At 50.4% G+C, this 42,899-nt stretch carries 31 protein-coding genes and 2 pseudogenes; 15 read left to right on the top strand and 18 right to left on the bottom strand.

Features of this window, described 5'->3' with window-relative positions; all coding sequences use genetic code 11:
* Positions 1-250: 250 nt before the first annotated feature.
* From hisG to ftsH3, 3 genes are all read left to right on the top strand, one after another.
* Complete coding sequence (hisG, locus tag AC2215_RS15715) at positions 251-901, top strand: ATP phosphoribosyltransferase (protein WP_486810937.1); 651 nt, start codon at positions 251-253, stop codon at positions 899-901.
* A 38-nt stretch (positions 902-939) separates the two neighbouring features.
* Entirely contained in the window at positions 940-1,761 is an 822-nt protein-coding gene (locus tag AC2215_RS15720) for an aminotransferase class IV (RefSeq protein ID WP_486810938.1), read from the top strand.
* Positions 1,762-2,047: 286 nt separating this feature from the next.
* Positions 2,048-3,892, top strand: a complete 1,845-nt coding sequence (ftsH3, locus tag AC2215_RS15725; RefSeq protein ID WP_486810939.1) for an ATP-dependent zinc metalloprotease FtsH3 — start codon at positions 2,048-2,050, stop codon at positions 3,890-3,892.
* 234 nt (positions 3,893-4,126) lie between these two features.
* Here ftsH3 and AC2215_RS15730 read toward each other — a convergent pair whose 3' ends face one another.
* Positions 4,127-6,409, bottom strand: coding sequence for a peroxidase family protein (locus tag AC2215_RS15730; RefSeq protein WP_486810940.1), 2,283 nt, complete (start codon positions 6,407-6,409; stop codon positions 4,127-4,129).
* A gap of 1,384 nt (positions 6,410-7,793) precedes the next feature.
* On the opposite strand from AC2215_RS15730, the gene AC2215_RS15735 reads away from it, so the two are divergent.
* A complete protein-coding gene (locus AC2215_RS15735; RefSeq protein ID WP_486810941.1) occupies positions 7,794-8,387 on the top strand; it encodes a CpcT/CpeT family chromophore lyase in 594 nt (197 codons plus the stop codon).
* Positions 8,388-8,577: 190 nt separating this feature from the next.
* On the opposite strand, the gene AC2215_RS15740 is transcribed toward AC2215_RS15735, so the two are convergent.
* From AC2215_RS15740 to AC2215_RS15760, 5 genes are all read right to left on the bottom strand, one after another.
* A complete protein-coding gene (locus AC2215_RS15740) occupies positions 8,578-9,534 on the bottom strand; it encodes a DUF3598 family protein (RefSeq protein WP_486810942.1) in 957 nt (318 codons plus the stop codon).
* 223 nt (positions 9,535-9,757) lie between these two features.
* A complete protein-coding gene (gene leuD, locus AC2215_RS15745) occupies positions 9,758-10,363 on the bottom strand; it encodes a 3-isopropylmalate dehydratase small subunit (protein WP_486810943.1) in 606 nt (201 codons plus the stop codon).
* A 62-nt stretch (positions 10,364-10,425) separates the two neighbouring features.
* Positions 10,426-11,580, bottom strand: a complete 1,155-nt coding sequence (locus AC2215_RS15750) for a methyl-accepting chemotaxis protein (RefSeq protein WP_486810944.1) — start codon at positions 11,578-11,580, stop codon at positions 10,426-10,428.
* Between the two features lie 305 nt (positions 11,581-11,885).
* Entirely contained in the window at positions 11,886-13,298 is a 1,413-nt protein-coding gene (leuC, locus tag AC2215_RS15755; protein WP_486810945.1) for a 3-isopropylmalate dehydratase large subunit, read from the bottom strand.
* A 409-nt stretch (positions 13,299-13,707) separates the two neighbouring features.
* On the bottom strand, positions 13,708-14,352 hold the full coding sequence (locus AC2215_RS15760; RefSeq protein ID WP_486810946.1) for a carboxymuconolactone decarboxylase family protein: 645 nt from the start codon (positions 14,350-14,352) through the stop codon (positions 13,708-13,710).
* A gap of 64 nt (positions 14,353-14,416) precedes the next feature.
* Between AC2215_RS15760 and AC2215_RS15765 the strand changes: the two genes are divergently transcribed.
* Positions 14,417-14,992: a TetR/AcrR family transcriptional regulator gene (locus tag AC2215_RS15765; RefSeq protein WP_486810947.1), complete on the top strand. Its 576-nt coding sequence runs from the start codon at positions 14,417-14,419 to the stop codon at positions 14,990-14,992.
* A gap of 19 nt (positions 14,993-15,011) precedes the next feature.
* On the opposite strand, the gene AC2215_RS15770 is transcribed toward AC2215_RS15765, so the two are convergent.
* From AC2215_RS15770 to AC2215_RS15795, 6 genes and pseudogenes are all read right to left on the bottom strand, one after another.
* Entirely contained in the window at positions 15,012-15,899 is an 888-nt protein-coding gene (locus tag AC2215_RS15770; RefSeq protein ID WP_486810948.1) for an EamA family transporter, read from the bottom strand.
* A 414-nt stretch (positions 15,900-16,313) separates the two neighbouring features.
* The gene (locus AC2215_RS15775) at positions 16,314-16,577 is read right to left on the bottom strand and encodes a hypothetical protein (protein WP_486810949.1); all 264 of its coding nucleotides are present in this window, start codon (positions 16,575-16,577) and stop codon (positions 16,314-16,316) included.
* A 242-nt stretch (positions 16,578-16,819) separates the two neighbouring features.
* Positions 16,820-17,071 (bottom strand): annotated as a pseudogene (locus AC2215_RS15780) (Uma2 family endonuclease); the annotation flags it as partial.
* Positions 17,072-17,136: 65 nt separating this feature from the next.
* Positions 17,137-17,637 (bottom strand): PIN domain-containing protein, encoded by a 501-nt coding sequence (locus AC2215_RS15785; protein ID WP_486810950.1) that lies wholly within the window; start codon positions 17,635-17,637, stop codon positions 17,137-17,139.
* Complete coding sequence (locus tag AC2215_RS15790) at positions 17,634-17,882, bottom strand: UPF0175 family protein (RefSeq protein ID WP_486810951.1); 249 nt, start codon at positions 17,880-17,882, stop codon at positions 17,634-17,636. The genes AC2215_RS15785 and AC2215_RS15790 overlap by 4 nt, the downstream gene beginning before the upstream one ends.
* Before the next feature lie 67 nt (positions 17,883-17,949).
* The gene (locus tag AC2215_RS15795) at positions 17,950-18,927 is read right to left on the bottom strand and encodes an alpha/beta hydrolase (RefSeq protein WP_486810952.1); all 978 of its coding nucleotides are present in this window, start codon (positions 18,925-18,927) and stop codon (positions 17,950-17,952) included.
* Between the two features lie 190 nt (positions 18,928-19,117).
* Here AC2215_RS15795 and AC2215_RS15800 point away from each other — a divergent pair, with 190 nt between their 5' ends.
* The 7 genes from AC2215_RS15800 (at position 19,118) to AC2215_RS15830 (ending at position 28,872) form a co-directional block, all read left to right on the top strand.
* Positions 19,118-19,804: a RibD family protein gene (locus AC2215_RS15800; RefSeq protein WP_486810953.1), complete on the top strand. Its 687-nt coding sequence runs from the start codon at positions 19,118-19,120 to the stop codon at positions 19,802-19,804.
* Positions 19,805-20,109: 305 nt separating this feature from the next.
* Positions 20,110-20,298, top strand: coding sequence for a hypothetical protein (locus tag AC2215_RS15805; RefSeq protein ID WP_486810954.1), 189 nt, complete (start codon positions 20,110-20,112; stop codon positions 20,296-20,298).
* Complete coding sequence (locus AC2215_RS15810; protein ID WP_486810955.1) at positions 20,252-23,125, top strand: tetratricopeptide repeat protein; 2,874 nt, start codon at positions 20,252-20,254, stop codon at positions 23,123-23,125. The genes AC2215_RS15805 and AC2215_RS15810 overlap by 47 nt, the downstream gene beginning before the upstream one ends.
* A gap of 70 nt (positions 23,126-23,195) precedes the next feature.
* Positions 23,196-23,333 (top strand): hypothetical protein, encoded by a 138-nt coding sequence (locus AC2215_RS15815; protein WP_486810956.1) that lies wholly within the window; start codon positions 23,196-23,198, stop codon positions 23,331-23,333.
* Between the two features lie 76 nt (positions 23,334-23,409).
* Positions 23,410-26,385, top strand: a complete 2,976-nt coding sequence (locus AC2215_RS15820; RefSeq protein ID WP_486810957.1) for a tetratricopeptide repeat protein — start codon at positions 23,410-23,412, stop codon at positions 26,383-26,385.
* Positions 26,386-26,970: 585 nt separating this feature from the next.
* Positions 26,971-27,768, top strand: a complete 798-nt coding sequence (locus AC2215_RS15825) for an SMP-30/gluconolactonase/LRE family protein (protein ID WP_486810958.1) — start codon at positions 26,971-26,973, stop codon at positions 27,766-27,768.
* A 903-nt stretch (positions 27,769-28,671) separates the two neighbouring features.
* On the top strand, positions 28,672-28,872 hold the full coding sequence (locus AC2215_RS15830) for a hypothetical protein (RefSeq protein WP_486810959.1): 201 nt from the start codon (positions 28,672-28,674) through the stop codon (positions 28,870-28,872).
* Between the two features lie 314 nt (positions 28,873-29,186).
* Here AC2215_RS15830 and AC2215_RS15835 read toward each other — a convergent pair whose 3' ends face one another.
* Positions 29,187-30,698 (bottom strand): hydroxysqualene dehydroxylase, encoded by a 1,512-nt coding sequence (locus tag AC2215_RS15835; protein ID WP_486810960.1) that lies wholly within the window; start codon positions 30,696-30,698, stop codon positions 29,187-29,189.
* A 238-nt stretch (positions 30,699-30,936) separates the two neighbouring features.
* On the opposite strand from AC2215_RS15835, the gene AC2215_RS15840 reads away from it, so the two are divergent.
* On the top strand, positions 30,937-33,264 hold the full coding sequence (locus AC2215_RS15840) for a TolC family protein (RefSeq protein ID WP_486810961.1): 2,328 nt from the start codon (positions 30,937-30,939) through the stop codon (positions 33,262-33,264).
* 277 nt (positions 33,265-33,541) lie between these two features.
* On the opposite strand, the gene AC2215_RS15845 is transcribed toward AC2215_RS15840, so the two are convergent.
* The 3 genes from AC2215_RS15845 to AC2215_RS15855 all read right to left on the bottom strand — a co-directional run bounded on the left by AC2215_RS15845 (position 33,542) and on the right by AC2215_RS15855 (position 38,300).
* Positions 33,542-34,354 (bottom strand): SDR family oxidoreductase, encoded by an 813-nt coding sequence (locus AC2215_RS15845; protein ID WP_486810962.1) that lies wholly within the window; start codon positions 34,352-34,354, stop codon positions 33,542-33,544.
* A 470-nt stretch (positions 34,355-34,824) separates the two neighbouring features.
* Entirely contained in the window at positions 34,825-37,749 is a 2,925-nt protein-coding gene (locus tag AC2215_RS15850) for a choice-of-anchor D domain-containing protein (protein WP_486810963.1), read from the bottom strand.
* Between the two features lie 422 nt (positions 37,750-38,171).
* On the bottom strand, positions 38,172-38,300 hold the full coding sequence (locus tag AC2215_RS15855; RefSeq protein ID WP_486810964.1) for a hypothetical protein: 129 nt from the start codon (positions 38,298-38,300) through the stop codon (positions 38,172-38,174).
* A 164-nt stretch (positions 38,301-38,464) separates the two neighbouring features.
* Here AC2215_RS15855 and AC2215_RS15860 point away from each other — a divergent pair, with 164 nt between their 5' ends.
* Entirely contained in the window at positions 38,465-38,587 is a 123-nt protein-coding gene (locus AC2215_RS15860) for a hypothetical protein (RefSeq protein ID WP_486810965.1), read from the top strand.
* Positions 38,588-39,042: 455 nt separating this feature from the next.
* Here AC2215_RS15860 and AC2215_RS15865 read toward each other — a convergent pair whose 3' ends face one another.
* Complete coding sequence (locus AC2215_RS15865; protein WP_486810967.1) at positions 39,043-40,068, bottom strand: adenylate/guanylate cyclase domain-containing protein; 1,026 nt, start codon at positions 40,066-40,068, stop codon at positions 39,043-39,045.
* A gap of 57 nt (positions 40,069-40,125) precedes the next feature.
* A pseudogene (locus AC2215_RS15870) lies at positions 40,126-40,500 on the bottom strand (PAS domain-containing protein); the annotation flags it as partial.
* A 196-nt stretch (positions 40,501-40,696) separates the two neighbouring features.
* Between AC2215_RS15870 and AC2215_RS15875 the strand changes: the two are divergent.
* Positions 40,697-42,472, top strand: coding sequence for an ABC transporter ATP-binding protein (locus AC2215_RS15875; RefSeq protein ID WP_486810966.1), 1,776 nt, complete (start codon positions 40,697-40,699; stop codon positions 42,470-42,472).
* Positions 42,473-42,899 lie beyond the last annotated feature (427 nt).

A 42,899-nucleotide genomic window follows, 5' to 3' on the forward strand; every position in this document is an offset into this window, starting at 1 on the left:
AGGAGACAAGGAGACAAGGAGACAAGGAGACAAGAGAATTATTCAATTAACTTATTCCCCATTCCCCATTCCCTATTCCCGACTTATTACTTATCACTTATTACTTATTAACGCGGTGTGCGCTCTTTTTGCGCTCGCCATATGGCAAGCGAGTCGAAAAATCCCCCATCCCCCATTCCCCATTCCCCATTCCCCCGTGCGGTCAGGTTTTGGATAAACAAGTTGCACATGACGTTATTACTTAAAAAAAATGCTCACCATCGCCCTACCCAAAGGTACCCTACTCAAAGAAAGTATCGCCCGACTCAAGGCAGTGGGTCTCGACTTTAGCGCCTTTCTCGATTCCTCCAATCGTCAACTTCAAATCCCCGATCCCACCCATCGTGCCCAAGCCCTGCTGGTGCGAACCCATGATGTTCCCGTTTACGTTGAATACGGTCAAGCCCAACTGGGAATTGTCGGCTACGACGTGCTGCGGGAGAAAACTCCGAACGTTGCGCATCTGGCAGATTTGAACTTTGGTAGCTGTCGGCTGTCGGTGGCGGTGAAGGCATCGAGTCCCTACCGACGGGCGATCGAACTTCCCGCCCACGGACGGGTGGCATCCAAGTTCGTCCACTGTGCCCGCGACTATTTCCGCAAGTTGGATTTACCGGTGGAAATCGTTCCTTTGTATGGTTCCGTAGAACTCGGACCAATTACAGGGATGTCGGAGGCGATCGTCGATCTGGTATCGACCGGTCGTACCCTCAAAGAAAACGGTCTGATTGAAACGGAAATCCTATTTGAAAGTACGGCCCGACTGATTGCCCATCCCCTCAGTTACCGCGCTGATACTCTGGGGTTAAGCGATATTGTCGATCGATTGCGCCAAGGTATCCCCGCGCCGACTCAGAGTTAAACCCGTTGCAGGCAACTGACCGACTGACTTAAACCAAGGTGAACGCAATCATATTTTGGTACAACGGTCAACCCCATTCGACCCAAACTCTAGAACTCGATATTACGGATCCGGGACTACTTTACGGGGCGACGGTATTTACGACGTTGCGGGTGTACGACACCCTAGAACATCCCCGAACTCAATGGCAGACCCATTGCGATCGCCTCAGAACTTCCATCCAAGATTTCGGCTGGTGCGAACCGGATTGGGAACGCCTGCGCCATGGGGCGAAACTCTTGAGCGATCGCGATCGGGTTTTGCGGGTGGCGATCTTCCCTGATGGCCGAGAATGGATAACGGTGCGATCGCTACCCCCAGATTTATCCCAACGGCAGCAAGAAGGGATTGTGGCGTGGGTGGCGGATCGACCCCAGTTTCGTCGTTCTCTTACCCCTTGGAAAACGGGGAACTATCTGCCCCCGTGGCTGGCGCTACAAGAGGCACGGAAACGCGAAGCCCAAGAAGCCATTCTCACCGACGAGGTTGGCAACTGGCTGGAAACGAGTACCGGAAACCTTTGGGGATGGCGGCAGGGAGATTGGTATACGCCACCTTTAGATGGGGGAATTCTGCCGGGATTGATGCGATCGCAACTGCTAACAGCCTTACAAAAACAGCAACAAACGGTTATCGAGGTTCCCTGGACTCCGGAAAGGGTACGAGAATTTGAGGCGATCGCTTATACCAACAGCGTCGTCGAAATCGTTCCCATCCACACCGTTCTCATTTCTTCTCATAATTCCCGATCGCTTTCTTATTTTCGCTATCCCCACCCTTGCGAACCGGTCGGGGAACTGCGGCAATGTCTGAGTGCTTGAGCTTCGGGAGCTTCGGGAGCTTCGGGAGCTTCGGGAGCTTTGGAGGCAGGGGAGACCATCAACAATGGGTCAGTTCCGACGAGCTTTTCCCGATCTCCGCATCACCACGTCTTTCTTCAACACCCCAAACCCCACACTCTACACCCCATTAATTTTTTTTATTCCGAATTTTGTATTGTATCGCTGTAGCACGATGGCAAACATCACGTTAAGATAAATTAACATAGATTAAAAGACTTATTATTAAAGTCCAGGCTCCCAAAAAAAAATAGGAGGATAAACCCCGGTGAATAAGCGGTGGAGAAATGCAGGGTTGTACGCGCTGCTGGCAATTGTTGTCATTGCCTTGGCAACAGCCTTTTTCGATAGACAACCCCAAACCAAACAAACCAGTCGGTATAGCGACTTTATCCAAGCCGTCGAGGCGGACAAGATTGAAGGGACGGTCAGCATCAGCGCCGATCGTACCCAAGCGATGTACACAGATCCCATGGGAAGCGGCAAGGTGATCGTCAACCTGCCCAACGACCCCGATCTGATTAGCATCCTCACGGAACACAACCTGGATGTGAAAGTCACGCCTCAGAACGATGACAGTTTCTGGTTGCGCGCCCTCAGCAGCCTGTTCTTCCCAATTTTGCTGCTGGTCGGTTTGTTCTTCTTGCTCCGACGCGCTCAAAGCGGTCCCGGAAGCCAAGCGATGAACTTCGGTAAGTCTAAAGCCCGAGTCCAGATGGAACCGCAAACCCAAGTGACTTTTGGGGATGTGGCGGGTATCGAGCAAGCGAAACTCGAACTCAACGAAGTGGTGGACTTCCTCAAAAATGCCGATCGCTTCACCGCCGTGGGTGCGAAAATCCCCAAAGGCGTTCTCCTCGTCGGCCCTCCTGGAACCGGTAAAACCCTCCTCGCCCGCGCCGTTGCCGGGGAAGCTGGGGTTCCTTTCTTCTCCATCTCCGGTTCTGAGTTCGTGGAAATGTTCGTCGGGGTCGGTGCGTCTCGCGTCCGCGACCTGTTCGAGCAAGCTAAAGCCAACGCCCCCTGCATCGTCTTCATCGATGAAATCGACGCCGTCGGTCGCCAGCGCGGTGCCGGTTTAGGCGGCGGTAACGACGAACGGGAGCAAACCCTGAACCAGTTGCTCACGGAAATGGATGGTTTCGAGGGGAATACCGGCATCATCATCATCGCCGCCACCAACCGTCCCGATGTTCTCGATGCCGCTCTGATGCGTCCGGGTCGTTTCGATCGCCAAGTGGTGGTCGATCGCCCCGACTATTCCGGTCGCCTGGAAATCCTCAACGTCCACGCCCGAGGCAAAACCCTGTCGGTGGATGTGGATCTCGAAAAAATTGCCCGTCGGACTCCCGGCTTCACCGGGGCAGATTTGTCTAACCTGTTGAACGAAGCTGCTATTCTCGCCGCTCGCCGTAATTTGACGGAAATCTCGATGGATGAAGTCAACGATGCCATCGATCGCGTCTTGGCCGGTCCCGAGAAGAAAGATCGGGTGATGAGCGAGAAGCGCAAATCCCTCGTGGCTTACCACGAAGCCGGTCACGCCCTCGTTGGTGCCCTGATGCCCGACTACGACCCGGTGCAGAAAATCAGCATCATCCCCCGCGGTGCCGCCGGCGGTTTGACCTGGTTCACCCCCAGCGAAGAGCGGATGGATTCGGGTCTGTATTCCCGGTCTTACTTGCAAAATCAAATGGCTGTGGCCCTCGGCGGTCGGATCGCTGAAGAAATTATCTTCGGCGATGAAGAAGTGACCACCGGTGCTTCCAATGACTTGCAGCAAGTGGCTCGCGTGGCCCGGCAAATGGTGACTCGCTTTGGCATGAGCGATCGCCTCGGTCCAGTGACCCTCGGTCGCCAGCAAGGGAATATGTTCCTCGGTCGGGAAATTTCCGCCGAACGGGACTTCTCGGAAGAAACCGCGTCTGCCATTGACGAAGAAGTACGCCGCCTGGTCGACCAAGCCTACGATCGCGCTAAACACGTAATGCTAGAAAATCGTCACATTCTCGATAAATTAGCACAAATGCTGATTGAGAAAGAAACCGTCGATGCCGAGGAATTGCAAGAGGTGATTAACACCAACGACGTCAAGATGGCCGCGATCGCCTAATTGAACCTCAAACCGAGTTCAACACTCATTAAGCATAGAAGAGGGGGTGATTCCGAAGATACCGGATCGCCCCTTTTTCGTGCCGGTTGTTCTGGATTGGGGGAGGGGGGGACGCGGGGATGCGGTGACGCGGTGACGCCCAGAGGGGGAAGACAAGGAACAGGAGGATTATTTAATTAATTTATTCCCCACACCCCAAACCCTACACCCCACACCCCATTCTCCGTTCCCCATTTAAACAAAGGAGAACCCATTGTTAAAGTTGGCGATCGCTTTATTCTCGAACACCGCAATGACATCGCTACTCCCTGCCACAGAGAGTTCGGTATCCCCAGAAACAACGGTCAAATCGTAGTCATCCGCACTGCCGACGAGTTGTACCGTATCCAAGTTTTGCCGGAAGTTGACGATCGTCGCAAAGCCGGAGCCTTCGTAGAACATGTCACCCGCTTCACCCAAAATAAACGAGTTCTGACCGCCATTACCTTGAAGGCGATCGAAATCGTTGGCACCGAGCTCATCGCCAACGCCATTGAGTACGTCGTCACCGGACCCACCCACGATCGAGTCATCGCCATTTCCGCCAAGAATAGTGTCATCGCCACTGGCGCCCCGGAGGGTATCATCATCGTCCCCACCTAATAGAACATCATCACCTCGATTTCCCCGGATATAGTCGTTACCCAGACCGCCAAGAATCGTGTCGTCGTCGTTGCCGCCGCGAATATCGTCGTTTCCTTCGTCACCCAAAAGAATATCGGCACCATTACGACCGCGAATACGATCGTTTCCGGCTCCACCCTCAATCAGATCGGCGAGATTGGTACCATTGAGAGTGTTATTCGTATCACTGCCCGAGATGGCGTTCTCGAACGGAACCTCGAAGGCATTGTCCTGAACGAGGAACGGATTATCGGTGTTATTGCGAATCACCTCGGAGAGGGTCGTATCGGCGAAATCCGGGTCGAGCAATTCGAGTTCTTCAAGTTCGCTCTCGTAGAAAAAGCGATCGCCATCTCGGGCACGTCCGAATTGGTCGGCAATAATAAAACTAAACGTGGGGCCGAGCAAACCGCCGTGGGAATCGGGAGCTTCAGAGATGCCACCAATCCACAAATCGATTTCGCTCACATCGTTGTAAACTTCGGCAAACAAACCATCATCGCCGCCGAGACCTTCGCGGAAGGGCAAATCTTCAAAGCTGGTAATGGGAGAATCGGGGAAGAGTTGGTTGTAAACTTCGACGTAGCCGGGGAGACCGGTGTCGCGACCCCGAGCGATATTCACTGAGGCCAAATCGAAACCCCCAGTTCCTGCCGGGAAGAGGAAATTCCGCACGCCGTCCACGACCAAGTTATCCAACTCCTGGGATTCCTGGAGAATTAACCCGCGCAGGGCAGAATCGACCCCATCTTCTTGAACCGTTTCCGGCGTGAAGAAGGAATCGGCCAAACTCACCTCATCCAATGCGTTATCTCCGAGTAGTTTAAGTTGCTCGGAGAGGAGGGTATGTCCCAAGCGATAAGCGGCATTGGCAAATTCCGTGCTGACGTTGGGAATCACCGTGGGGTCGTAGCCGCTGTAGGGGTCGAGGGTGTTTTCGCCAATTAGAATCGGCAAGAATTCTTCGTAGGTAATCTTTTGGATTTGACCACCCACCACCTTACGGGCAGATTGGTAGATAAATTCGTCTTGCAGAACCTCTGCATCCGTTTCGTCGCTGGTAGCAGCAAAAGCATCGAATGCCTCCACCAGTTCCGTTTCTCCGGCTTCTAAGCGCTCGTAGAGGTCGGTGGCAAGGCGATTGTGTTCCCGAACGAAGAGGGTGTGAACGGCGATTAATCCAATTTGCTCGTTGGCGCGAATGTCACCGGCAACAAACTGAAAATCTTCATTCCCGAGAACGCCTCCGCCAGCGTTTGGTAATGCGTCGTCTCCGGTGGGATTGACAACCAAAAGGGTTTCGCCGTTGTTCCCTTCGCTAACTTGAAGCTGACCGTTCTCGAAGCTTCTGAGGAATTCGGCCCGCTCGTCATCGGAACCGTAAACGCTGGAGGCATCGATAAAGGAGGTGATTTCGTTGATGGCTTCCCGAGGATTGCTCGGACTCGTTCCGGTTCCTTCTGCCGCACTCACTCGGATAAAAGGGAGAATGCTGCCATCGGAGAAGGTGGGGTCGCCATTGGGAACGATGATGGGGGTGAAGTCTTCGGGCGGAATCTCTTCGCCGGCTTCGTTTAAGTCCAAGTCGTGGTCGATAAACTGCCCCCACTGCCACAGCCAATCGCTTGCCCCCAGGAAGTTGGGAACGGATTCGGTTTGGTTGGAAACGGTATTGCTAATGGTTCGGGGATTGGGGAGGGTGGAGGTGATAAAGTCGCCACCTCGCGGTTCGCTGATGCCGTCTTCGTAGGCGTTATCGAAGAGCCGCAGCAATTCGTCTCCGGTTGCTCCGAGATCGAATTGATGGTTGTTGGTGCCATCAATCGTGCGAAATTCTAAGTTGAGTTCGTTCACAATTAACCTCTAACCTCAAAATAAAAAATACAAAGTGAAGAGTTCGATTGAGTCACAAAAATCTGGCATGACTTCTCCTTTCGAGTCTCGACAGACTTGCGTTCGACACAGTTTCAAAGATGTTGTCCCAGACGAAGGTCGTGTTCGTATGACTGGCGCTAGATCTATCTATCTCTGGGAAGCTAGAACTTATGCAGTTTGAGTCCTGCAATTGATGAGAGTTGAAAACGTTTGAATCTTAAAAAATCTCCCAGCATAGATTTTTCAGTATTTCTTTTGTTTCCTATCTATTCTTCGACCGATTTACGAAGTTTTATGCAAAGGAGAAGAAAAATATGAGAGCGAATGGAGTTTTATGAAAAATGAGAGGCTCAAACGCACATGAAGAGGAAGATGTCTTCATGTTGCAACATCATTCTTCGGGCTTGATTGTAATTCAATATAGGACTGGGTCACGAGAAATATGCATCTCGAATCAAAAAAGATTATCATCCAGCCACATGGCTAGAAATCATAGACTGGGGGCTCTCTGCGGTCAATTATTGCCGAACATTAGCGGGTTTTGAGTTCGACTTCAGCCAAGCCTGAGAGTGCAACAATATTGAATTGTCGATCGGTAAAGTTACTTATTGCGGATATTTTATCCACTTTTTACAGCAGAGATAACAATCCAACTGTGATTCTTACGGTAACACATTCGATCCGTGAATATACGATACTTTGATGAAGATTGTATAAAGCTAAAGCTATTTTTACGCAATCTTTCCGATCGAAAAAATTCTTATAAAGAAACAAAACTCAAATTTGGTAAAAATTTAAAGTAACAGTCTCCCTGGCGATCTCGAGTGTAGCTCAGCAGCAGTTTTTGCCGAGTCAAAGATCGAGGAGAGTCTAACATTTGAGAGGGTTGAGCGAGTCAAGTGAGCGAGTTACTTATTTCTGAAGGGGCGTACTAGTGCTGCTACGCAGAATTAAAAATGCAAAATGCAAAATTAAAAATTCTTACTGTGTATAGCTTTCACCAATTGAGAGCTGGGTAGTTATTTCTGCCGCATTGCACTAGTGCTGCTAGGCGGAATTAAAAATGCGTCTTGAAAAGTTGAACGGGACTCAAACCGACACCGCTCGCGATGCACGCAAAATTAAAAATGCTGACTGTACATAGCTTTCACCGGTTGCAAGCGGGTTAGTTATTTCTGCCGTGCAGCACTAGCCTGGATTATTCATCAAAACCTCAAATCCCGATCTCTCTCGAATCTCAAAAAACAGACTGTTTTTCAGGTAAATTGCCAATCTGCTTGCGAGACAAGGGTTGGGGAATTATTCGTCGAACCTCATGAATAATGCCAGCTAGAATCTAAAATCGTGCAATCTATAATTCTCAATGACCGATTTATCCTCCGTTCAAACTCTCGCGGGCTGGCTGGCCGGAAAATTTGACAATCAAGCTCAAGCCTTGGCGCAACCCACTTGGTTCGTTCGCCTTCACCTCTGGCATCGTCCCCTTCCGATTGCCATTTCTGGAAATATCGCCTTGTTTGCCGAACAAGCTTCGATTGCCAGCGAAAATCCCCCCTATCGGCAACGGATTTTGGAATTGCAACCCATCGCATCTGGAGAGATTCGGGTGCAATACTGGGCGTTTAAGGAGCCACAAAGGTTTCAAGGCGCGGGAGAAGACCCTGATGTCCTGTCTGGGTTGACGATGGAGGATTTAGAGGCCTTACCTGGTTGTACGCTGACGGCGAAATTACAACAGAATCGATTTAGCGCTCAACCTCGGGAGGGCGATCGCTGCTATTTTCAATATCAAGGTAAAACCCGGCAAGTGGTCTTGGGATTTGAGGCAAGCCCAGCTCAATTTAAAAGTTTCGATCGCGGTGTCGATCCCGATACCGGCAAAAGTTTGTGGGGTGCGCTTATGGGGCCTTACGAGTTTGAGAAGCAGCAGAGTTACGAGGTGGCAGTGGACAATTGACAATTGACCTCTGGAGGAAAAGGGTTAAGGGGAAAGGGGAAAGGGAAGAGATATAGCGCTACGCGAAGCGGGAACAGGGAACGGGGAACGGGGAACAGTAGACTCTCAGATAGTTTCAGGATTTATAAATGTCCTAACTAATTTGCGTAGTGCTATATTGATGATTTCAACTTAGCAATTGATTCGATTTTTAAAAATTATCCACTTTTCCTTCTGTAACTAAGGTCAAACTCGCCCACCCCCCTCGATCGTCGTAGCGGCGAATTAAGCGCTGGCGGAGGTTGTCTTCCATTAGCCAACCGGCTTCGATAAAAAACGGCTTGCGATTGATAATTTTCCGGGGAACCGTGCAGGAAGCACCATCGGGCAATAACAGGACTTGCACGGCATCTTCATCTCCATCAAATTGCACGACGTTCCCCCGAACCGTTGCCGTTGAGGTGAACTGCAATCCCGGTGCGCTGAGGGTTTGAGAGAGTCGATCGCCCTGCAAGTCGATCGCTAAGCGGGTGGAAAACATATCGGGCGATCGCCAATCGGGATAAAGCGTCACGGCAACGCCATCCCAGGTTCCCAATAATCGATCGAGACTCAAAGCCGGTAATTCCGTTGCGGTAATGTCTTGGCGAAACTCGCGAATCAGCGTAATGCTCGAGAGTTCGCTGGTCTTGGTAAATAACGGTATCAGTCGCAATCGTCGATCTCCACTCAGAAAACCCAATTCCGCACCCAATTCCGACACCGGGCTGAATTGCATCGCCCCGACGGAAAAAGCACCATTGGCAAAAAACAGCGTCCCGCGATTGAGGGTGCTGTATTGCAACACTTGAGGCGGTGCAATTTCCTGGGAATTTTCGTCAAAGCGCTGTATGGTTTGGCGAATGGACTTGTTTTGGTTCAACCCTTCTAGGGTAACGAGAGTGGGCATATCTTTTTGGATGCTGCCATCCGGGGAAAGTTGGGTAAAAGACCCTTTCCACGCTCCGATATGGTGGAGTAGGCTAGGCCATTGTTCGGGAAACAGTTCAGACACGATCGCATTCGGAGTTTGGGGACTTTGGGAGGCAAGGAAGAGGGGGGAAGATTGATGCGGGGATGGGGTGAGGAGGAGTAGAGAGACAAGGGAGAGAAAGTGTTGGCGAACCACTCAAAATTTTCTGTTTTCCACACCCCATTCCCGACTGATTACTGATTAACGCCATGTGCAACTTAATTCTCCAAAATCCTCTCGCACCGGGGAAAGGGGCAAGGGGGAAGGGGAAAAGGGGGATAAGTCTACTCGCTCACCATCCAAACGAGCGCAAAAAGAGCGCACACCGCGTGATTACTTAAAAATTCCCCACACCCCACACCCTTTCCCCAAAAATGACCTATGCACCTACGGAACTCCAGGCGAGATACGGCAAATTGGATGCGGTTTGGCGAATGCCGTCTGTATTCTCTACCAGTTGCCCGCAGCTATCCCAAGTTCCGCTGCGGAAACTCTGACGTACCCCCTCGGGCATGGAAATTGCGATCGCCAAATCGCCACAACGGGCTTGCATTGATTCTAAATCGACGGAGACGGTGGTTTGCGGGTTGGCAGCGATCGCCCCTTGGAGTTGTTGTACCGAGGCGGCATCGGCAGTGACGCAGGGAACGCCAATTGCCACGCAGTTGCCAAAGAAAATTTCGGCAAAACTTTCGCCAATTAAGGCTTCAATACCCCAACGAGATAGAGCTTGGGGGGCATGTTCTCGGCTGGAACCGCAACCGAAATTGGCATTGACAACGGCAATATTGGCTCCCCGATACTCGGGGTTGTCGAAGGGGTGCTCCCCCGAGGCAGCGGCGCGATCGTCGGCAAAGGCTTGTTCTCCCAGACCATCGAAGGTCACGCAGCGTAAAAAACGCGCGGGAATAATTCGATCGGTATCGATATCGTTACCGGTCACGGGAATCCCTCGTCCGGAGATGGCTGTTACTTGAGATGTCATTTGATTATTTCCTTGATTGTGGTTTAGAGTTATGTACTTAGAATTCCGAATTCCGACTTCCCTCACGCCATCTTTTTCAAAACCTGTACCGTGCGATCGAGCTTTTCGGTTCCCATTTTCACTAAACTGATACTGGTGGCGGTTCCAGCTGCGGTTTGGTTGATATTATTCATCGTTTCCACAACCTGCTGGATGGCGAGGGCTTGCTGTTTGGCGTTGAGAGAAATTTGCTGGGCGTTGAGGGCGATACTATCGATGGAATTGGTGACACCTCGGAAGGCTTCAGCGGTTTCGCGGGACATGCTCACTCCATCATCGACCATTTGGCTGCCTTCTCGGGTGACGGTTACGGTGGAATCGATCGCGGTTTGAATATCGGCGACTAAAGCTTCGATCGAGTCGGTGGAGCCTTTAGAGCGATCGGCTAAGGAGCGAATTTCGCTGGCGACGACGGCAAACCCCTTCCCGTGTTCTCCAGCCCGAACCGCTTCGACAGCAGCATTGAGCGCTAGCATATTCGTTTGGTTGGCCAGATCGCTCACCAATTTGGAAATCTTACCAATCTCGTTCGCTTTATCGGTCAAATTGGCGATCTGGGCTTGCAAATCCATCACTTGATGGCTGAGGACAGACATGGCCGATTCCGTTTGTTCGATCGCTTGAAGACCGGATTCGGCTAAGCGCAGTCCTTGTTGGGCTTGCTCGGCTGCGGAACTGGCTTGTTCGGCCGACTGCTGGCTCGATGCATTCAGTTCGTCCATCGTGGTGGTGGTTTCGTTGACGGCAGCCGCCTGTTGAGCGGTGTTGCGCTCCTGCAAAGCCATGGTTTTGGCAATCTCCCCCGAAAAGCTATCGAGTTCCATGGCAATTTCTCCCAGTCGTTGGGAAATTTTCGCCGTTGCCGATCGCAGAAAGTTTGCCATCAATAGAATTTGGACGATAGTAGACGCGATCAGAAACCAACGTAATCGCATCAAAGTCGCTTCGAGTTGCTCGTACTCTTGCTCGGCTTCCTTTTCGGGAATTGCCACGCCATCTGCCTCGAGCTGCTCGATGGCGCGATCGTGAGATTCCACCACTCGCCCAAATGCGACATAGGCCGTATGGACGCTGATGTAGGTAAATCCAATTTGGCATAAGTAGGTGAATGCGGGAATCAAACCTCTCAACCAAACGACAAAAGCGAGTTTTCGGTTCTTTAACCGTTTATCTAACATAGGGTGCTGTCTCCGAAGAATACCCCGATCGAACGTCTCATCCAGGGGGAGTTGCAGGCCAGCAAAAGAGTCATCGAATCATCTGAGATCTCAAATTCCCGAGAATCATCACCCAATCCCGCGACCCAATTCGAGGATCGAACCATGGGATCTTTGGCGACGTATCCCCGGACATGGGGAAGCTGTGACCACAAAAACCCGCAGTTATTGTCACCTAGAGAGGGTCGCGGAGAAATGCGATCGCCGACGAGGGACAAAAATCCCCCTTGCACTCTACCTCAAACTCGATCTCAACGATCCTGATTTTACAAATTCCCGATTAAATCGCGAACGTCACTGACTTCCCCGCGAATCGCGGCGGCCACCACCATTGCCGGACTCATCAGCAGGGTGCGACCGGAAGCCGATCCCTGGCGACCTTTAAAATTGCGGTTCGAGGAGGAAGCACTCAACTGAGAACCTTGGAGTTTATCGGGGTTCATCGCCAAACACATCGAGCATCCCGCCTGTCGCCATTCAAATCCCGCCTCTTCAAAAATGCGATCGAGTCCCTCCGCTTCGGCTTGGGCTTTCACCGCTTCCGACCCCGGTACGATAAAGGCTTTCACCCCCTGAGATACCTGGTTTCCCCGGGCAAATTTCGCCGCTTCTCGCAGATCGCTCAACCGACCGTTGGTACAACTGCCGACAAAGCAAACATCGACTTTGGTGCCGCGAATGGGAGTGCCCGGTGTCAGTTGCATGTAACGATAGGCTTCCTCGGCTAAAGCGCGATCTCCTTCGTCGAGTTCTTCGGGGCTGGGAATGGTTTCGTTAACGGAAATTCCCTGTCCGGGGGTGATGCCCCAGGTAACCGTCGGGGCGATGTCGGCCGCGTCAAAGACCACCACATCGTCGTACTCGGCATCCTCATCGCTGCGAATGCTCTCCCACCAGGCCACAGCCCGTTCCCAATCTGCGCCCTTGGGGGCAAATTCTCGATCTTTGAGATACTCGTAGGTGGTGCGATCGGGATTGACGTAACCGCAGCGCGCCCCCCCTTCGATGGACATATTGCAGGCGGTCATCCGTTCTTCCATCGTCATCGCCTCGAAGGTGGTTCCGGCGTATTCGTAGGCGTAGCCAACTCCCCCTTTCACCCCCAGCTTGCGGATGATGTGGAGAATCACATCTTTGGCGTAAACCCCCGGACGCAGTTCGCCGTTGACTTCGATTTTGCGAACTTTGAGCTTGCCCAGGGCGAGGGTTTGGGAGGCGAGAACGTCGCGAACTTGGCTGGTGCCGATGCCAAAGGCGATCGCCCCAAACGCCCCGTGGGTCGAGGTGTGGCTGTCTCCGCAGGCGATGGTCATGCCCGGTTGGGTGAGTCCCTGTTCCGGGGCGATGACGTGAACGATACCCTGACGACCGGAACCGACGTTGTAGAAGGGAATACTATTTTCTTGACAGTTTTGTTCGAGGGCACAAATCATCTCCTCAGCCAAATCGTCGGCAAAGGGACGCGCTTGATTTTGGGTGGGAACGATATGATCGACCGTGGCGATGGTGCGATCGGGAAACAAAACGTTCAGTCCCCGTTCTCGGAGCATGGCAAAAGCCTGGGGACTGGTAACTTCGTGGATGAGATGCAAGCCGATGAAAAGCTGAGTTTGACCGGAGGATAACGTCCCCACGGTATGCATATCCCAAACTTTGTCGAATAGTGTTCCCTTACTCATGATGCCAATGATGCAAAATTGTCCGCTTTGTGACTTTTTATCGTAACAAATTCGGGTGTTGGCAGTGAGGCAAGAGCCTAGTTGACTGACAAAACTTACAAAACTTCCGGCAATACTTGTCAAAGGGGGGACCGATCGACGCTCGCTAGTGGGTCGTGAATCACCCATATGGTAAGGGTTTGAGCTGTTAGTGCGACCGACTTTCCCGGACGGGTAAAACACGCCCCTCGAAACTGCTCGAAGCTTATCGCTCAAACCCTGACTCCAAAAGAGCGATCGTATTCAACGCTCGACTTTTGTCTGTCAACCCGGTGCGAACGGTTACATCAGAATCCACGTACGCGAATCTCTTACAGTTTTTGCCGAACGCTCGATCTTTTTTTCGTCGTTGAAGTTAAGAACCGATCGATTAAGTTGAAGCAGCCGTTGTTATTGGTTTCGACCAAGCATGGGGTTGAAAAACTTTATCAAGAGGTGTTGTTGCGATATGATTAGTATAGTTATGAATTACTTTAACGGCAATGCCTAAAATAACTTCAAGAACTTGTTGCTTGGTGTATCCAGCCGCCATAAACTCTTCAATCTCTAGATCTTCAACCCAGCCACGGGTTTGTACCATCCTCTGGGTAAAGTAGCGCAGGGCTTGTAATTTCGAGTCAGATAATTGTGTTCCATTTCGCAATGCTTCAATATCTTCCGCTGAAACACCAGTATGCTTGGCTAGACCGGTATGGGCTGCCATGCAATAGTGACATTCGTTTTCGTAATTAATGGTAAGATAAACAACTTGTTTTTCGATCGCACTAAAGCTCGTACTTTCAAACAAATCCCACAATGCCATTCCACCTTTTAGCAGTGCGGGAGATTCAGCACAAATTCCTTCTAGGTTGGGAATAAAACCGAAAGTTTTCTTAGCGTGTTCGAGGGAAGATTTTGCGGCTTCTGGTGCAGTTTCTAGAGTGTGAATTTTAAAATTCATTGTTTCTTCTCGTTTCTTTTGCTCGTCGCAAATTTTAGTCAGGGAAGCATGAACAATTAAAGTGCGATGCTTCAACCTGTTGCTAGTTTATCAATAAGGAGACAAGTTTGTCTACACTAGCTGATTTACTCAAATATTTATGACCTCTAAATCTAGCCCTGCCCGAGATCGCATCCTGGGTGCAGCCTCAGAATTGTTTTATCAGAAAGGCTTTCAAAACGTTGGTATCAATGAAGTAATCGCTGCCTCGGAAGTCGCAAAGCGAACCTTTTACCGACATTTCTCGTCCAAGGATCGGTTGATGTTAGAAGTGATGCGCTACCGCGCTCAAGAGTGGTTGCAGTGGTTTGAGGATTCACTCGAGCGACCAGACAGCACCCCGAAAGAAAAACTTCTCAGGAGTTTTGACGTGCTTGGAGAGTGGTACGCTCAGCCAGATTTTCGTGGATGTCCGTTTATCAATGCCGTCCTAGAAATTGCCGATGCCGAACACCCCGCTCACCAAGTATCCGTGGCGTTGCGTGCAGCCATCCGCCACCACATCATGAAACTAGCAGCTGAAGCGGGAGTTCAAAATCCGGAATCATTTTCCCAGCAATACTTACTCTTGATTGGAGGAGCAAGTTTAATGGCGACGATCGAAGGGACGCCTTCGGGAGCAAAGCACGCTCGTCAAGCGCTCTCAGTTCTGATCGATGAGAATTTGGGAACATGAGGGGAATGGGTCATCTCGATTATCCCGAAAGGGCAATACAAATGACACCCAAAACCATGACGATGGCTCCAGCAACTCGTTCTTTAAAACCCGTTTCTTTGAAAATTACTTTACTCCAAATGACGCTAAAAACAGCACTAGTTCGTTTTACGGAAATGACGTAAGGTACCAGGGTTAAATTGAGGGCAAACATTTGAAAGGCTACGGCGATCGCATTGAATAACCCGATCGAAACTAAGCTTTTTCGGAATGAGAAGGGAGAAATAAGATTTCCCTTGCTCCCTGTGAATCCCAATTTAGATTGAAATATCACAAGGGGTGATAACAGTAAAGTAATCCCCGCAAACATTGAGAACACCCAAAAAATCGGTGCAGAATTTTGGACGCCAATCTTATCGAAATTTGCCGTAATACTCCATAAAAATGCCACCAATAATCCCAGCTTCGTTCCTCTCTCTTTCCAGAGCATTTTAAACGGTGCGAGATAGCCGGCTTTGCGAGCATTCAAATTGAGTAGATAGGCTCCCACAACAATGAGGGCAATCCCCACAAACCCGCTTTGATTGGGAAACTCACCCACGATTAACGGCGAGGTCAGCAATAAAAACAATGGTGTGAACGTCGTCATCGGAGCCACTTTCGATAAATCTGATGCTTGAATCGCTTTCATCAATGCGAGAAACGACAAACCATTGAGGGTGCTATTAATTACTAATGCGAGAAAAAAGCGATCGCCAATCTCTGGAACTCCGGTTATCCAAACCAGCGGTAGGAGGAAAAAAACTGTAAAAAAGTTTAACGACCAGGCAACAATATAGACATCGTTAGTTTCGAGAGATTTCTTATTAAAAACATCGCGAAAGGATTCGCAAGTGGCAGTGGTGAGGGCGAATAAAAACCAGAGCATCGGTTAAGCACGATCGAGGGAATGAAGCGTTCGATATTGTTCGATCGAGTTAGATGCAATGGGGTAGTGAAATTTCACGATCGTTTTCAGGATCTGAGGAATGGGTAGACCTGACTAGTGTATCCCGAACTGATGTTATCGACTAGTGCTGCTACGCAGAATTAAAAATGCGCGCATTGAAAATTAAAAATTCTTACTGTACATAGCTTTGGGCGGTTGAGAGGTGGTCAGTTAGTTCTGCCCCGCTGCACTAGATATTGGAAGGAAAAGGGGAAAGAAAACAGCACTCGATCGCAATCATCGAAGAATCGATCGAATTTTGAATCGAGTTAGGACATTTCCACCGATACGATTTGTGGGAACGCGAGCAAGAGATGTTTGGGAACGCACACGCTTTGCGAACACACGATTGTCCTAACTTGAAATCTCTTCAACTCCCGGAATCTGGGATTGCCAGCACTGGTGAACTCCAGCTTCGCGACTGCTACATTGTACCGCTCCGAATGCCAGCACGCCTAATGCTAAACCGCCCAGAGCAAGACCCATTTTAAAGCGATCGCGGCGAGAGGGGGTTGCATTTTGGGTGAGACTCGATCGCAACTGCTCGTTTGACTTCTTGAGATCGTTACCTGCTCTTAAGCGATCGAGATTAATGCGTGCTTGCTTTTTTCCTTTCATGACACTGTTTGAACCTCTCATGGCAACTGGCGATCGTTGCCTGTCTGTTTCCAGAGTAAAGGGAGATCTCCGATTTGTCGTTGCAGAAAATCTCAGGACTTTGTCGCGGTAAAATCTCAGGAAAATTCAGGCGATCGCTCAGTGAATTTTGACCTAAACTCAGCCTCAAGTCAGGAGAGATTCAGTTTTTCGTGGAGTGTCGGCAACCTCAGTGTGGGCGTGAAGTAGGAGGTTGGGGGAGTTTAGAACGACAGTTTTTGAAAGAGATCGGCAACGGGTAGAGCGAAACCGGGAAGCACATCTTCGCCGTCGAGGGAGTCGATGGATTTGAGCAAGCGATCGGCTTCTGTGGCACAACGATACACCAAAATGTAATGCTCTTGGGGATGAACGATCCAGATCGAACGCGCGCTATTTTCAAAATCCTTCACCAGTTTAGCGTGCATTTCTTCGACTGTATTGCCTGGAGAAAGAATTTCGATCGCCAAATCCGGTGCGCTGTCAAGGACGCTATCAGGAAGTAGGAATTATGAAATGGCGACGGAAGAAGTCGATCGCCTTAAGGTCGAGTTTCGCCAACCATTTCTAAAATTCGATCGTACAACTCTGAAGATATTCTAAATCTTGAAGTGATAATTAGTTCGTCGATGAGTGGTTTAACTGCCGTAACTAAGTTTTGGAGCTTCGCTTCCACTAAAATACCTAACAGACCCGTAATTCTAATTCCTCGGCGATTCGCTTCAGCTCTCCCACGACGCTCATCAATTAATAGCAAATCCGCATCGATTTCCAAATAAAGAGCAATCGCTTCCGACTCTCCAAGATCTAAATTAACCTTATCCTGTAAATGTTTGACAACTTCGCGATCGTTGACTTGGCGAACATCAATCCAGGCTGCTCTTTGAACTTCTAAAGTTCCTGGAACTGGAGGAGCGATATTGGTTAGTTCGCGGTATACAGCTTCAGGGATAGTAACGCGCTCGTAAAGTTGAGGTAAAAGCTGTAACTTTTGAATAGCCGCTAAGTTGGTAATAACGGATGTATCGCTAATGATAATCAAATTCTGCCTAACTCCCGCAAGTTTTTTAAGTCGAGTTCAAAATCGTCCACTTCATAAGAATAGAGCGGAATATTTCGCTGCTTGAGGAGTTGGCGAAATTCATCCAATGGCATCTGAGCTAACTGACTCCCATAACCGAGAGTTAAATGACCGGTTGAAAACAGATGTAGAGCAATTTCTTGGCGAAATTCATTGGGAGTTAGCCCCGAAGCTTGCAGGATATCTTCTGAAATAACAACACTCACGATCGTTTGACTCGATTGAGGGATACTTTTAGAGTAGCGGAAAAATTTTCCTTTCAACCCTACTCATCTAAAACTTTTCCCCCAGTCTACTCAAAAATCGATCTATACTTTGACTCCATAAATCTCGATCGACTGTGACGAGTAACTGATGTCCGGCATCGGGAAAAAGCGTCAGTTGTTTTTGGGCGGGAAATGCCGCCATTAATTCATCCATTTGAGTCAAACTCATCCATCGATCGCCCTTGCCATGCAACACTAAAGTCGGACAGGAAACTTGCCGCGCATCGTCGATGGGATTGTGCGCGAAACCGTTAAATCCGTGCTGAAGGCCGCCCCAAAAAACCACCAGTTCCGCCATGGGAAATGTTGGCATTCCCCGAGCGGCGAGGCGGACTCTTACGGCATCTAACAGGCGCGAAAAGGGCAGTTCGAGGACGATCGCATCGGGGGTTACATTCTCTCGCGCAACGGCCTGGAGAATCGCCGCAGTGCCCATCGAAACACCGTACAGAATAATGGGCGATTGCCGTTGGAATTGCTGTTGCAATTGTCGGGCGTAGGTCACCGCCAGGGCAACATCTTTGGCTTCCCGAACGCCGATGGTACTGGTACTGCCGCTGGAACCGCCCACCCCTCGGAAATCCACCAGCAGCGCGTCGTAACCGAGGCGGTGAAGGACTTGTGCCGGTGCGAGGAGTTGTTTGCCCTTGCTGCCGCCTTGGCCGGGAAAGAGGAGAATCGTGCCTTTGGATGCGGAGGGATTGGGGGCGGGTACGAACCAGGATTCGAGCCATTCTCGATCGCCCACCGGAATGCGATCGGTGGTATATTCGAGTCCGAAATCTGTCGGGAGGCGGGAATTCACCGGTCTGGGCAAACCGATGCCGAAGGTTCCCGGTGGGGTAAAGTGGGTGAGGCTGTAGGCAAACAGAAATGCCAGTAGATTGAGCATCGCTAAGAATCCTGCGATCGTCCAACCCAGCCGTCGCCGCCAACGCCGATGTCGCCAAAAGCCACCAAATCGCGCTAGAAATCGGTAAGCCACGAAACTCTCTCATCCCAAACTCGCGTTATCCCTATCAACCCTTCCCAAAGAGTCCTTTCCCGAAACCCCGCATCATCTCAAATTCGGTTGAATCACCATAATTCCGGTGAATGCGAGCAGGGGGAGCGGGGGCGGGGAGAAAGTGAGTCGTGGGATTTGTATATTATGGTTACCGGATCTGAATATCACCATGAAAAAGCCCAAACGCCCTCATACCACTGTTGTCTTTGCCATCAGTGCCGATGGTAAAATTTCCGATGTGGCGCGATCGCAAGAGAAATTTGGCTCAGATGACGACTACACCCATCTCATGCGTCAAGTTGCGCTCGCGGATGCTGCCATCGTCGGTGCATCAACCCTGCGCGTGGGGGGGAGTTCCGTGCGGGTGCGCGGTGACGAACTCCTCGAACTTCGCCAGCAGCAGGGCAAACCGCCCCAGCCGGTGCAAATCGTCTGCTCGAATTCCGGTAAAATCGACCCGGATTTAAAGTTTTTCAACCAACCCATTACCCGGTGGCTGATTACCACGGAAGAAGGGGCGAAACCTTGGCGAGAGCGATCGAGTTTCGATCGAATTTTGGCTTTCGATACCCCCGAGAAAACCGTCGATCTCAATGCGGCATTAGAAGAGTTGGCAAATTCGGGAATCGATCGCTTGGCGGTACTGGGCGGTGGCGGATTCGTGGCGGCCCTCTTTGCGGAAGATGCGATCGACGAACTGCATCTCACCGTCTGTCCTCTGATTTTTGGCGGCAGTACCGCACCGACTCCCGTGGATGGAGATGGATTGCTTCCCCAAATGATTCCCCAGCTCGAATTATTATCGTCGAAAACCGTGGGACATGAGGTTTTCTTGCACTACCGGATTTTGCGCTAGGGCAATGCTATAGTAGTCGATTCATCTACCACAATCAGTTATGGAAAACACAAATTTATTAGATCTGATCGCCGGGGGTTTAGCTGCGGTTATTTTAATTGCGGGTTTGGTGATGCTCTTTAGCGGGATGTCGGCATTAGGGGATGAAGATAAGTAGGGCGGGCTCGATCGATATCTGGTAAAGAACAGAGGGGGAAAACGTCACAAAAAATACGATCGAGATTGCGCACCCCAACCCCTAAACCCCATTTGAAAAATTTGGATTACATTAAGATCGGCGAAACTCCTCAGATTCTCGATCGAAGATGGCAACGGAAATTTTTATGGTGCGCACGGAAGAACAGGATAAGTTCATGCCGGTGTTGCTATCTCACACCACTGGGTTGGGAAAACGGGTGTGGAATCAGCTGAATGCGCCGCTATTTGAAAAGAAGGGGGCAAAATCCGATGCACAACGAGCGAGAAGATTACAACACACCCATTGCTGGGCATGAAAAAGCGATCGCATTCGACCCCACAGATGCTTCTTCTTATAACAGACTCGGTAACCGCTACAGCGAACGAGGAGAAGTCGCAAAAGCCATCGCTGCCTACGAAAAAGCGATCGCACTCGACCCCAACGACGCTATCTCTTATCACGGACTCGGTAACCGCTACAGCGAACGAGGAGAGACTCAAAAAGCCATTACTGCCTACGAAAGAGCGATCGCACTCGACCCCAAAGAGGCTCGATACCACTACAATCTGGGCATTCTCTACACAGAGCGAGGAGAGACTCAAAAAGCCATTACTGCCTACGAAAGAGCGATCGCACTCGACCCCAAAGAGGCTCGATACCACTACAATCTGGGCATCCTCTACACAGAACGAGGAGAGACTCAAAAAGCCATTACTGCCTACGAAAGAGCGATCGCACTCGACCCCACAGATGCCTTCCCCCATAACAATCTAGGCAACCTCTACACAGATGAAGGAGAAAGTGAAAAAGCGATCTGCGCCTACGAAAGAGCGATCGCCCTTAACCCCAATTTAGCTGCCCCCCACAATGGACTGGGTAACCTCTACAACGAGCGAAGAGAGAGAAAAAAAGCCATTACTGCCTTTGAAAAAGCCATCGCACTCGACTCTACAAATACCCTCACCTACTACAATCTGGGCATCCTCTACACAGAGCGAGGAGAGACTCAAAAAGCCATTGCTGCCTTTGAAAAAGCCATCGCATTCAACCCAAAATTAGTCCTCCCCCACACAGAGCTGGGCATCCTCTACAGAAATCGAGGCGAGAGAGAAAAAGCCATTGCTGCCTACGAAAGAGCCATCGCCCTCGACCCCAATGATGCTTTCCTCTACGAAAGACTGGGTAACCTCTACAACGAGCGGGGAGAGGATGAAAAAGCGATCGCGGCTTACGAAAAAGCCATCGAACTCCACCCCAATGATGCTTTCCTCTACGAAGGGCTCGGCCGGTTTTACAGAGATCGAGGCGAGCGTGAAAAAGCGATCGCGGCTTACGAAAAAGCCATCGAACTCCACCCCAATAATGCCTACCTCTACAACGGACTCGTGGAAGTGTATCGCGATCTGGGGGAGACCGCAAAAGTCATCGCACTCTACGAAAAAGCCATCGAACTCAACCCCTATGATGCCTGCTTGTACGAAGGAATCGTGGACATGTATCGCGATCTGGGGGAGACCGCAAAAATCATCGCACTCTACGAAAAAGCCGTCGAACTCCACCCCGATGATGCCTACCTCTACGACGAACTCGTGGACGTGTATCGCGATCTAGGAGAGACTCAAAAAGCCATCGCACTCTACGAAAAAGCCATCGCACTCCACCCCGATGATGCTCGTTATTACACTAGACTGGGTAACATCTATCGCGATTTGGGAGAGACTCAAAAAGCGATTGCCGTCTACGAAAAAGCCGTCGAACTCCACCCCGATGATGCCTACCTCTACGACAAACTGGTGGCACTGTATCACCAGGGAGGAGAGGAGGAAAAAGCGATCGCCGTCTACGAAAAAGCCGTCGAACTCAACCCCTCATCTACCTACCTCTACGACAAACTGGTTGCACTGTATCGCGATCTAGGGGAGACCGAAAAAGCGATCGCCGTTTACGAAAAAGCCATCGAACTCAGCCCCAATGATGCCGACTTATACGACAAACTGGTTGCACTGTATCGCGATCTAGGGGAGACCGAAAAAGCGATTGCCGTTTACGAAAAAGCCGTCGAACTCAATCCCACATCTGCCTACCTCTACGATAGACTCGGTCTTCTTCTTTTTATCCATGGCGATCCAACAGACGACGAAAAGGCAATTGCCGCCTTAAAAAAAGCCATCGAACTTGACCCCCAATGGGCTTCCCCTCACAACTATTTGGGTCTGCTCTATAGCGCTCGAAGAGAGGAAGAAAAGGCGATTGCTGCCTTAAAAAAAGCCATCGAACTTGACCCCCAATGTGCAGTTCCCCACAACTATTTGGGTACGATCTACAGCGATCGAAGAGAGGATGAAAAAGCCCTTGCCGCCTTAAAAAAAGCCATCGAACTTGACCCCCAATGGGCTTCCCCCCACAGCGATTTGGGTATGCTCTACAGCGATCGAGGAGAGGATGAAAAAGCCCTTGCCGCCTTAAAAAAAGCCATCGAACTCGATCCCAAGTACGCCTCAGCCTACAAGAATTTGGGTTGGTTTTACAACGATCGAGGAGAGGATGACAAGGCAATTGCCGCCTTTGAAAAAGCCATCGAACTCGATCCCAAATGGGCCTCCCCTCACGAAGGACTCGGCTGGTTCTACAGCGATCGAGGCGAGAGTGAAAAAGCTCTTGCCGCCTTGAAAAAAGCCATCGAACTCGATCCCAAATCTGCCTCCCTTCACGACGGACTCGGCTGGTTTTACCTCCTCCAAGACAACCCGACGCAAGCCCGAGAAGAATTTGAAACCGCTATTGGCCTCGATCCAAATTACTACAGTCCCGTTTTCAACCTCGGTTTAGTCTTCGCCCTTCAGGGAAATCTCGACAACGCACACCACCAATGGCGTCAAGGCTTGGCACTCTGTCAAAATGAGAACCCTTGGGATCGAGCATTTCGATCGGTTTGTACCCTAGCACTTGGAGAATCCGATCGCGGCATTGCCGAACTGCAAGCCCTCATCAAATCCGGGGTATCTATAGGCGTACTCAAGAATGCCCTCGAAAATGCCGAAGTTCTCGCCCGATGTCCCACCCCACCTGCGGGTATCGATACCGTCGTGGAACTGTTGAAAGAAGCGATCGGGGGACGGGGAGAGGGGAAGAGGACGCGGTGACGCGGGGACGCGGTGACGCGGGGACGCGGGGACGCGGGGATGGGAGAAACGGGAGCAAGATGCTCCCACTATGAACTCCGAATTCTCCCCAATTCCGAATTCCGAACTCAGAACTCCAAATTCCGAACTCCGAATTCCGAACTCCGAATTCCCCCATGGCGGCAATCCACACACCACCAAACAGAAGATCGATCGCCACGGGCATTAAAATAATTACAATGGGCGAGTCTGTGGAGTCAGCCGCGCCAACGCCAATACCATCACACGCAACGCAGGAATTTCAGATGAAACACAACGATCGAGCAATCTTCGCTTGGATGTTGCGAAGCAGTGTTATCCTCTCGGCTTTCCTCCTCTCTTCGATATTCGCCGGCATTCGTCCCCCCATTGCTCGATCGCAAACCGCACCAACCGCACCAACGGTACAACCCGTCCCCACCCCTCAACCTCTACAAACGCCAACAACCGTTCCCGTTGCACCTGTCGCCGAAACCCTCTCCAACGAACAACTGCAAGAACTGCAACGGTTGCGCCAGGAACAGCAGGTGCAACAACAAGTTCTGCAGCGAACGACGACGACGTTTAATATTTTGCTGGCGGTATTGGTATTGTTGCTGGGAGCGGCGATCGCCACGTTAATCGTACTGCGGCGGGCGGTGATTCGCGAGGTGGCGGATGTGGTGCGCAAACACCTCAACGAACTCACGGATTTGGAAAGCAAGATTGCCAGCGCCCATCGCGACGTGCGCGGCATCCTCCAAGATACGGAAAAACTCACTTCCCAACTCGATCGCGAAGCCAGTGCGTTTGAAGATGAGATTGATGGCAAGCGATCGGGTTTATCCCACGTGGTGGGGGAACTTGCGGAGTCGAAACAGGAAGCGCTTCTGGAGGTGCAAACTCAGGTTGCTGATGCCCGCAGCACCTTGGAAAGTCTCGAATCCGATTTTGCCACAGAACTCGAAGGGTTGCGCGATCGGGCGGCAAAACGAGAGCAAGAAATCCTCGAACATCTCGAAACCCTCAAAGAAGAGTTATCTCCCCAACTGACTCAAATTCACGCGGAAGTTGTCGATCGCAAAGATGAAATTTTTGGAGATTGGGAAACCCTCAGCAAAGAGTTTGAACCGCAACTTTCTCAACTGCAAGCAGAGGCAGAAGAAACCCAAACTCGGGTTATTGAAAATATCGAAAGTCTCAGTCAAGAATTTGCCCCAAAACTCTCCCAACTGCACGGGGAAGTCTCTGAAAAGCAAGAGAAAGTTTTGGCAGAGTTGGAAAGTTCGATCGCCGAATTTACCCCCCAACTTTCGCAATTACAAGATAATTTTGAATCACAAAAAGAGGATGTTGTCAAGCATTTAGAAAAATCGAAAACCGACTTCGACAATCAACTCTTCGACCTCCAAGCTAACGCCCACAAACAGCGAGAAAGCGTTCTCCAAAACCTGGAAGCTCAAAGCGCCGAGTTTGCGCCGCAACTGTCTCAACTCCAGGCAGATGTGGCCCTGAAACGGGATGAAGCCTTGCGGGAAATCGAGCGATCGGGAGTGGATTTTGCCGCTCGCCTGGCAAACCTGCAAGTGGAAGTGCAAAAACAGCAGGAAACCAGTCTGGAGAACTTACAAAATCTGACGATTGAATTTGCACCCAAACTCTCAGTTTTAGAAGCGGAAATTAACGAGAAAAAAGAATCGGCGCTGCAAACTTTCCAACAGCTCGAAGAAGAGTTTTTAGAACGCCTGGAATCCCTGCAACAAGAGGCGCGAACCCAACGGGATTTAAGCTTAAATAATCTCGCCCAACTCGAATCGGAATTTGCGCCCCAATTTGCCGAAATTAAAGCCGCTGCCGAACAAAACGCCCACGTGCAAAAAGATGAAGCGTTAGCCGAACTGACGCGATTGGGAGTGGAAATTCCCACAGCATTATCGGAGTCGCAATCGCAAATTCAGGGTAAACTCGATCGAGCGCTGCAACACGTCGAACAACTCGAAAAAGAGTTAGCCCAACGGGTAGAAACATCCACCACCCAACTGCAAACCCAGCAAACCCAAACCGAGGGCAGTCTCAAGCAACTCGAAGCCGATGCCAGCAGCGAATTTTCCGAGTTGCGATCGGCGATTCGCACCCGCAAGGATTCCCTCCTGGCGAAAATCGATAAGCTCGAGGCAACCCTCACCGAACAACTCGAACAGGTGCAAACCGATGCCCGCGAGGAGAAAGGGAAGATTTTGCAGCAACTCGCCGAAATTTCCGCAACGGAGATTACCGAGTCGGCACTCGGGGAAGTTCTCGAACAAATTCAAACCCTCACCGAACCCCTGGAACGGTTGCAGTCGAACCATCCTCGTCTGTTTTTGAATCCCGACGATTATATCGAACGGGGAGATAGCGCGTTTGCCGAGGGGAACTACGAAACGGCGATTTCCGAGTACGATCGGGCGTTGGAATTGCAATCGGAAAATTCCGACTTGTGGCGTGCGAAAGGGAAGGCACTGTGGGAGATGCAGCGTTACGAAGATGCCATTGAAGCTTTCGATCGAGTCCTGGCATTGGAACCGGAAGATAGCGAAAGTTGGTACCATCGCGGCTTAGCCTTGAAGGAAATGAAACGCTACGAAGGGGCGATCGCGGCGTTTAATAAAGCCATTAAAGCCCGTCCCGAAGATTATAAAGCCTGGTTCAATCGGGGGATGGCATTAGGACGGATGAAACGCCACGAAGATGCGATCGCCTCCTTTGATAAAGCCCTGGAAATCGAACCGAGTTACTATCAAGCTTGGGTCGACCGGGGGGTAATCTTAGGGAAGCTGCAACAATCGGAGGCGGCGTTTGAGTCCTTTGATAAGGCGGTGCAGGTGCAGCCGGATAACGCCACGGCATGGCTGAATCGCGGCATGGCATTGCAGGTGTTGGAACGCTTCGACGAGGCGGCTGAATCCTTCGATAAAGCGGTGGAATTCAATCCCGATTCCCACAAAGCCTGGAACTATCGCGGTTACGTCCTGATTAAGCTCAGACGGGATGAAGATGCGCTGTCGAGTTTCGATCGAGCGATCGAGTTGCACGCAGAATACGCCGTCGCTCACTACAATAAAGCGGTTTGTTACGCCCTGCAAGGTCAAGTTCGATCGGCGTTGGGGAACTTAAAACGGGCGATCGACATCGATCCAGGATATCGCGATGAAGCCCGCACCGATCCGGATTTCGTGCCGATCGGGGAAGACGAACGATTCTGGCGGTTGTTGCAGGATTAGACATTCGTTGTCAATCCGTTGGGTTGTGGAGAGTTTCGCATTCTATCTCAAGCACCCAACGATTTATGCGATCTTCGTTTCGTTTCGTCGCCCCGTCGATACGATCGCTGCCTCACGATCCTCAAGTTGTGGGGCGATCGGGGGACGATATCTTTCCTGAAGATGAGATCGAATTCTGAATTACTGCGAATTGAACAAAAAGACAATTTATGGTCTCTCAGTCGATATATTGCAGAGTTTTACGGAACGATTGCACGTCGATCGTGAGCAAACTGCGTATTAACCGATCGAAAATGTGCTGAAATTGTAAATTCATTTCACAAGCCAGCGATCGGAGGGTCGACGCGCCGGAATTTCTCGATCGGTTAATTTCCGTAAATCTGCGAATTGCTCAATTGCATACAGTAATTTACTCTATCTCTAAGTTGAAAGTTGAAATTAAAACCAGGCAATATTAATTAATTTCAACGAATAAAAACTCAATGATTCAACAAGTCTTGTCTCGCCATAGAGCGAAGGTCGGTGCTACCGGTGTAGCTTTATCGAATGTGTAGCCAGCTTTCTAGATTTTGATGATTTTCAAAAATGAAAAAATTCTCAATGGCTTTGATTGGGTCTGCTATTTGCCTCTTGGGGACATCAAAGGCCGCGGAGGCTGTATCTTTTATTAATACGAGCAATGGACAGTTAGGAACGATCGAGAGTTCCACCGGTCTTTTTCTTCCCATAGAAACAGGTGCTCCCGCATTTTTCGATATCGGGATCGATTCCCAAAACAATTTTTTCGGGATGACTGGAGGGGCATCTCTTTACCGTGTCGATTTAAGCTCAAACACGAGTTCCTTTATTGGGAGTGCTGGAACTTTTATCAATGGTATCGGTTTTGATGACACAGATGTGCTTTACGGAACCGGAGGGAGTGGATTGTATACCATCGATCTCTTAACGGGAGCCGCATCGTTAGTTGCTAATATTAGTGGTTTTTCTAGCAGTGGCGACCTAGCTTACGATTCCAGACAGGATCGATTTTTTGCGACCTCTAATACCGGTAATACCGACCAATTGTGGTCCCTTGAAAAGGATGGTACAGCCACTCTCATTGGTGATGTAGGCTTTAACAATGTGTATGGCTTGCTTTTTGAGGATGGAACTCTGTTCGGTTATACCGCAAATCGGCAACAAATCTCGCTCGATCTAACAACAGGAGCTGGGAATTTCGAGGGAAATGTTTCTGGCACGACTGGTTCAATTTTCGGAGCAGCATCCTCAATTTCCGAACCCACATCGGTTCCCGAACCCACAGCTTCCCTTATCGCTTATGGTGTTGTTCTAGGCTTTGGCTTCCTCAAGCACAAGCTCGGCAAAAAGCCTCATTCGGCTTAATCCAATAGACCTCTTGCATGAATCAATTAGCCTAACTCAAATCGAAATCGATCGCCTTTGAAAGCTGATAAACTCTGAGCCGACAAAGCCATCTTCGGTTGCGATTGCATTCTGGTTACGATCTGCAAGCATCTTTTAGATTTGTGCAAGAGGTCTAACCTGGATTATTCACCAAATGCGAAAATTCTGAACGCTCTCGAACCTCAGAAAACAGACTGTTTTTCGAGTAAATTGTCAGCTGGCTTATTCCGATCGAGGAATCGAACCCTATGGAAAATCGATCGAACATTCTCTGAAAATTGATGGCGAAATCGAAAATATACCTGTCGTCAAATTCAATGAATCCAATCGCAGTCAGTTCCGACTCTTTTTTCTCGAAGCCGTTGCGCTAAAAAGCGATCGTCTTTTAGCTCAACTCACCGAATCTTTCGATAAAAATGACTACGACGAAGTAACGTATCGATTGAGAAAGCTACAAGAACTTCGCAAAGGCATTGAAAATCCAACACATCAATTTTTGCAGCGAGTTTAGCTGGGATTATCCACCTTCATTTGATAAAAGTACGACAATTAAACAGAGCTTCGCCCCAGAGTTGATAAAATTCATTCTATCACAACGCTGAAACCCTTGCAATTTCGTTCGGAAAATTCTCGCTATTCTCAATAAAGCGGGATAATTCTCAGTTATTTTTCTCTCGCGACACCAATTTTTGAGGGGAGTGAGGGAGTCGCGACGAGTCGATCGGTTTGGAGAAAATTATTCCGATCGCACTGGAAACCTGACAAAACAGTATCAGGTTAGGGTAAAGTGAGCAATTGGGTGGCGATCGAACTCGTTAAACCCGCGCCAGCTAAGCTATCCCCCCGACCCAAATCCCCCATTCACATCACAGGAGTGAGACTTTGAGCGACATTGCGATTCCCGGTTTACCCATCATCGATTCGAGTTTAATCGTCCCGTTGATGGTGTTGCACTTGATTATCGGTGGGATTGCCGCGACGGTGGCATTTCGCAAAGGTCGCAATTTGGGGTTGTGGATTGTTATTGGAGCGATCGGCGGAACTCCCGCGTTGATTGCGGCATTATTGCTCAAGGAAGATTGAAGCGAATCGGCATCTTCTCCAGAAGGGTTAAGGGTTAAGGGGGAAGGGGAAAGGGAAAGACACGGTGACGCGGTGAAGGGGAAACGGGAGACAAGGAGGACGTTTTTGTAGGGTGGGCAAAACAACGTTAGTTGCGATCGCCTAAAATGTCATCGAATTTGCCCACCGTCGAAGGTTCTAGCTACACCCCAGGTTGGTGGGCAACGCTGGATTGGGAAGCGTCATTTTCACAACCAATTTACGGTCACCATTTCCCACCCTACATCCCGATCCATTGTCAATTGTCAATTGTCAATTGTCCATTTCCCAAAAACTTACGGTAGCCAAATCTCCGGTAAGATTCCACGACCGAAATCCCGAACCGTCCGGTTAAGATCGCGCAATGCTTGAATGTGGGGTTCGTCCGGCTCCACCGGTTCGATCGCCGCTTTTTGCCCCAATCCCATGCGATCGATAACTAAATTTGCCGCTTCTAATCCAGTGACGTATGCCTTTTCCTGCGACCAGGAACCGTGACGGTTGGCAATCCAATCTCCACTCATATAAATATTATTAAAACTCGTCCGTCCTCGCAGCAAATACTGATAACAACCAGGGAAAAAGTGCGTCACGGCTTGAGAGAGGCGGACTACCGCTCGATCGATAACGTTTGCTTCCCGAAATTCAGGGATGCAAGTGGTGAGGTAATTATGAACGATCGAGACAATTTCCTCATCATCGAGGGGTAAAAACTGGTTGGCGTGGTAGAAATCTACCTCAATAACGCTACCGGGTTCGTCGCGCCATTCATCGTGGAGGGCGTTGAGATCGAAAAACGTCCAACCCGTTGTCGCATCAAAGCCAAAACAAGCATTCGACGGCAGGGGAACCTTGACTTTGCGATCGAACCACAAGCGCGTTCCCAAAACATCCACCGCCCCCAGATTGAACAGATTGCGAAATTCCGGGCGACTTTGCAACAGGGAACTGCCGGCGACGATCTTCTTCATCCCCGTAATCCCGACCGAGAAAATCACCGCATCGGCATCGAACACCTCATCGCCGCAAACGACTCCGGTAATTTCCCCCGATTCATTCGATCGCAAATCGCTGACTCGGCGGTTGGTGAGGATTTTGCCCCCCGCTTCCGCGATGCGATCGCACCAGGGACTGAAAATATACTCTCCCACCGTTCCCCGACACCAAACCACGTCAAAATCCGGCTGGTGGGCCAAAATGAAGTAATAGAGCATTCCCAGGGCAGCCGCCGCCGAACATTGCTCCCCAGGGGCAAATAAACCCACCAATAGCATTGGGTTAAACGCATCCCGATACAACCGCGACGACACCCCGAACTGCTTGAACAACTCCCGCGCCGTCACCGCATCGTAGCGCTTCCACGCCTCATCGGAATTATCGAAATCGATCGTCGCGTACAACAAGGGTAATGCCGAAAGGCGATCGCTCAGGGGTAATCGTTTGAAGCGAGTATAGAGAAACGTTCCCAAGGGCGACGGCAAGCGCGGTTCGTCCTGAAAAATCGGCGACTCCACTTCCAACCCCGCCGGAGAATATTGGGAAGAACGAGTCCAGGGGGTAAACGGACTCAACCCCAACTCCCGCACCAAACTAAAAATATTGCGGTAGGGATACCAAAAGCCGTGGATTCCCGCCTCCACCGAACGTCCCCCCGGCGTTTTCCAACCCGCAACCAATCCCCCCGGTTGGGAACCCGCTTCGAGCAGGGTAACGTCGTAACCCTGACGGGCCAAGTGGTAGGTGGCACCCAACCCCGCCCAACCCGCGCCGACGACGACGACTTTTTTGCGTTCCAATCCTGTTGACATGAAATTTCGATGGAGTAATTTAGTGAATCAAGCAGCAGCGAACCCAATCGCAGCACATTGAATGTTCGAACGAACTATTTGAATTGTGACAGGACGAGGGGTACGATGCATTTTGAGTTGCAAGCGAGTGCAATTTTCGTGCGCCGATCGTCCATAGCTGCTATGGTGCTAAGTGCGCCTTTTACGCGCGTCCCCAATTGAACAAGGTTTCTTCAGAAGCAGACCAGGTCAGAAACTTATGCCAACTCTTCGTTATTTGATGGCTGCCGGTGTGAGTGTAGCGATTGTCTTAAATAGTTTGGAAGCCGAAGCTTCCGAAAAAAACCCTCCCAGAATCGCCGTTTCTCCTCTTGCCTCCCAAAACGAGGCATTACCATTCGACGTTACCCCCGCTAAAATTACGTCGAAAGCATCTGCTGACCCTTCTGAATCTTCCGAATCTTCCGAACTGGCGCTCGATCGAACCGCGACGCCTCCAGAAGAAGAAACCTTACCCTCCCTAGAATTCGATCGACCTAACTCCACACAAACCCCGATCGAAACCGTCGCACAAACTCTCCCAGAAACGGACATAACGACATCTGAGGAAGCGGTTGAGGTCATCGAAGATAACCCCATCGAAGTGGCTGAAGAAAGCACCGCGACGGAACCCGAACTCGAATCCGCATCGACTATCGAGGACAACTTCACCGAAGCGGCTTCTGAAACCTCTACAGAATTGACTGAACCCGAACCCGAATCGGCAGCAATACCCGAAGAAACCCCGACCGATGCTTCCGAAGTCACCACAGAATCAACGGAACCCGAACCCGAACCCGAATCGGTAGCAACACCCGAAGAAACCCCGACCGATGCTTCCGAAGTCACCACAGAATTGACGGAACTCGAACCCGAACCCGAATCGGTAGCAACACCCGAAGAAACCCCAACCGATGCTTCCGAAGTCACCACAGAATTGACGGAACTCGAACCCGAACCCGAATCGGAAGCAACACCCGAAGAAACCCCGACCGATGCTTCCGAAGTCACCACAGAATCGACTGAATCCGAACCGATCGAAATTGTCGAAGAACCGCAAGTCTCCCCCGAAGCCCTGATTGAAGCCCAACAGTCGGGCTTAACTCCCCTCACCGAAGAAGAGGCCGACACCGCTCAGACCATCACTGTTCCGCCGGCGTTTCTCAATCCCAGTCCCAATCCTTTACTCTTTCCCACGCGACCCAGCGAAGTCGAAATCGTCACCACCGAGGCGATTACCCTCGAAGAAGCCTTAGAACTGGCGCGGCAAAATAACCTAGAGTTAGAGCGATCGATTCTCGAACTCGATCGCTCTCACGAAAACTTGCGGGAAGCCCAAGCCGATTTATATCCCAATATCGACCTGCAACTGGGCTTGGCTCGGACGGATTCGGCGAGTACAGAACTTTCGATCGATCGATCGGTGAACAACTCATTGGATAACCCGCTCGAGACCCGAAGTGAAGAGGAAATCAGAGAAGATATCGACGAACAAGGATTCTTGAATCCCGTTTCTACCAACCTCTCCGGTCAAATCGGCATCACCTACAATATCTTCACCTCCGGTCTGCGCGGCGCTCAAATTACCACGGCTGAACTACAGCTTCGCCAAGATGAACTAGAAGTCGAACGCATTAGCGAAGAGATTCGCTTAGATGTCGCCACGGCCTACTACGATTTGCAGGAAGCAGACGGTAACGTGCGCATTAACGAAGCTGCCGTCACCAACGCCGAAAAAAGCTTGGAAGACGCGGAAGCCCTGGAACGCGCGGGGGTGGGAACTCAGTTCGACGTGCTGCGGGCCGAGGTGAACTTAGCCAACGCCGAGCAAGATTTAACCGGCAGCTTGAGCGACCAACGCATTGCTCAACGACAGTTGGTGCAAGTGCTCAACATCGACCAGCAAGTCAATCTAGTCGCCGCCGACCCGGTAGAAGTGGCGGGATTGTGGGAGTTATCCCTAGAACAAACCATCGTTGCGGCCATTAAAAATCGAGCCGAACTCGAACAGCAATTACTACAACGGGATATTAGCGAACAGCAACGACGAGCGGCCCTGTCGCAAATTGGACCGCAAGTCAGCGTGAGTGCCAACTACAACATCCTCAACGATTTAGATGAAGATACTGGGTTTGCAGACGGAACCTCTATTCAGTTGCAAGGAACCTGGCGACTGTTCGATGGCGGCGCTGCCAGGGCCGCCGCTCGCCAGCAGGAAATTAACGCCGAAATTGCCGAAAATCAGTTTGCCGAACAGCGCAACCAGATTCGTTTTAGCGTCGAACAGTTCTATTCGGATTTAGATGCAAACTTCGAGAGCATTCAAACCGCTCAAAAAGCCCTCGAACAAGCCGAAGAAGCCCTAGAATTGGCTCGATTGCGCTTCCAAGCGGGTGTGGGAACCCAGACGGAGGTGATCGACTCGGAAACGGATTTAACCCGCGCGGAGGATAACCTCCTCGATGCAATTATTAGCTATAACCGATCTCTGGTGGGATTGCAGCGCACTGTCAGCAATCTGCCCCTCACCGATTACGTCCTCGAATAAAAATTCATTTTGGATAAGAAGTTTCTGGCAAGGGTGGGGAATGGGGAATGGGGAATAGGGAATGGAGCATTTTCCTCCCCTACCAGGTATTGTACCCAACTTGAATGTTGGTTAAGAGTTAAATTTTCAATGCTTCAACAACGCGATCGGGTTTTTGCCGATTTCTGGGTCACGGTAGCATCAGGCTTTGGGCTTATCCAAAACTGACGTTATATGAATTACCCGGATCTGATATGACTCTCAAATCTCACCCAGAGTGGGGATGACCGCCTGCAACTCAACCCGAATTCACGTCAAAGACGTCCCGCTGACGAAAGGGGGAAACGAGCAAACGCCCGATCGCTTTTGAGGGAGTCAGCCACGCGATGCGAACGCCGGATTTGGTATTGGCGAGAATGCGATCGACTAACCACGGGGCAACGGTTTCCACTCGATCAGCCAACAGGTTCAACAGTCGTTTCGTCCGTTCCCAGTCGAGTACTTGCGCTTCGTCAGTAAAATCGTACTGCCCGCGGAGCAACTCGGTAACGACGATGCCCGGACTGATTGCCCCGACGAGAATTGGGGTGTCTCGGGTTTCTCGCACCAGGGATTCGGTGAGGTAGCGGATGCCGTATTTGGTGGTGCCGTAGAGGGTCAAGTACCGGATTTTGTCGCCGCCACTACCCGCCCCTTCGAGATTGTAGACTGCGCCGTACCCTTGTTGGAGCATTCGGGAAATTGCGACTTTTGCCCCGTACATCGTACCGATGAGGTTGGTTTCCACGACGCCCGAAATGCGATCGGGGGTTTGTTCCCACACCGGCAGGCGAGGGTTGGCAATGCCGGCGTTGTTAATCCAAATCTCGATATTGCCGAAACGCTCGATCGCGCCTTCCCACAATCGTTCTACGTCCTCGAAGTTACGAACGTCACCGGCAAAAGCCAAAATGCGATCGTCATTGAATTTGGCGCTGAGTTTGCGTTCTGCTGCCTCCAGGGTATCCGCCGTACGTCCGCAGATGGCAACGCGACAGCCGCGCTCGAGAAAGGCTTCGGCGAGTCCGTATCCCAAACCCCGGCTGCTACCGGTAATGACGATCGTTTTCATCTGAATTTTAAGTCTGTTTTAATGGCAACTGCGGTACGGGTGGTTCGATCGCAGTCGCGTTTCTCAATTTTCCCTTATCGTTTTCCCAGCTTCACTTTTGGTGATAGAGTAAAAACGCCCTAAAATTTTCTGGGGAGGGGGAAGGTATGTCTAGTTTTATAGATTTTCCCGGAGTCTTCTTTTTTCGAGTCGCAAAATTCGCGATATTAAGCTATATTTAGGCAAATCTGAGGGTAAGAGAGAAAAGCGATCGAATTTTGCTCCGAAATATCTCCGGTTTTCTCCCGATTTCAGCAATATGCTTCAGGTCAACTCAAGAGTGTTCTGCAAAAACTCCCTCGAAAAACTGAAAAAATCCAACGACGATGCACGAGTTTTTCTTAGATAAGGAATTTGCATCGATTCTCTCAAATTTTCTCGAGTTTCTCTTATAATTTTCCCACCCACCCCGATCCTAATAAGAATGTGACTTACAAAACGGCGAAATCAGTAGAATCGATCGCCCCAACATTCACATTCTGCAACGTCACCACTAATCCCGTGGCAGTCATCTGGGTATCGTTCCCCACCTGAGCGATCGTTAAATCGGCAAAGGTCAATCCATCGAGCAAACCGATAATATCCACCCCATCGGTAAAGTCAGCAATGATGTCGATACCATCGCCAAAACGGAAGTCAAAGCGATCGCCTCCCGCACCGCCAATGAGGAGGTCATCTTCCAAATTTCCCCTCACTACGTCATTACCCGCACCACCGATGACGATATCGTTATCCCGACCGCCGAACAGCATGTCATCGCCATCGTCGCCGTCGAGAACATCTGCCCCAGCATTGCCGAACACAACATCATTTCCAGCATTCCCATCGAGAGTGTCGTTGCCGAAATCTCCCACCATCAGATCGATGCCCTCACCGCCAATGGCAAGATCGTCATCTTGACCGGCAAAGATGAGGTCATCTCCAACACCGCCATCAATGGTGTCCGTTCCAGTATTGCCAAAAATCACATCGTTGCCATGGTTGCCATCGAGGCGGTCTACTTCTCCAAATCCAGCGATAATGTCGTCGCCAGCTAATCCGCACAAGGCATTGGCATTTTCATCTCCCAGGAGAAGATCGTCGCTGCCATCACCGTCATTGCCGCATATACCAGTGGTGGGGAAATCCGGAAGGCGAATTACCAATTGGTCGAGGATGAGGCGGACATCGGGCAAGGGTTCCGGTGCGATCGGTTCTAGCATGAGTTCCATTGCGAGTTCCAGTGTCAGATCCTGCGTGGATTCGGGTATGGTACTCAGAGTTGCGGGGGAATTTTCCGGTTCGGTGGGAGGTGGCGCGATCGGGGTATTTTCAACGGTATAGATTTCGTCGGTACTCGGTTCGCTCCTCGGTAGAGCCTTGCCCACTAAGTTCGCTAAGTCGGCAATATTTTGCCTTCTGGCGAGGTTGAGTCCCACCGTCCCGTTGAAGTCGGCTAAGTCGCCTCCGGACACGGTGATGTCGTACACAGAGGCGTTGACTGGGGCGTTGACTGGGGTGACATCGGTGATGGTAGCGGTGGTGCCACCATCCACCACAAAATCAGTGCTGTCTACATTTCGGACGTTTTCGTTGAAAGTGGCGCGGAAGACTAAGGTATCGGCGTCGGTGGGGTTGGTCGCTGGGGTGTTGCGGGCGATACTCATTAAGGTGGGGGCAGCGGCATCGATTCCCGTGCCTTGGATGTCGAAAGTGTAGGGGTTTTCGTCACCATCGTCGTTGGCGATGGTGAGGGTGGCGGTACGGAGACCAAAGGCGGAGGGATTGAAGGTAATGGAGAATGAGGTGGTGTTTCCAGAAGGAATAGAGGAGATGGGAACGACAGTAACGCTGAAGTCAGCGGCATGGGTTCCGGTAATGTTGACGAACGGGGTGTCGGATAGGGTTAAGTCGAGGTCGCCAGTATTTTTGATCGTAAACGTTTTGACAACGGTGCCGCTCGTCAAATCAGCACTGCCGAAGTTGGTATCGTCTGCCGTGTCGGGGGTGGTATCTCCCGAGATAATGGAGATGCCGTTCCCCTGAATGTTGATGTTGGGTTGAACCTCGAAAGCGCCGATGTCAACATTCGTGTTGAAAATGCGGGAGAAATCGGTGCTGCGCTGGTCGGTAGTGGTGTCCCTCGGCACGTCGCCATTGTTCCCGGTATCAATGGCGGGAGAACCGGATTGGAGGGCATGGGTTTGGGTGAGACCACCATTATCGGCAAGGGGAAGAAGTTGGGGATCGACTCCTGTGAGGTTGTTGGTGTCATTCGCGATCGTGGCACCAGCAGCGTCTGTAATCAGACTATATTGAACGGTATTCAAATCTCCACTAATGTCATTGCCACTGCCGTTGGCAGTGTTGTTGGCAACGATCGAATTCGAGATGGTAACGGTGCCGCCATCACGACGAACACCGCCCCCATATCCCTGGGTCGTATTGTTGGCGATCGTGCTATTGACAATCGTCATCGTACCCTGTCGATTATTGATTCCGCCCCCACTCCCGCTGCGGGCATCATTCCCGGAAACGGTGCTATTGATTAGAGTTGCATTACCATAATTTCTGATGCCTGCTCCTCCACGTCCTTGGTTCTGCACATTTCCCGATATCGTGCTGTTGGTAATCGTCAGGATTCCAAACCCATGGGTAATACCAGCACCACCGTCTAAACCACTGCCCGCGATGTAATTATTAGAAACGGTGCTGTCGGTCAGGGTTAAATCGCCGCGAAAGCTTAAAATCCCACCGCCAAAAATATTGCCGCCCAAGGCTGAGTTTCCGGAAACGGTACTCCTTGTCAAGGTAATATCGCCTGTGTTGTTATAAATCCCCGCGCCCCAGTCTTGATGAGTGGTCGTGGTGTTACCGGAGACGGTGCTGTCGATGAGTACCAAATTGCCAGCAGAACTCCAAATCCCACCCCCTTTGTTGTTGGCGGTGCTATTGGTCACCGTTGCATTGTCGAGGGTTAGCGTCCCCGTGCTAGAAAATAGAATTCCGCCCCCAGTCCCGTTGGCGTTACCATTCTGAAGGGTGACATCTTGAAGGCGGACATTATTCGCCGTGATGTTCAACACTCGACTGGTATTGTTGGCATCGATGAATAAGTTAGTTTGCCCCGTCCCCGCGACGATCAGATCCTCGGTGATGTTCAGTTGCGTTCCTGCCAGGGTAATGGTCTGCGCTCCGGAAAAGACGGTAGCATCGAACTGAATTTCGTCGTTGGTGTTGTCGAAGATAATCCCATCAAAGTCGGTGTTGCCAGCAGCGTCGTTGGTGTTGAGAGAATTAATGGCTTCGCGGAGGGTAATGACACCATCTCCGGCGGTGATGTTGTCGTCGAGACTGGTAACGGTAACGATCGCCATAAGTTTATAATGCTGCGATAAAATTTCTCGAATTACGTCGAATGAAGTAGATGCTAGAGTGAGGCAAATTCGTTCAAATTCAGAAGTCGCTGGATTTGGGTAGCACCTGGAATCCTCATCAGGTCAGGGTCGCATTTAATTCATCTCAGGCGTGAATTGGGAGTTGTCACTCGATGAAAATCGATCGCCATCCGCGCAGATTGGGATGCAGACCCTCTCTTCCGTTCTAGCCTTGCAGTGTGACCCATCGCCTCAGTAAAATTTCGTCAGTATAGCACTACGCACATACCTTAGGACACCATCATCTCCGTCTTCCCCTCTGGGTAGTGGGTCATTTTTCTGAACGTCCTAACCTAAGCGCGTAGCGCTATATCACTTCAGAAGAAGGCATAAAACTTGATAGCAGCCCGCGCTATTGAGGATTACACCACAGCGAAATCCGTAGAATCGATCGCTCCAGCATTCACCCCTTGCAACGTCACCACCAATCCCGTGGCGGAAATCTGGGTATCGCTACCCACTTGAGCAATCGTTAAATCTGCAAAGGTCAATCCATCAATTAGACCGATAACATCTACCCCATCGGTAAAGTCGGCAATGGTGTCATTGCCATCTCCAGTGCGGAAGTCAAAGCGATCGTGCCAAAACTGGCAATGCCGCCTCCGTTTTCAGCGGAATTTCCCGAGACCGTAGAGTTAGTGAGGGTTACATCTCCTTGACTGTTAATACCACCACCCCTGTCGTCAGCCCAATTGTGCGAAACGGTAGAGTTGGTGAGGGTAACTCCTCCTCGATTGAAAATGCCGCCACCGCCGAAGTTACTAGCAGTATTGCCTGAGACGTCATCCCTTCACACCCGTAAGATCGCGTCAGTATTACTTCGGAGGAAGACACAACACTTTGAAAGCTCTCATCGCATCAACAATATAAGCCGAAAAAATATATAGCGGTATTCACTGTGGTTAGGACACTTCCAACAATCGTATCGTTGGAAACCCGAGCAAGATGCTCGCACTATTGTCCTAACCTGGATTATTCACGACGCCGATCGTGAATGCCTAAAACCCTGAACAGTCAATGAATTCGGGAATTGTAGCTCGATCGCCCACCGTGGTGGAGACAAAACGGGTCTATCGACTGATACTGAAGGCTTTCAGCTGTTTTGAGAAGGTTATCATGAATAATCCAGGCTAACCCGACTGAATACGGCTATCTGTTTACGAATATAATTTTCTGCAACTTAGGTTGAATATTATTAAATAATTTAAAACCGACAATACTGAGATTTTAAAATTAAAAAAAATCGCAACGATCGACTAACCAATAGGTCATCATTTGACCTTTCCCCTTCACCTCAATTTCACCGCGACATTCAAACTGATATTTATCTTTTAAAACCGCGTAAGTTTCCCGACTCACTTGAATCTTTCCCGGCAGACCTGACGATTCCATCCGAGAGGCGACATTCACCGCATCTCCCCATAAATCGTAGATAAACTTTTTAATACCAATCACCCCGGCAACCACCGACCCCGTATTGATACCGATCCGAATTTGAAACGGTTCGCCCACTTCTTTTTGAAACTGGGAAATCGCCTCTTGCATATCTAATGCCATCTGGGCGATCGCCTCGGCATGATTGGGCGAAGGAATCGGCAATCCTCCGGCCACCATATAGGCATCGCCAATGGTTTTAATTTTCTCCACGCCGTATTTTTGGGCGAGTCGATCGAACTTCGAGAAAATTTGATTGAGAACTTGTACCAATTCAAATGGTTTTAATCGCGTAGACAGGGGAGTAAAGCCAACAATATCCGCAAATAAAATCGTCACATTTTCAAAATTTTCGGCAATGCAACTGGGGTCTTTTTTGAGTTTTGCCGCGATACTTTTTGGGAGAATATTGAGGAGTAACCCTTCCGATTTATTTTTCTCCAAACGCAGGGCTTTTTCGGCGCGAATGCGATCGCTGACATCCGATTGCACGCCGATAAAATGGGTCAGGCGATCTCGATCGTCGTAAATGGGAGAAATCGCCAGTTCGTTCCAAAAAGGCGTTCCATCTTTACGATAATTGAGCAACGTCACCGTACAATCTTCCCCGAGATGAATTGCCTTTCGCAGAATATCGACATCTGCTTGATTTGTTTTCTTCCCCTGCAAAAATCGGCAGTTATAACCCAACACTTCCGTAGGAGGATATCCGGTAATCCTCTCAAAGGCGGGATTGACGTAAATCAGCGGCATATCCGGCAATCTGGCATCGGCAATCACAATCCCGACGCTGCTGGCAGCCAAAGCGCGATCGCGCAACCTCACCGCTTCCTGGATTTTCGTGCGATCGGCCCCGCTACCGTGCCAGCTGCGTTCGGTAACATCCTCCGCAATCCCGTAACTGAAACCATCCTCGTACGCCGATAACCGCCACTCCAGCCAGCGATAGCCACCATCTCGGCAGCGATAGCGATTTTTATACCGAATGGGACGGTCTTGAGGACTCGCCGCCAAACAGGCATCCTCCATTTCCTCCGTCATATCCACATCCCCCGGATGGACGAATTCGATCCAAGGACGAGATTTCAACTCTGCCAACGTCCAGCCCAAGGTTTTCGTCCACATAGAGTTCAGTTCGATAAAATAGCCCTTTGCACTGCGAACGCATAACAAATCCAGGGAAAGATTGAAGAATGCTTGTAGGGAAACGTCTCCTCGTTGTTGGTGTCGATCGCTATCTTGGCGCGCAAGTTTCATGACAGGGTTCCCAGGTACAACACACCGATAATTTTTTGCACCCTAACCCGATTCTTAAACGTTAATTGCTATTATGACATCTCATTCTTCAATCGTTAATAACTCAGATCAATTCACTTTGAGTTATTCATTATCTATTATTCCTCTTATACCCGGCTTGGGTATCTCCCTCCAAATTTTTCCCTCTAAATTTCTCATGACTCAGCGTCAATCCGTCCATCCCTTCAAACGGTTGTTTGCCTACGGCAATCAGTACCAAACACAAATGTGGCAGGCAACCGCTTGCTCCATTCTCAATAAAATCTTCGACCTCGCACCCCCGGCTTTAATCGGTGCGGCGGTGGATGTGGTCGTTCAAAAACAAGATTCCCTCATCGCCCAACTTGGAGTACGCGACGTCTTCGGACAACTGCTAATTTTGGCCCTTTTAAGCTTCATCATTTGGGGACTCGAATCGGTTTTTGAATACGCCTACCAACGACTTTGGCGCAACCTCGCCCAAACCATCCAACACGACTTGCGCCTCGATGCCTACCGCCACTTACAAGAACTCGAACTCGCCTATTTTGAAGACCGCAGTACCGGCGGTTTGATGTCAGTTTTGAGCGACGATATCAATCAGTTGGAACGGTTTCTCGATGGGGGTGCCAATGAAGTGATTCAAGTCGCCACCACAATCGTTACCGTAGGCGGCACCTTCTTTCTCCTCGCCCCCGGCGTTGCGTGGATGGCGATGTTGCCCATGCCCTTCATTCTCTGGGGATCGATCGCCTTTCAACGCAGCCTCGCCCCCCGGTACGCTGACGTGCGAGAAAAAGTCAGTTTGCTCAACGGGCAACTGGCCAACAACCTCTCGGGAATCACCACCATTAAAAGCTTTACCGCCGAACACTACGAAGCCCGACGCATCGAAGCCGAAAGTAACGCCTATCGCCGCAGCAACGAACGGGCGATCGCCCTGAGTGCGGCATTTGTCCCCCTCATTCGCATCATTATCTTGCTCGGTTTTACTGCCACCCTAGTCTTTGGCGGTTTGGGGGCAGTCAACGGCACCCTGGCAGTGGGAACCTACAGCGTGTTGGTATTCCTCACCCAACGTTTGCTGTGGCCTCTGACGCGATTGGGACAAACCCTCGACGAATACCAACGGGCGATCGCCTCAACTCGACGAGTACTCAGATTGCTCGATACCCCGATCGCCATTCATCCCGGTGACAAACCCCTACCCCTAGAAGCCGTGAACGGGGAGATAAAAATTGAAGATGTGACCTTTGCCTATCGCGATCGCCAACCGGTCATTTCCAACCTCTCGCTGCATATCCCGACCGGAAAAACCGTTGCCATCGTCGGTTCCACCGGTTCGGGCAAAAGCACGATCGTCAAACTCCTGCTGCGATTTTACGAAGTCCGATCGGGCAGGATTACCCTCGATGGCGTCGAATTGCAGGATTTACAATTCCAGGACTTGCGGCGGGCGATCGGACTCGTGAGTCAGGATGTCTTCCTCTTTCACGGCACCGTCGCCGAAAATATCGGCTACGGCAGCTTTGATGCCACCCTCCCCAAAATTGTCTGGGCTGCAACCGTTGCCGAAGCCCACGACTTCATCATGCAATTGCCCCAGGGCTACGATACCATCGTCGGGGAACGAGGACAGAAGCTTTCCGGGGGACAGCGACAAAGATTAGCGATCGCGCGAGCAGTGCTCAAAAATCCGCCCATCCTCATTTTGGACGAAGCCACCTCCGCCGTCGATAACGAAACCGAAGCCGCCATCCAACGCTCCCTCGAACGTATCACCCAAAACCGCACCACCATTGCGATCGCCCATCGTCTCTCCACCGTCCGCAACGCCGATCGTATTTACGTCATGGAACGAGGCAAACTCGTTGAGGCCGGAACCCACGAAGAATTACTCAACCAAGGGGGAGTTTACGCCGGTTTGTGGCGAGTGCAGATGGGATTGCGCTAAGGGCTTTGGGAGTAGGGGAGACAAGGGCTTTAGGGTTTAGGGGCGCGCGCATCCCGCGCGATTAATTATGAGTGAAACGATACCGAACATATCCAAATGCTATAGCCCTCACGCATGACTGCGCTAACGCGCTTCGCCCTCCGGAGACAAGGGAGAGGGGGGATACAAGGGAGAGGAGAATTATTCAATTAAATGTTCCCCATGGGTGAATTATTTAGAAAATCGCTCGTTTTTTAATTACCATATTTAGTGTGTTTACTCGAGTAACTCTTCAGTTCTAGACGGTTTCCGATCGCCGAGCAATGTTTATATCCCATAAGCATTTTCCATTCTCTATTGGTGAATTATTTAGAAAATCGCTCGTTTTTTAATTACCATATTTAGTGTGTTTACTCGAGTAACTCTTCAGTTCTAGACGGTTTCCGAT

Source organism: Zarconia sp., from assembly GCF_057467645.1.

Bases quoted from the DNA above. Each gene is read 5' to 3' on its own strand.
- hisG (WP_486810937.1), top strand. From the start codon at position 251: ATGCTCACCATCGCCCTACCCAAAGGTACCCTACTCAAAGAAAGTATC.
- AC2215_RS15735 (WP_486810941.1), top strand. From the start codon at position 7,794: ATGACCGATTTATCCTCCGTTCAAACTCTCGCGGGCTGGCTGGCCGGA.
- leuD (WP_486810943.1), bottom strand. From the start codon at position 10,363: ATGACATCTCAAGTAACAGCCATCTCCGGACGAGGGATTCCCGTGACC.
- AC2215_RS15750 (WP_486810944.1), bottom strand. From the start codon at position 11,580: ATGTTAGATAAACGGTTAAAGAACCGAAAACTCGCTTTTGTCGTTTGG.
- leuC (WP_486810945.1), bottom strand. From the start codon at position 13,298: ATGAGTAAGGGAACACTATTCGACAAAGTTTGGGATATGCATACCGTG.
- AC2215_RS15765 (WP_486810947.1), top strand. From the start codon at position 14,417: ATGACCTCTAAATCTAGCCCTGCCCGAGATCGCATCCTGGGTGCAGCC.
- AC2215_RS15770 (WP_486810948.1), bottom strand. From the start codon at position 15,899: ATGCTCTGGTTTTTATTCGCCCTCACCACTGCCACTTGCGAATCCTTT.
- AC2215_RS15775 (WP_486810949.1), bottom strand. From the start codon at position 16,577: ATGAAAGGAAAAAAGCAAGCACGCATTAATCTCGATCGCTTAAGAGCA.
- AC2215_RS15800 (WP_486810953.1), top strand. From the start codon at position 19,118: ATGAAAAAGCCCAAACGCCCTCATACCACTGTTGTCTTTGCCATCAGT.
- AC2215_RS15805 (WP_486810954.1), top strand. From the start codon at position 20,110: ATGGCAACGGAAATTTTTATGGTGCGCACGGAAGAACAGGATAAGTTC.
- AC2215_RS15810 (WP_486810955.1), top strand. From the start codon at position 20,252: ATGCACAACGAGCGAGAAGATTACAACACACCCATTGCTGGGCATGAA.
- AC2215_RS15815 (WP_486810956.1), top strand. From the start codon at position 23,196: ATGAACTCCGAATTCTCCCCAATTCCGAATTCCGAACTCAGAACTCCA.
- AC2215_RS15820 (WP_486810957.1), top strand. From the start codon at position 23,410: ATGAAACACAACGATCGAGCAATCTTCGCTTGGATGTTGCGAAGCAGT.
- AC2215_RS15825 (WP_486810958.1), top strand. From the start codon at position 26,971: ATGAAAAAATTCTCAATGGCTTTGATTGGGTCTGCTATTTGCCTCTTG.
- AC2215_RS15835 (WP_486810960.1), bottom strand. From the start codon at position 30,698: ATGTCAACAGGATTGGAACGCAAAAAAGTCGTCGTCGTCGGCGCGGGT.
- AC2215_RS15840 (WP_486810961.1), top strand. From the start codon at position 30,937: ATGCCAACTCTTCGTTATTTGATGGCTGCCGGTGTGAGTGTAGCGATT.
- AC2215_RS15845 (WP_486810962.1), bottom strand. From the start codon at position 34,354: ATGAAAACGATCGTCATTACCGGTAGCAGCCGGGGTTTGGGATACGGA.
- AC2215_RS15850 (WP_486810963.1), bottom strand. From the start codon at position 37,749: ATGGCGATCGTTACCGTTACCAGTCTCGACGACAACATCACCGCCGGA.
- AC2215_RS15875 (WP_486810966.1), top strand. From the start codon at position 40,697: ATGACTCAGCGTCAATCCGTCCATCCCTTCAAACGGTTGTTTGCCTAC.